We start from the raw sequence: 57153 nt of genomic DNA, 5'->3' as shown, positions 1-57153 counted from the left end.
TTAGTTTTAAAACACGCCCTAGTTATAATCACAAATTTTTTCATAATAAACTCCTTTAACTTTTTTTGGGGAATTACAGCCTCCCTCTTTTTATTCCACTAATATACACTCATAATGCAATAACGTTAATTTTGCAAAAATGTTACAGCTTTGCACTAAAATGTACCTGCATATTAATGGAGTTCTCTGGTAAGTTCAAAAATATTGAATGTTACAAACTTGGATTTCAATTCCTTCGTTAAGCTAAAATAGTACAAAAAAAGCTGCATCCAACAAGTTCCCATAACGCTAACCTGTTGAGTGCAGCTTCTTTTGTATTTTTACTCGCCTTACATAGCGAATTCATAATCATTTCACGCTTTGCGAAGAATTTGTCTCTCGCTCAGTTTTGAAAGCATATCCTTTGTCATAGCCTTCAAATCGTAGCGAGCATGAAATCCCCATTCTGTTTTTGCTGCCGTCGCATCAATGGAATGCGGCCAGCTATCCGCAATCGCCTGTCTCTTCGGGTCAACGTCATAATCAAGGATAAAACCAGGCAACTCCTCTCGAATTGCTGCAGCAATCGCCTCCGGATCTACGCTCATTGCGGTAACATTAAATGAGTTCCGATGCGTCAGTCGACATGAATCCGCTTCCATTAAATCGATGATCGCATTCAGGGCATCCGGCATATACATCATGTCCATATTGGAATCCTTGGCGATATAAGATGTATACCTGCCAGCCGTCACCGCTGCGTAATAAATTTCCACCGCGTAATCCGTCGTTCCTCCGCCGGGAGGCGTCATATAAGATATCAGACCCGGGAATCGCAGTCCTCTGGTATCCAAACCGTATTTGTGAAAATAATAATCACAGAGCAGTTCGCCGGACACTTTATTCACCCCATACATTGTATTGGGTCTCTGGATCGTATCCTGCGGGGTATTGTCTTTTGGAGTCGAAGGGCCAAAAGCTCCAATAGAGCTTGGCGTGAAAAATTGACAGCCGAGCACTCTGGATACCTCAAGGGCATTCATCAATCCACCCATATTCAAATTCCAGGCAAGCAGAGGTTTCTCCTCTGCCGTAGCCGACAGTAGCGCAGCCAGATGAATGATGGTATCCACTTCGTACCGTTTGGCGATTTCGAACATCGCCTTATCATTCGTCACGTCCAGCAGCTCAAATGGACCGGATCTGGTAATTTCATGGGCTGATGACCTGAGATCTGTAGCAATAACATAATCCGCCCCATAGATCTCGCGTAATTTAACAACTAACTCAGAACCGATTTGGCCCAGTGCTCCAGTCACCAAAATCTTGTTCATAAGACATTCCTCCCGAAATAGAATCCCGCGAATGCAGTTAGATCAGCTTCATTTCCTTACCAACTTTCTCATAAACAGAGATCACCTGTTCCAGCATCTCTTTGGTATGGGCAGCTGTCGGCATGTTGCGTATTCTTCCGGTCCATTTTGGAACAGTCGGAAACACGATTGCCTTAGCATAAACGCCTTCTTCATAGAGCCGTTTGCTGAACTGTTGAGTGGTTACTTCATCGCCAATGATACAAGGTGTGATCGGTGTTTCACTTTGACCTACATCATATCCAAGTTCGCTCAATCCTTTTTTCAAATCATTGCCGTTCTCCCATAGCTTCTCAATCAGCGCTGTATCATTCATCAAAATGTCGACAGAAGCACTGCACGCAGCGATCGCACCTGGAGGTAATGATGTTGAGAATAGAAATGGACGACTTCTCAGCTTCAACCATTCGATCAGTTGTTTTTTACCTGCTACATAACCGCCGACAACTCCGATCGCTTTGGAAAGCGTACCAATTTGAAAGTCTATGCGGTCGGACAATCCAAAATGTTTTACAGTTCCTGCACCTGCTCCCAATACGCCTGAACCGTGGGCATCATCCACATAAGTAATCAGATCGAACTCTTCTGCTATGTTTACGATTTCAGATAGCTTGGCTATATCACCATCCATAGAGAATACTCCGTCGGTGATGACCATAATTTTGTTATACTGACCCGATTCCTTGGCAGCTTTGGCCTGATCTCTCAAATCATTCATATCCGAATGCTTAAAGCGAATTACCTTGGCTCTCGACAAACGGCAGCCGTCAATAATCGAAGCGTGGTTTAGCTCATCGGATAAAATAGCATCATGCTGGTCCATTACTGCCGATATGGCAGCCATATTGCAGTTGAATCCCGATTGATACACGATAACGGCTTCCGTCTTTTTGAAATGGGCCAGTTTCTCTTCAAGCTCGATATGAAGATCCATGGTTCCATTAATAGTTCTGACCGCCCCTGCTCCTGCCCCGTATGTCTGTGACGCCTTAACCGAAGCATCGATCAGGCGGTGATCTGTTGCCAATCCCAAATAGTTATTCGAAGACAAATTGATTAGGGACTTTCCATCGATACGAATCACAGGTCCATTTGCACCCTGCAGTGTATCGATAACGTTATACAGACCTTTCGTCTTTAGATCTTCAATGTTCGTACTCAAAAATTGATCCAGTGTTTGGCTTGACATTTTATTCCCTCCTCGGCATACGAGTGTCCTTGTACAGGAGACATATTATGTTTGTAAACCCTTTCATAAAAGGAGATAAGCTGATTTCAATGTATCATCTTTCAACTTTTTTGTACACACAGTAAGGACAAAAAAAGCTAATACATAAAAAATATAGTAGCGATTTCTTCTCCATTTCTGGAAAGCATCGCTACTATATTTTTGTTTATCTCTTTTAATGCTCGGTAACTTTTTCTATACCATTATGTCTTTTATCTATTTCGTTAGATAAAAATTAACTCTTGGGATAAGCAATCACCTGGTTACGTCCTGCTTCTTTGGCTTGATACAGCGCTTGATCGGCAGCTTCGATTAGCTCGGCCGCAGTAAGACCTTCTTGCCATTCTGCTACACCAAAGCTCGCTGTCACCGTATATTTGCGGGAAGGCGATTCTATTTCCAGCTGCTTGCGGATTCGTTCTGCGACTTCTACTCCTCCACGATTCGGTGTGTGTGGCAATAGAATCGCAAATTCCTCACCACCATAACGCACAGGAATATCGCTAGGGCGAACCTGGAACTCAAGCAGTTTGGCCAAATGCTTCAGTACCAGATCCCCCTCGGAATGTCCCCATGTATCGTTGAACACCTTAAAACGATCCACATCCAGCAGAATCAGGCTAAAGGTAGTGCTAGGGTCTTCCTGCTTATACTGCTTGATCAACTTTTCCAGAACCACTTCAAAATATCGGCGATTCCATAGGCCGGTCAACGCATCGTGAAGAGCCATTTCCTGAATACGGTTTGTCTCTACTGCATTATCCATAGCCGTAACAATCATAGGAGACAGCAGCTCCAACTGTTCTTTGTCCTGAAGCGAGAAATGATTGACTGTTGTCGCAAACAGATTCAGCAATCCGACTACACGCGTTTCTTTTCTAAGAATAATATGCATGGAGGAACGAATGCCGTTCTCATACAGTTGATCGGTAATGGGACCTTCTGCCCGATATGTCGTCCAATCTGCATGCACCATAGAGAAACCACTTCGCAGCAGATCATAGATATCAATTGCTTCTCTCGTCAAAGGAATATCTTTGTGCGTAAATAGGCCGTTCTGAATAAATGCCTTGATGGAGAAATGACGACTGTCATTCTGGGAAATAATAGAGACCCGATCACATGGGATAAGTGCTGCCACTGATTCGAGTGATATCCGGTATACCTCCTCCAGATTACGAGCCTGATTCACCATATTAATCATTCGATAGGTTTCTTTGATCGTACGTCTTTCTTTTTTCATTTCATCAGACATCATTTCAAACTTGGAAATAAGTCGTCCAATTTCGTTCTGCTCTGTATATTGGGGGAGCTTGGCCTGGATATGACCGGACTGGTAGGAAGAGACTGCATCATCCAGTTCGATAATCGGCCGGGTAATTCGGGTTAGTCCAGATTGAAGAACATACAGCATAAAAAATTGAATGCCGATAAAGATAGCTCCAATAATAGCAAATAAATAGTATAGTCTATTCAACATGTCTTCTCGTCGATAATCGCGTAGATCTTCGACATATTTCATCAGTTCAGCTTCCTGATCACGAAATGCATCAAAATTCTGCTTGCCTCTTAGTAGCTCTTTTTCAGTAATGGTTCCACCTGCCATCACTTTGCGTACCTGCGGATCTCCATATTCAACCTTCCATTTCTCACCCGTTTCAATCAATCGAACGATGTCTTGATGAATATTCGGATTTTCTTCTATGTTTTCACTATTTTTTAATAATGCTTCGGAAGCTCGGATATAATCTTCCGTCCCTTGATCAAATGGTTTCAGAAATTGTGAATCTTTGGATAAGAGAAATCCTCGCTGCCCTGTCTCCTGATCCACCAGTGCTTTTTCCAGATTAAGCAGTTGAATTCTCAAATCTGCAGATTGTCGCACTTTTTGGTAATTATCCTGAAAGGAATGCCCCATGTAATCAAAACCAATGATGATGTTCAGAATGAAAATGATCATAAAAATGATATTAATTTTAATGAGGTTAGAACCAACAAACTTTTTATTTTGAATAAGATACTTCACTATATTTCTCATTTTGGGGTCCCTTCGTTCTTCCGTCCTTTTAATACCTATATCTGCATTTGGGAGCCACTTATTTAGAAAATAATGCATTATTTACAAATCATACCTCTCCTTGATTATTCACAGAGAAGAAATGTCCGCCAGTCTTACTGCCAGCTATCAACGACACAAAAGACCTGCAGTCACCACTGCAGGTCTTGATTTGTAAATATAATAGATGAGTATATATAGTCCCGTACTTCTATAGTTCTTACCAGAATCGCTCCTCATACCCCATCAATAGCGCAATGCCTTCTGCAAAATAGTAGTCTCCATAGATCAGGGAAACATCGACATTCTGCTGTTCCGGAAAATGACTGGTACCATGCAAAATAAGTCCTTCCTCTGTCTCCGACTCCCATGCTCCATATCGGCTGTATAGCGAATGCAGAATCTTCTCTCCGCTTTCACGATACATTCGTGCTTCCAGCTCGCCTACCTGATCTGCCAGCAATAAAAGTCCACATGCTGCACAAGCTCCAGCAGAAGAATCACGTACGGCAGAATCTCCTTCCGGTGAACGAAAATCCCAATAAGGTACATGATCTTCAGGCAAATTCGCCATGAAGAAATGAGCACTCCGTTTGGCTGCATTCAGATACGCCGGATTCCCTGTATATTGATAACTCAGACTCATCCCGTAAATTGCCCAGGCTGTACCACGCGACCATGCCGAGTCAGGCGCATATCCTTGTCCGCCTTTCACTTCCAGCTTCTCCCCGGTAACCGGATCAAAAGCTACAATGTGGGATACCGATCCATCCTCACGGTAAAAGTGCTGCAGTACAGTATCTGCATGCCGGGTTGCGATATGCAGATACCTCGGGTCGCCAGTTACCGAGGAGGCCCAGTACAGCAGCGGCAGATTCATCAGGCAGTCGATAATCGCCCACCCTTCCAGCCCTTGACCATTCCATGCGCGGATAAAGTTCCCCTGGGCATTAAAACGGGCACTCAATAGATTGGCAGCGAGTAGTGCTCTTCGCTTGGAATCCTCGTCTCCCAGAATGCGGTATCTGGCTCCGCTCGTCAGTGTCCACATAAAACCAATATCATGATCCACCTTAGCGGCATCTGTCAGCAGGACATCCAGCTGACGCTCACAGGATTCTGCAGATGCTCGTAACTCTTCATCCCGAGTATCTCTATATACCAGCCATAACAAACCCGGCCAGAATCCAGCTGTCCACCATGCTGCCGGTTCCAGCTTGTAAGTTCCATTGACACTGGCGTGGGGAAATTGATCTCCTATACGTGTATGTACTCTTTTAACTTTGTTCTTCGTTTGTTCCCATGCTTCCTGTACCCATTGTGGTTGTGCAGTCATCTGTTCTTGCTCCTCTCGGTAATATGATTTCTAGTTGTGACTCGGTACCGCCATATCGATCGGGAAGGCTTTGCCGGACCATGCCTTTTGCGCTGTCCATTCTGCTTGTCCCTGCCAGAATTCATGTTCCGGGGCAAGGCCAAGAGCGAGAAATACAGTCGTACACAGATACAGACTACCTGTCGAGATATACCCTTCCCCGATATCCGGCTGATTGCCTGCAAACCCGATCTGCAGCCAGCCTTGCTCATCAAATGTACCCGGCATCTGAATCTGACGGCGAATCACAGCGGTAAGGGCACCGCGTACCTGAGCAGGCATAACCTCTGCCGGCAGATCCTGTCTCAGTGCCATCAGGGACAGATGCTGAAAAGCACCAAACCGATACGCGAGAGATCTCCCTATAGGCGGATAGGTTCCTTCCGGCGAAATCATCCGTTCCAGAATACCAGCATAACGTACAGCCCGCTGTTGCACAGGAACACGAAGAGCATCCCAGTCACTGAACTGGTCACCCATCATATCCAGAATATCCACCAGCATCGGCTGAATGACAAAGCTATTGTAATAATCCCAGTGGAACTGAGGACCATCTCCATAGATGCCGTCTCCCTTATACCACTGTTCATGCTGTCTGATCGCGTAATCAATGCGCATGCGATCCCATATCTCTACACCCATACGGAACAACACCGTCTCAATCATTGCACTGAACAGCAGCCAGTTGCTGAACACAGGACGAATCTCACGTGTCGACAGCAAAGCAGTGATAAGCTGCGCCTGAGTCTTCCCGGGAAGCAGTTCATACAGCTCATGAGGTGCACGAATAATCGCATGAGCCAGAAATGCAGCATCGACCAGAGGCTGCCCACCTTCAGTAAAATTCATATACTCACTGGAATCCGGGTCTACAGCAGATTCGATCGCCTGCCTCGCCAGCAGAGCCATGTCTGCTCGCTGCTGCCCTTCCTTTCCGGTACGAGGACCGTGTTCCAGCCATGGGGATATACCGGCGAGAGTTCGTCCCAGCGCTTCCAGATGGGTATACTTCGATCGGTCTGCTTCTACAGGCATATCCCGGGTCAACCGGCGCTCCGATAACGCCTGAAGGACAGGATGGGCAATCTGTATAAGTGTCTTCACCCAATACGTTCTATCTTCCGACATGATGTATCCTCCTTTGATCAGCCTGTCATTTCAGAAAAAGTATAGTGATTTGTAACCGTTATCACAATAAACTATAATGATCAAAAACTGACCTATCGTGCTTGGAGGTAAAGAAAGATGATTACGCTATTAGCCTGTGGATATCGAACGATCCACCATGAGGGGATTATCAGGAATCGCCCTCATGGTTCGGGAAACTATACTTTTATATTTTTTAACAGCAGAACCGAATTAAAACTCCATGAGCATGTAATGGTGATCGAGAAGAATACATTTGTTTTTTTTCGGCCGGATACTCCCTATTTCTATCGTGAACTGGAGAGTCCTTTTATTAATGACTGGTTTCATTGTAATGGCGAAGAGCTAGAGGGATTTCTTACAGGTCTGCAGTTTCCGCTGGATACGCCTGTAGAGGCATCTGACCCGATGATGATCTCACGCTGCATGATGGAGCTGCAGCATATCCACCGGCTCGATGGACCTTTGCGCGAGCGTATTATCGATTGCGACCTTCGCTCTTTTTTGATGAAGCTGGCTGATTTACGTCAGCGTACAGCTCCGCATCAGCTGCACCGATATTATACTGCCTTTGCGGAGCTGCGTAATGATCTGTACCGGTCGCCTCAGCAGAACATATCGGTTACCCGACTGGCAGAGAACCTTAATCTGAGCAAATCCTATTTTCAGCATATTTACAAGCAGTTATTTGGCTGTTCGGTGGTGACGGATATGATTAACGGAAGAATGGAACATGCCAAATATTTGCTGGATCACAGCGAGATGTCGGTGACGCAAATTGCCGATGCCTGCGGTTATGAGAACGACACTCATTTTATGCGGCAATTCAAAAAGTTTGTCGGCAGTTCACCGAGAAAATATCGATTCCGAAGTGAAACTTGAGCCTAAAGCGGTGCTAACAATCGAAGTTTACTTTTGCATGTGGTCATACAAGGATATTTACGTTATTTTGAATATTTGATGATTACTGGTATCATAAATGAAATGATTCCGATAACATACATCCTATTATTTCATGAACAGGAGTGATACCAGATGCTGCGTATTTTGTTTGTCAATTTCCCTGCAGAAGGTCATGTGAATCCAACGCTCGGTATAACCCAGGCGTTTACAGCACGTGGTGATGAAGTACACTATATTACTACAGAAAAGTATCAAGAAAGACTCGAAGCGGTAGGTGCTATCGTTCATCTGCATCCCGATCTGGTGCGCACCGCCTTGATTGACACATCCAACCGGGAAAGCATCAATGAGTTCATGAAGATCCATATTCGCACATCACTGGATATTCTGGAAATCGCCCGTCAGCTGTCAGATACGATGGCATTTGATCTGGTATTGTATGATCGGTTTGGAGCAGGCGAACTGGTACGGGACATGCTGAATGTTCCCGGTATCTCTTCTTCTCCATCTTTCCTGATCTCGAACAAGCATATGGCGACCAATCTGTTCCGTCCGAATGCAGAATCTCCAGGTCAGCCGGATCCATTTGTAGCAGAGTCTCTGACGCTGATGAGAGAAAAATACGGTGTTGCTCCAAAAGAAATGGTGCAATTTATGAATAATTCAGGAGCGCTGAATATTGTGTATACCAGCCGATATTTTCAGCCGAATGGCGATCAGTTTGAAGAACAGAATCTGTTTATCGGTCCCAGTTTCCCCGAACGCAAAGGCTCTGGTGCTTTTCCACTGGATCAGCTCGCCAATCAGAAGGTACTGTATATTTCCATGGGTACGGTGCTTAATCATATCGAAGAGTTCTTTAATACGTGCATCGAGGCATTTACGGATTTCGATGGAATCGTGGTAATCGCTGCCGGTGAGAAAGCCGATCTAACCAAAATCAATCCTGCTCCTGCGAATTTCATTATCTCGTCCTATGTACCTCAGCTGGATGTACTGCGCCACACCGACGTATTCATTACCCATGGTGGAATGAACAGTGTGAATGAAGGGATTCACTTTGAAGTTCCACTTGTTGTACTGCCTCAGGACAAGGATCAACCAATGGTTGCGCAGCGTCTCACCGAGCTGCAGGCCGGCTATCGAATCACCAGAGATCAGATGAATGTACAATCCCTGCAAACAGCAGTCCGGGAAGTGTTATCTAATCCCGCTTACCAGGAAGGCGTTCGGAAAATCAACCACAGCTTCCAGCAGTGCGGCGGTACGGATGAAGCACTTCGTCATATCGATGCCTATTTGCAGCGTGTACAAGCATAAGTGCTAACGGTAATGAATTGTACATTTTATGCGTAAGGGTTAGATCTTCAATAGGCTCTGGTTCACTTACACGATTCGTTTGATCCTGTGTCTTGCTCAAATATATCGTTCACACAAAAAAGTCGTACCTGATGAACTGCTCAGATACGACTTTTTGTGCTGATGAGTATTAATTGATACGATGATGATCTGCTTATGACTTGCGATCTGGTTGAATCACACGAATATTCGGCTGCTCAGGCTGCTCCATACCGGTTCCCAGATAGTAGCTGGTATGCGGCGGTTGATTGTAGCCGGTATTTTGCCACGCAATACCCAGCCGGTAGACCGCATCATGCATCAGCGTTACCAATCGGTAATTGGTCTGCTCGGTGGTGGAATAGATATGCAGTTCGGTGCTGTCCGTATTGCGAAGCACCAATTCCTCACGCCAATCACCCAGTATATCTGCCTGCAGAGCCGGATTGCCCTTGGTGTCATTATTGGACAGGTTGCCAGTGAATGTAATCAGATTACGCAAGCGCTGATTGGCGTAATCCCACTTATCAATCTTGGGTACACCTTGCCGGACAGGTTCTGTACTGAACGTATGATCCAGCAGTTCACGACTCAGATCCCCGTCCCACCAGATGGCAAAGTTGGAAGAAGGAATACTACTGGAAATCTTCTCTCCTGCTGCTGTAAAAAGACCCCCTGTTGCACTGTTCCACTCTCCATCAATAGCCCACATCTCAGCTCCCGCATGTCTTGGATCGATATCAGCACTCAGTCCACGCCCAACATCAATACCTAGCTGTGCCTGTCCCCAGAGCACACGGCCGGTTCGGGCGTCTTTGAGATCAGCGGAATAAGGGGCATCCGCATGCTCCTGAACCGCCCATTCTTCCAGGCCCAGACGCTGAGGATTCAGATCGCTGACATGCATGGCATCACCATGTCCAAGTCCGCTGACCCAGAGCCCTGATCCATTATGATCGATAGCCGCAGCTCCTGTGATAATCTCGTCTTTGCCATCGTTATCCACGTCGGCCACAGACAGTTGGTGGTTCCCTTGTCCGGCATATTTCTCATTGCCTGGTGTGCTGGAATCAAAAGTCCAGCGCTTGGTCAGCTTGCCGTCTCTCCAGTCATAAGCAACCAGTACCATCCGTGTATAGTAACCACGCTGCATAACCAGACTTGGTCGTTCGCCATCCAGATAAGCGATCGCAGCCAGGAAGCGGTCGACCCGGTTACCGTAGCCATCTCCCCACGAATTGACATCTCCGCGTGCCGGTTCATAATTCTCTGTAATAAGTTCACGGCCTGTTGTTCCTTCAAAAATTGAGAAATATTCGGGACCAGTCAGAATATAACCGCCGTCATTGGCATAACGGGCACTGGCATTACCAATAACTTTGCCCTGTCCGTCGACAGTTCCATCGGCTGTACGAAAAGCTACTTCGGCTTTGCCATCACCATCCAGATCATATGCCATGACATCCAGGTAATGTGCACCGGAGCGAATATTCGGTCCCAGTGTGACCCGCCATAGGAAACTGCCATCAAGCTTGTAGGCATCGACGAGTGTACTGCCGGTATGACCACTCTGGGAATTATCCTTGGCATTGGATGGTGCCCATTTAAGAATGATCTCGTATTGTCCGTCTCCATCCAGATCAGCAGTAGTGGCATCATTGGCGCTGTAGGAATAGACTTCACCGGTAACCGTCTTGCCGTCTGCCGGTTTGCGCAAAGGAATACTCAGATGATCGGCATTCCATACTTTGGCAGTTTCGGACTGCTTGGGTCCTACTTTACCACCTACGGCTTGTACATAATACGTAGACTGACTGCTGCCACCCTTATCCATAAAGTTTGTTGTACTGCGGATCGGACCAGAATTTACTTTTTTGCCATCCCGGTACAGGTCAAATCCGATAGAGTCCGGATCGGTACCAAGCAGACGCCAGCTTACATAGACTCCGCCGGATTGAGGAATAGCTACCAATCCGCGATCCAGATATTCCATCTGCCGAGGTGGCAGTTTGACAGGAGTCTCCTGGATCGTTACTCCGGTAGATTCGCTGCCATCTTCAAAAGCGGCTTTGACAACAAATGTATAAGTTGTGTTGTTTTTCAGTTTATCGATGGTAGAGATATACGTTCCACGCGCGACGGTATTGACCAGCTTGAGCTTTTGGTTTTTCTGTACCTGATAAATATGGGCTTCGGTATAGGTAGGATCAATCGTCTCCTCCCATCCGATCTTCACTTTGCCGTTATGCGGTTCGGATACGACATACTGAAGATCCGGGTATTTCTCCAATCGGGTCACATTCAGTGTATAGGTGCGCGAGATATCCGAATACGTATCGGAAGTCACTCGAACCGGAATGCTGGTCGTTGCTCCATCCAGAGTAACTGATGCGGAAGTACCGCTGGAAGCAGTAGCCTGCCCCACACTGAGCTGCACTTTATCAGCATCACTTGCTGTAGGTGTAATATCGAGAGTATTCACGGAATAAGGCACTTCCATCTGGTAATTAAGGACAGATGGATCAAATGCCGGAGTAAAAGCAGGCGTAAAATCTTGTGACTTTACCTGCAGGCTGCTTAGATTCAGATCCAAATTGGTAACGTGTGCATTTGTGAGCTGAATGGTTCCTCCATCTCGTCCCAGATACAACCCAAAGCTGCTGATCCGTGCCACTTTGTTACGGAATGAATCCTGCCACTCAGCAACGATGCTACCTGTAGATAGATCGGTAATGGTCGTTGTATATGTCTGTGCAGAAATATTAATTACATATTGCAAGCGATACCAGGTTGAAGGATCATAAGCAATCCGGTTAGACGATTGCGTGCCCTGAATACTGCCTGCGCCCATACCGGTATTCACGGCGGCAGCACTGGTCGCATTAATCTTGCCATCCATCATGTACAGGGAACCGCCGTTATTACCCGGTACGCGAATATCAAACTCGGCGATAAGCCCGCCCGTTTGTGCAGCAAAACGCTGACCGATATAGGAAGAACCGGAAGATGTATTTTTGATTTCGGCATAGGTCATTCCAGTTACCGTCTCTCTGGCAATCTGAACTACAGGTGCACTGCCTTCTTTGCCCCAGGCGTTGCCATTGCCTATAGTGAACGGTCCCGCCGGATAGCTGCTAAAGTCTTCATTCACCAGTACTGTATTCTCTGCCTTTACAGAAGCCGGAACAGCAGGAACGACAAGCGACAGAATCATAATAATCATAAGCGCTTTGGACACTATCTGCCTTGTTACAGTTTTGCTTTTATAAAAATGCATAAATGAAATCCCTCCTTGTATCTGATCTATTCCATTCAACACGATATTGCCAAATAATATTGAAGCGCTTTCAAAACACCTCCTGCCGATTACTCTGGTCAGTACGTTACCTGAATCCATATAAAGTCTAGCAGTTTCCTATTTACAAGAAAACAGCTAATTTGTACATATCCATGTTTATTCGGAATTATCATTTATCTGACGTGCAGCACTTCGCTATTTTCATATGTAAAAATCCGGAGCTACAAAATAGCATAAGAGATGTGCAGTGTAGCATATATCCGATCATCAACAGGAGGCGATAGATTTGTCGGTACATCAGAATACATATACCCATTATCTAATGGTACATTTTATTGGGGAGCAGCCGGATGGAGAACAGATTTACTTTTCACTCAGTCAGGATGGACTTCATTGGCATGATCTGAATCGTGGATTGCCTGTTCTGCACTCTACAATTGGTGAAAAAGGAGTCCGCGATCCTTTTCTGATTCGTGCAGTGGATAGTGGCAAATTCTATATTATCGCTACCGATCTGCGGATTGCCAGCGGCAAAGGCTGGTCGGCAGCAGTTAACGAAGGCAGCCGGGATATCGTCATCTGGGAATCGGACGATCTGGTCAGCTGGTCTGATCCATGGACGGTAACGGTCGGTACAGCTGATGCTGGCTGCGTATGGGCGCCGGAAGTCATTTACGATGAAGTTGCCGGTGATTTTCTTGTCTTCTGGGCATCGGCTACATTGGATCCCGGAACGAATGAGCGTAAACAGAAAATCTATAGCGCGCATACCCATGATTTCCGCACCTTCACTTCGTCGGAATTATATATCGAGCGGGACAATCATATTATCGATACCACGATCATCGCTCATGAGGGAATCTATTACCGTTACTCCAAAAATGAGACTACCAAGAATATCTTGGTAGAGCAAAGTAATTCGCTGGATCGGGATTCTTTTGTACCTGTAGATGCTCCCGTACTTGAAGCATTGGAAGGCGTCGAAGGACCGCAAATTTTCAAATTAAATGACCGCCAGGAATGGTGTCTGATTGTGGACCGGTTTGCAGAACATAAAGGATATCTGCCTCTAATCACTTCGGATCTGTCCAGCGGAGACTTTCGTGTACTGTCCGATACAGAATTCGATATGGGACAAACCCAAAAGCGTCATGGTAGCGTCATACCGATCACGGCAGCCGAAAGTGAACGTCTGCTGGCAGCTTATGGCGCTGCTTCGCAAACTGTGACAGAGTAAAGTGTACATTACATCGTATGCATCTATAGCGAATACAATCATATAGCGGGAATCGTGTATCTACACAAGGTTGGTAAGTACGTGCCGACAGTTGAATACGAAATGCAGCTGCCGAAAATGTAAATATGCAGCTGATTATTGCAGATGTACAATGTTCAAGTCTGCCCGGATTGAATGAGTCGATAGACAAAAAAGCCGTGAGCAATTTCACGGCTTTTGGTCTGTTTTAGAATGGTTATACGATTTTGGCTAAATAGGTGAATATTATTAATAGCCCAATTCAGGAGCAATTCCTCATGAGTGCTTACTATTCAATATTCAGCATTAATTTCCATGCTTCCTCGATCTTGTGCACACCGGCTGCAACGGATTCCTTGCCGAGCAGAATATCAGTAAGATTAGGGGTAAAGTCGTTAAACATCTGCGAGCCTTCCGGAATCAGCGGTCTTGCTTTGGCAACATCGACCTGTGCTTTGAAGCCCTGGATAATCGGATCATTGGCCAGCGTCTGATCATCATAGACACTCTTCTGCGTAGGTAGTGTTCTCAGTGTCTGTGACTGCTGGAGCTGGGTATCCTGACTAGTCAGATACTTGATAAGCTCATAGGCTTCTTTGGGGTGCTCGCTATACTTGGAGACGACAAAGCTATGTCCACCTATAGGAGATCCCTGTCCTTTGGGTCCTGCCGGAATCTGCGCAATCCCCAGATTATCGGCATCCTTGAACTCCTTGCCGTTCAGAAGTTCCAGAATCGCCCATGGACCATTGATAATCATAGCCGATTTGCCTTCAGTAAAGTCTGTCATCATTCGGCTATAAGAATCATTGAAATCCGGGTATTTCTGTGTTACGCCTTGCTTTTTTAATTGGTACATAAATGAGAATCCCTTCATGGAATCAGCCGAGGTCACTTCGATCTTGCGATCATCACTGATCGTTCCTCCACCGAATGCCCATAGATAAGGCAGTGCATAATAAGAGTCATTGTTCAGATAAATGCCGTAACGGTCGCCATTCGAGACTTTCCGGGCGATCTGCAGCAATTCATCCATCGTCGCTGGCGGAGCAGAATACCCTGCTTCTTTCAAAATTCGCTTATTGTACAGCAGAGCAGGCGCTTCCAGTACAGAAGGCAATCCATACAGGCTACCCTGATATTCATCCGACTTGAGTGCTGACTCTACATAACCACTTTTGTCTTTGGCAGTGGCCAGCTGATCAAGTGGGTATAGCAGGTCCAGATCCGCAAATTCCGGTATCCAGCTGTTGTCTGCGCGAAATACATCAACTTGCTCATTACTCAGCAGCGCAGATTTAAACTGATTGGAAGCTGCTCCAAAGTCGACAGATGCCAGAGTGACCTTGATATGCGGATGCTCTGCCTGAAACGCATCGACCCGTTTTTGCAGAAACTCGGTCTGCGCCCCTTTGTCGGTAGTCGTCCAGAAGGTTAATGCGACATCCTCAGTCTTGGCGCTGGAACAGGAAGCGAGTGTAAAAGTCATCAGTACAGCACTTATAAGCAAAATTAATTTTGTTCTCATTGTCCGTTTTCCTCTTTCGCCAGTTTGAATTTGCCGATCAGATCGCTTAACTCTTCTGCCAGACTGGCAAGAGCTGCCGATGAGGCGGAGATCTCTTCCATTGAAGCCAGTTGCTCTTCGGTCGAAGCAGCAATACTGTGAGTACTTGATGCATTTTCTCTGGCGATTCCCGATATCTGATCCATTGTAATGACCATCTTCTCTGTATCTTCCTTGATATAAGCGGTAGAGTGAGTAACTCCCTCTATATCCTGCTCTACCTGCTGGATCAGCTGCAGAATGCCTTCAAAGGAATTGCCGGCTACTTCGATCAGCTGAATTCCTTTTTGTACTTCGAGCGTACCATGAGTCATTTCTTCCTTGGCAATGCCAGCTTCATGCTGAATCCCGGTAATCAGGGAAGCAATCTGATTCGCGGAATCTTTGGACTGCTCGGCGAGCTTGCGTACTTCTCCTGCAACCACGGCGAATCCTTTGCCCTGTTCGCCTGCACGTGCTGCTTCGATACTTGCATTTAGTGCCAGCAGTTCCGTTTGCTTGGTTATCTGCATGATGAGCTGGATCGCCTGCCCAATCTGATTGGCCTGATCGTTCAGTCCGGACACGATCCGGTCGAGCTTGGTATTGCTTTCATCAATTACACGTACCTGCTGAATCGCATTGACCAGATCCAGCTTGCCCTGAGCTGCCGTTGTAGATGTCGTATGCACTGTACTCAGTACGGTCTGATTATTGGCTGAGATCTGCTGCACATTATGGGACAGCTGATTAATGACCTGCATATCATTATCAATATGATTGGCCTGTTTCTCGGTACCTGCTGTAATGTCCTGCATAATGACCGCGATATGTTCCGTTGCTGTGCTCGTCTGTTCCGCGCTGGATTGTAGCTGTGCAGATGATGCCGCTACCTGCATCGACACATCTCCTGCACTGCTGATAACCGAGCGCAGCGATTGGGTCATTGTATTGAATGCTTCTGCCAGATCGGTCAGCTCGTCTTTTCCTTTGAAATGAAGCTCTTCGACGGACAAATCGCCCTGTGCGACAGTGATCGCCGATGTCTTGAGCAGACGAATACGACGGATCAGATAGTTAGACAGCAAAAAGGCAATAGCCAGCGACAGCAGAGTGGCAGCTGCAGCCATCACAATATTTACAAGCAGACTGGTCTGACTCGTATCCGCAATCTGTTCCTTGTACTGCTGAACTTTGGCTTCTTCTTCTTTGACAAAGGATAATAAGGAAAAGGCAACCGGATCGAATGAACGCCGGGTAAATCGTTCCTGTGCGAGCGTCAGGTTACCTGCTTCTCTTAGGCTCATAATGTCTTCGGCATTTTTCTGATACGTGTTCCAGTGGGATTCGAACTGCTGAATATTGTCAGAAGCTTCTCCCTGGGTAAGCACTTTCATATGTTGAACCATTTTTTGCACCGATTCGGCATCTGCCTGATAACGACTTTTAAAATTATCCTTGAGATGATCAGGCGCCAGCAGATAATGGGCACCATCGTCATTAGCCATGCGCGCAAACAAATTAAGCATCTGGGCATTTTCCAGACGCTCTTGCGCCAGCATGATATGACTGGTTAATTGGGTGATCCGCTGGGTCATCGTATTGGATACGACCACCGTCACCAGTAGAAGCAAAATAATAGAAGCAAAACTCAAATATAACTTCCAACGCATTGAAAAAGACAAAGAACTTCCCCCGCTTCTGTTGATTTAAGCTACTCATTTAGTAAGACTATGTATTCTATCGACATATATCTACATAAAATGAAGAGAAAATAAATCCTCTGTCATATATTATTTATACCACTTAATTAATATTTTAAAGTAATTGATCATTGTATAGCAGTTTAACTAACATATCGATCTATTGAAGTGCAGATAACAGCGATATATCTAACATTATTTATACATTTATATTACAAAACAGAACAACTATACTATAATACATCGTTTTATTCTTTCTCCTCATAACGAATACCCTCTGCTCGTTAACAGAGGGTATTCGTTAGATTGAATTCTGCTAATAACCCTTAATTATTGCATCACTGCCAGCTTATCCGTATCTAGAGAGTTGGTGGACGGGATTCTTCTTGAGCAGACCCTTCTTCGAAAAAGCGGGCAATTTCTACAATCATTGCGCCCATTCGTTCCAACTCCGGTACGACGATGCGCGTTATATTTTCATCACGCAGCGCATCTGCAGTAACTTTGCCTACAGCTGCTGCCAGCACTTGATGGTTAAATGTATTCCGAAGATCTTCTTCCTGCCCCTGTTCTCTTGCATAGTCGAACAGATACTTAACCTGTACCTGTGTGGTGAAGCTGACCGCATCAACCTGATGCTGGAGTAATTCATCCATCAGCTGTGCCAGTGTATCTCTGTCCGGTGCCTGGTAACGATAAGGAAGCACCGCCTGTACATTCATCTCCGGCTCGCTGCTGATAAAGTCATGCAGCTGGGACGTAAGCTCTCCGTGTAGCTGCAGCCATACCTGACAGCCTTTAAAGTCAAAAGCACTCAGCTTGTCGACCATATTGGCGATCGTCCCGTCGTCTGCACTGACCACAGGATGAACACCGGATTTTTTGAGGTAGGCATTGGTACGATAACCACGGCATGCTACTTTGGCTTTTTGCAGACGCTCTTCAAGCAGTGGAACAATTCCCTGGCGCTCTGCTGACTTGTAAATCGCCTCATAACCGATACCTGTGGTGAAAATAATCCAGTCGGCACCCTGCTCGGTCAGCTGCCGAACATCCTTGTCGATTTCGGCAGGATCGGCAGGCATTAATCCCTGTAAAGACCGCACCAGTGCGGTTCCTCCTCTGCGCTCAATCACTTCTGCCATATCCTCCGGAATTTTGGAGCCGGTAATAACGATCGTTTTGCCTTCGAGTTCTTTAGCCATTGCCTGATTCGCCTCCATTTTTTGGAATGCCAATATGCACCTGTTCTCCGGTTAGCAGCACTGGGTAGGTTCTGACCTGACCGGTATCCGGATCGAGCACCTGTCCATCGTCCATCCGGATGCGCCAATCACAGATGGGATCGAACAAAATATGCTCTGAGACCATCCCTTCAACCAGTGTACCGCCTTTGGGACCTGGGCTTTTATTTTCGAGAGCATATAGTTCGCCATCGGATGTTTTGAACAGAGCAATCTCCTGTTCATCAATAATCACCCGTCTGCCCACTCGTTCCAGAAAGTCATGAGTACTTCCAACCTCATAATACGTATAATTGGGATCTGCTGCAGATGAAGACATCGATATATACCTCCTTACGATTGGGTCGTCGAAATCCGCACATCATCAAACATCTTCTCGCGCAGATTCTGATTATCCAGAATTTCATTCCATGGTTCCTGTACCTGGCTTAGTGCCAGTTCAATTCGCTCTACCAGAGCATGGCGGTTGTCCAGATCGTTAACAACAGTATCCATAATGCTCTGCAGACCGACTCTCTCGATCCAATCCGAGGTACGTTCCAGGTATTTACCGGTTTCCCGGTAGTGCTGGATAAAGGCAGCTATGATCTCCAGCAGCTCTTCATCTGTTTTTACTTTGCAGAGCAGCTCTGCCAGCCGTGCCTTGATTCCTCCATTCCCGCCAACATAGAGCTCCCAGGCTCCTTCGTTACCGACAATCCCGATATCTTTGGTAGATGATTCGGCACAGTTACGTGGACAGCCATTCACTGCCATCTTGAACTTGGCAGGCATATCCAGACGCTCGAATCGCTTCTCGATTAGTACACCCATCGTAATGGAATCCTTGGTACCAAACCGGCAGAACTGCGAGCCTACACAGGTCTTCACGGTACGTAGTGCTTTGGCATAAGCATATCCTGAAGGCATCCCTAGATCTTTCCAGATATTAGGCAGGTCTTCTTTTTTGATTCCGAGCAGGTCAAGCCGCTGTCCACCGGTCACCTTGACCATTTTCACATTATATTTAACAGCAATATCCGCAATCAGGCGAAGATCTTCAGGTGTCGTGACACCGCCATACATGCGGGGAACAACACCGAATGTTCCGTCCTTCTGAATATTGGCATGCATACGTTCATTCACAAAACGGGAATCGCGCTCATCCACATGCTCGGCAGGCCAGATCATGCCCAGATAGTAATTGAGCGCCGGACGGCATTTGGAACAGCCTTCCTTGTTGTTCCATTCAAGCGCATAACGGACCTCCTGCGAAGTGATCAGCCCTTTTTCCTTGATCTCGCGCACAACCTCGTCACGGCTGAGTGATGTACAAGAGCAGATGGTTTCTTTTTTGGCAGCAGCAGAATCATATTGATCACCGAGCACATACTGCAAGATCTGCTCAATGACAGGACGGCAGCCTCCACAGGAGCGGCAGGCGCTGGTAGTCGACTTGATCTCTTCTACTGTCGTGAGTCCATTTTCCGTAATCGCATCGACAATGCGTTTTTTGCTGACTCCATTGCAACCGCATACAATCTCTTCGTCTGCCAGATCAGCTACTGTATTCTCTGTATCGGGTGCTCCCTGTCCCACAATAGCAGTATGAATCGCTTCGGTCATGACTGCACCGGTACGAATCCACTGCTGCAGCCGCGAAGCTTCGCGTCCATCACCTACGAGTATGCCTCCGACAATACGGCCTCCACGCATAAGTACTTTTTTGTAAATTCGCCGCCAGTCATCATGCATTCGCACAACTGCCAGATCCTCAGCGTCCATGAATTCACCCGCCGAGAATACATCAACGCCCGAGATCTTCAGCTGGGTCGATACAACAGATCCTTCATATGGCGGTGTCTCAATATCACACAGATGCTTGGCCAATACGGCGCCCTGTTCAAATAGCGGAGCTACCAGTCCATAGGAAATGCCGCGATGCTCATTACATTCACCTACTGCGTATACATCAGGTGCCGAAGTACGCATATAATCATCGACCAGAATTCCGCGGTTGACTGCGAGTCCAGCAGACTGAGCCAGTTCGGTATTGGGCTTGATCCCTGCCGCCATTACGACGAATTCAGCTTCCAGTTCGGTTCCATCTGCAAATCGTATTCCGCTAACACGTTCATCTCCGAGGAATTCGGCCGTTTGTTTACCTGTAGCAAATTGAAGACCCTGACTCTCCAGCTCTGCCTGCAGCATATGCGAAGCCACCGGATCAAGCTGACGCTCCATGAGTTCACGGAATAAATGAACAACCGTTACATCCATTCCCAGCTTGAGCAGTCCTTTGGCTGCTTCCAGACCAAGCAGCCCTCCTCCAATGACAGCAGCTTTACGATATAAATCTGCGGCATGGAGCATTTGCTCACAATCTGCAATATCGCGGAATCCCACGATCCCCTGCTTATCTACGCCCGGTACCGGTAGCATAAATGGACGCGAGCCTGTAGCAATCACCAGACGGTCGTAGGGTACGACCATGCCATTACTGGCTTCTACTGTTTTTTGTTCTGTATCGATTGCAGTGACATGTGTTCCTGTGTACAGCTCAATACCATGAGCATCATACCAGTCGCGATCATTCAGAATGATTTCCTCAATCGATTTACTTTTTTCCAGTACATACGACAGTTGAATCCGATTGTAGTTTGGATACGGTTCGCTTCCAAATACCGTAATCTGATACGTATTTGGAGACAATTTGAGGATGTGTTCCACGGTATTGATACCCGCCATTCCATTTCCGACAATTACCAGCCTTTTCTTCCCATCCAGGTTTGTCATGTGTCGGCCTCCTTATTATGACAATGAGTTCGGTTCAACCATTATTAACCTTCCAATTTACTGTAAAATCAAAAGAATACATAACCTCTGCATCTCAGCGATCTTCATGATCTGGCCGCATGCGCTCTCTTGAGGTCTCGCGGCCTGAAGTAACGGGCTTCAGTTGACCGGCTTTGCCAAGTCCGAATGGCGGCATATTAACATAGATGGATTCATAGGCACCGGCTTCCACTGTATAAGTCTCATGATAGATACCCACTGCTTCGCCCACGCTTGCTTTACGATTAAAATCCTGCCAGGCTTTTAGATGGTTCGCTCCTCCACGTGCATAATGTTCCAATTGTTCATAGGAACGCCAGTATTGCACAATTGATAATCCCCTTCCAGAGATAAAATAGGATGCATCCAGAAAGCCCAGACTTTTATTTGCATATAATTCGCTTAGCATGGGTCCCATAGAGCGCATAACCGGCAGCCAGCGATGTACAGCCATCCATTTGTTAATCCGTACGCCAATAATGAACACGACAAATGGACCTTCAATTTCAGCCATTTGGCGACCTTTTATAACAGAACCCATATCACTTGCCTCCCTGTTTTGGCTTCACTATATTCTTATATTGATCTACCATCCTCCCTTCATCCACACAAGTTACAAATTTACCAAGTAACTTTTCTAGCAAAGTATAACATTCCTCTGTATCAATTCCGTTAAATATTATATTAGATTCCAATAAAAGGAATATTTAGTCATAAGGCAGCATGATTTACGTACCGGGAATCCATATGGCAGCTGCAGCGATATGCAGCCAGCGCCTACCAACAATGCTTATGCATCATACGAATAGGGGAACGAGGGGATAGTATCGATGAGAGCAAGTCGCATCCTGAAAAAAGTAACGCAGCTCGCACGCAAACCGGTTGTTCAGATTACCAGCGCAGCAGCATTAATCACCATTTGTTTCCTGGTTCCGGCAGACATGATCTCTGCTCCTGGTGGGACAAGCATCTACTCAAAAGGAGAAGAATCTGCTTATTTGTCTGGAGACGACAGTAATATTATCCAGATTCCAACCGATCCTCCTACTCTTATTTCCGAGCTGCCGGAAGCTGAAGAACCAGCTAATGTCAATTATGTTGCAGGCAATATGATCAGCAATGAACCTGGAGGTAAACTTCCGGTTCGCGTAGCAGTCGAAAGAGAAGTGAGCGATTCCTCCTGGCTGGAAGACAAACTCACTATTGGACCGAAAGAGGCTGCGCTTACTGCAGATATGCTGCGCAAAGATGGAGGATCCATCGGCATATTCGGCATGCCTCCTGCCGAAAAAAAGCAGGTAGGCGATCTCTATTTTACCTTCAGACAGCGTGCAGCAGAACTATTCTCTGTATCCCATCAAGGGGTATTCATCTATGCACTGTATGGCCAGCTCATGCTGCCGCCCGATACGGTAGCCACACTGATTGGTGATTTGAAAATACACCTGCATACGGATCATGGAGCTGCCAAGCCAGAGGGAGCTCAAGGCACACCAATGGAATTTATCAATGATTTTCCGCAAGATGGTATCTGGTTGAATCTGCCGGTAGAGAATCTGGATATCGACAAACAAGATCTGCCCCGGCTGCAGATTCATGCCTCTTATCCAAATGGGCAAAACGAATACCTGTCCGCAGAGCTTACCGCCTATGACGATAAATATCCACATGGAATGAAATTTGAAGCCAAACAAAATGCCATCTATACTGTTGTGTTGCCGGGTGCCTGATTGAGAAGGACTTCATTAATGCTGGAACAGCCTGTTTGCCGGATCGTCAGACAGGCTTTGACAAGGAGAGTTATGATCCCATGACACTGACTATTCATACTGTATTCAAAAAAATGATGTTGTTATCTGCCTTAACTGCTATTCCGATTGCATATACCGTTATCGGTCACTCTGCACAGCCATTTGCAGGATTGCTTCCTTCTCCCCACAATGAGACAGGTCGTTATCTGGTTAGCTATAGCAGTGAAGATGGCAAACAGACTCTCTCCAGATTTTCCAGTAATGACAGTCATTCACACATGATCGCTCTTGATTATCTGAACATGGTAGCAGTTACCCTGACACCGACCCAGAAAAAGGAACTATCCCGTCAGCAGGGAATCTCCCATATTGAACCAAGCCTCAAATATAGGAATGTTATTCAGAGCAACTCCGTTCAGTCGATAAGTGTGACCAAAGGGGAACAAGCTTCATGGGGATATCAGACGGTAGACGCCGAGATTGGATTCCAGAATCAGTATACCGGCAAAAATATAAAAGTAGCGATTCTGGATACCGGCATCTCTCCCCACTCCGATCTAAAAATAGCGGGCGGTGTCTCTACAGTCGATTATACCTCCGAGTATGTGGATGATAATGGTCATGGCACATTTGTCGCCGGAGTCATCGGAGCGCTGAACAACGGTAAAGGACTAATCGGTCAAGCACCGGATGCCAAGCTGTACGCTGTAAAAATCCTCGACAAGCAGGGAAGTGGTACTACAGAAGATCTGGCTGAAGGATTGAACTGGGCGATTCAGCAGAATGTAGATATTATCAATATGTCCATTTCATTTCCGGAAGCTTCTCCTGCTGTCGAACAGATGCTGCAATCCGCTCATAGCAAAGGAATCCTGATGATCGCATCTGCCGGCAATCATGGTACTGCAGATGCAGCTGCCGATACGGTCGAATATCCTGCACGTTCACCTGAAGTAATGGGAATCATCACCGTGGATAGCCAACTGGAACGAGCTGATTTCTCCGCTTCCGGCAGTGAAGCCGATGTGGCCGCACCCGGCGTGTCTATTATCAGTACAGCTAACAATGGGAAATACGAGCTGCGTGATGGAACTTCCGTCTCTGCTCCTTTTGTTACCGGACTGGCTGCAGTGCTAAAAGAAGCCTATCCGAACAGCACCAATGAACAAATTCGGCAGGCAATTAGCTCCAATGCTGTGGATCTCGGTGCACCAGGCAAGGACAATCTATATGGATATGGTCTGATTTCCTATCAGCATTTATTTGGTCCTGCTTCTCCGCTTGGCAAATAAAACCAAATACAATAACAAAAAAGTTCAATTCAAAAACAGACCCTATTCGCTTGATGGAATAGGGTCTGTTTTCTTATAGGTTAATCTGTTGATTCATGTGTGCTTCTGAAATAATCCACTACGATCTGACGGAACTCCATTGCAGCTTGCGAAATATAACGGTTACAGTTCCACAACAGGGCGATCTCTCGGCTCAATTCGTAATCTTCAAGAGCAATATAATGGATCGGCTCATACGGATCTCTGGCTGTTCCCGGCATAAACGCAATGCCTATTCCCATGGCTACCAGAGTACCCAGTCTCGCAGGCTCGTCTCCTTCATACACATATCGGGGTACGAAGCCAGCAGATTGACAAGCAGCATCGACCTGATCGCGTATCCCATAGCCGGTTCTTACTCCCACGAATGCCTCTCCTGCAAGCTCGTTTAGAGAAACATACTTTCGTCCGTATAAGCGATGTCCCTCCGGAACAGCCACCATAATCGGATCCTTATGTACAATCTGGCATTCAATATCCTCTCCCTGTACCGGTGGAGAGGATAAGCAAAAGTCTACTTCTCCCCGCTCAAGCAGTGCTGTCATTTCCTGAAGAGCAAGCATCTGCACATGAAACTGGATATCCGGTCTTTGTTTGCGAAATTCCTTTAAAATACCTGGAAGTGTGCTTGCTGTAGTCACCGCCAGCTCAAGCGTAATCGATTCCCGATGAGCCAAATCCCTGATTTCCTGCTTTCCCTGCTCCAATTCCAAAAGCGCTTTTTGTGTACGACGCAGGAATAATCGTCCTGCCTCATTCAATCGCAGATTTCTGCCAGTCCGATCAAATAATGCGACTCCCAGATCTTCTTCCAGACGCTGAATCGTTTTGCTAAGCGAAGATTGCGTGACATGCAGATATTGGGCAGCTTCGGTCATATGCTCCGTACGAGCTACGGTTATAAAATATTGCAGTTGAAGCAGTTCCATGGATTTCCTCCATTCATTCCTTACAGTCAATGAGATCATAACATAAAATGCATTGGAGTAAATGAATGATTTCTTCTACGATAGGATTATCCTATTCTGAAGGAGGCGTTAGATTATGAGTACACGCAGTTGGTGGCTGATCATCTCGATCGGATTGGGAGTTATGCTGAATCCACTGAACTCATCCATGGTGGCGGTAGCAATTCCTGATTTGCAGCATACCTTTCAATTGAATTACACTGCAGTATCCTGGATTATCTTTTCTTTTTATATTGCCAGCGCAGTGACTCAGCCTGTTATGGGTAGAGCCAGTGACTTGTTTGGCCGCCGTAAAATCTTTTTGGCCGGACTGCTGGTTTCTCTGATCGTCTCCCTTTTAGCTCCATTCTCACTAAGCTTTGGATGGCTGATTGTGTTCCGTATTTTGCAATCTATAGGTACCAGTATGATGGTGGCGGTCGGAATGGCAATTGTACATATTCATATTACAGAGAAACAGGCTGCTGCGCTGTCGGTATTATCCATCTTTTTGTCCGGGGCTGCTGCAATAGGTCCTTTTGTTGGAGGATTATTGATGTACTGGTGGGACTGGCGGGCGATTTTTTTGATGAATATTCCTGTGATATTAGCCAGTACGTTGTTAGCAAGGCAAACGATACCTGTTGATAAGCCATCCGTGCAGGACATGGATCATATGACCTTTGGCAGATGGATGAGACGAATAGATGCAGCGGGTATTTTTCTTTTTACAACAGGACTTGTTGCTTTGCTGCTTGGGACATTATCCGCGATATCAGAAGATGCCCTCTCGGGGTATTCCCTTGTGGAAGGCATAGCAGGTGTTATTATACTGGGAGGTTTTGTATGGCATGAGCTGCGTACCGATTCTCCATTTATTCCTTTGCGTACGTTTGCCCGGTATCCTGCGATGACATGGATCAACATACAATTTATCGTGGTCAATCTTATTTTTTACGCTATCTTTTTCGGACTGCCTTCTTATCTGCAGATTGTACGCCAGATTAGTGAATTGCATACCGGTATTCTGATGTTGAGTCTGGGGTTATGCTCTCTTCTCGTCTCTCCCCTGGCAGGGCGATGGATTGATCGGGCTGGACCGGGACCTGCGCTATTGTTCTCTGCTGTACTGATGACACTCGGATCATTGGGACTGGTTGCTCTGGGTCCACATTCAGGTATGATCTATATTTGCCTGACGCTTGCTGCATTTGGTATCAGTAACGGGCTGAATAACGTAGGTATGCAGGCTGCCCTTTTTCAGAATTCACCCAAGGAGATGATCGGTGTAGCTTCAGGGTTATTCAGTACTTCCCGATATATTGGAACGATACTGTCGTCCCTGTTGATCAGTATCGTAGCAGGAAGACAATTCACCTTCGCCGGATTTCGGATACTGGGCATCGTGCTTACTGCCGCGGCATTACTGTTGGTCTTCATGAATTGGCATCAGCAAAAAAGACAGCAGCATACGATCAGTCCAGATCATATCTCTTGAGGCAACTGTTATTGTCAGGTCATGATGGGCAACAAATACATTACTAAATCATTGCTCCCCTGAATCCTGTGATTTTTTCTTGCGAATCTTGGGTTGGGTAAGATGATAGCTGTGTTCTATCATATCCTGAATTTCTTCGAGCGGAATCTCGCCTTCCAGATTCACTGTATTCCAGTGTTCTTTGTTCATATGATAGCCAGGCTGCACATCCGTATACAGCGTCCGCAGGAAATCTGCTTTGATCGGATCACATTTTAGATTGACACACAGATGACCATGACGCTGAAAAATAAAAGCAAATGACTTTTTGTTGCCGACATGCCGCATAACTGTCCATGTCTCGTCAAATGGATAGTCTTTGTAGACACCGGGATAAGATAAACAGTATTCGATCAGTTCTTCTTCGTTCATTGGTAACCTCCATCTGAGCTGTTCGTACAGACTTTGTACAGTCCATATTTACATGTTATATTCCACATTCAGCATACCGTAAGTACAAAAAGCAGGCAATCCAAGCCCGCTATACAAAATGCCCAATAGACAAATCATCGATGGATGTCTGTCTATTGGGCTTATAATGTATTCTATTCATAATAAGGAACTATTGGCAAAATTGGCTTATCGAATAAAGCGCATAGATTTATTGGATCTGGTGCAGATAGCTGGGAATCATCGTCTCAAAAGACGGGAAAGCATAGATAAGCTTGTCTGCTTGTTCAGCTGTCAGTCCCAGTGTAATAACTGGCGTCAGGCTGTTGATGATTTCCAATGCTTCCTGGCTGTACGCAGCAGCTCCGACCAGCTTGTGTTCCTGATTATAGATCAGGGTCAGGTGCGCCTCTGTATCATTGCGTCCGGCAAAGTCCCACTGTTTGCCCAGTTCAATCGGTTTAATGGTATACTCTTCCGATTTCTCTGCATCTTCGATGCTAATACCAATCTGGGCGATTCTTGGTACAGTAAAGGCAATCGTAGCGATCGGTGGATACTCAATCGGCGTATTAATCATGCCCAGCAGGGAACCCGTCAGATACTTGGCTTCAAATACAGCGGTTGGCGTCAGTCGCGGCTGTGTTTTATCAAGAATATCTCCTGTCGCATAGATATGCGGTTGTGAGGTCTGCAGACGATCATTCACCACAATTCCGTGCTTGTTATATTCTACACCGGCTGCTTCCAGATTCAGCTGATCGGCATTAGGTACGCGCCCGGTTGCATTAATAACCAGTCCTGCAGTTAAATGCAGTCCATTTTCCGTAGTAACAGCCAGCTCGCCATTTTGCTGTTCTACTGCGGTGACATGATCATTAAAGTGGAACTGGATACCGTCCCGCTTCATTTTCTCAATCAATTTGTTAGCGTAGGGCTGAGGGAATCCATTAAGTATATGGTCCGAAGATTGAATAACATGTACTTCAGCACCTGTCTTCACCGAGATTGAAGCCAGCTCCATGGATACATAACCTGCACCGACAAATACAATGCGCTTCGGCAGTTCCGGTAAATACAGGAACTCATTGCTGGTCTGCATATATTCCTCTCCCGGAATATTGAGTGTAGCTGGACGATGACCGGCTGCGATTACGATATTCTCTGCTGTATACTGCTCGTCGTTTACCGTAACGGTATGGTCATCCACAAAACGGGCTTCGCCACGAATAATTTCAATACCTGCCTGCTTCAGATTCTGTTCCATCTTGTCCGGCAGTGCTCCGAGAATTTTATTTTTGTGATCCATCAGTTTCGACCAGTCCAGCTTGAATTCACTCGTCAATCCGGCTGCACCAAACAGCTCGGCATCTTCCATTACTTTGATCGGACCATCCAGAATAATCTTGGGATTACAGCCATAGTTGGTACACACGCCCAGAATCTTGTCACGTTCAATCATCGCTATTTTCTTGCCGGATTGGCTGAGCGGCAAGGCGGCATTCCATGCTCCCTGTCCACTACCAATAAAGATAATATCGAATTGTTTAGTCATAATGATCCTCCCGCTTTCTGTAGATTAAAGTCTTGATTAACAAATGGAATTAATAGTGCGTAATTAATTAAGACTTTAAATGATTTTGTGCTATCTATTTACTATTACCCAATAACAGAGGTTTACCACAGCTTTTGGGAGGATCATTTTGTAAAAAGTAAATCTTCTTCATTGGGGTGTGCTGTCGGATAAGCTGTTTAACTCTCGATCAAACCATATTTCGCAAAGCTTTTATGCAGCCCATCCTGCTCCAGCGTGTCAGTAATATCATCGGCGATCTCCAGCAATCCAGGTCTGGCATCAGCCATGGCAATCCCAATAGCACAGTATTCCAGCATCTCGGCATCATTCATTCCGTCTCCGATTGCTATGGTCTGTTCACGAGACAATTGAAGATGATCCAGTAGATCCGCAATAGCAATAGCTTTGTGTATACCGGGAATCATCAATTCGCCGCTGTTCGGTCCGAATAGGGGAACCGTACATTGGATGACTTCGAATTTGCCATCAAACTCTTCCCGGATCTGCTCAAAGGGTAGTGCACTGTCCAGAAAGCATACTTTATTCACATCATCTTTATACAAATCAGCTTCGTCATAAGTCAGTCCCGCAATAAAAGGATGCGGCTTCTGCTCCATTCTCTTTCTTGCTTCAGGATCATTCTGGATATCCCCATAGATCAGTTGTTCCAGTTGGGGTTTCAGACCGGCACTGGCATACAGCGCCGAATTGGACTCCAGGTAAAATGCGATATTATGCTGATCAAAAAAATCTACCATATAACGTACATCTTCCGGCTGCACCTTTTTGTGATACAACACTTCGTCTCCGATCTCCACGTATCCTCCACCAGCCCCGATAAGTCCATCAAACCCAATGTCCCAGATCGAATCATAAATTTCTGCTTTGGATCTTCCTGTACAGAGGAACAGCAGATGTCCATTCGCCCGCGCCTGCCGACAGGCGTTTGCAGTAGATTCAGGTACATGTCCATCATCATCGACCAGCGTGCCATCAATATCAATAAATACAATCTTCTGTTCCGTATGATTCATGATTTACCATCTCCCTGATTATGAAATAAGCTGCTAAACAGCTTGATCTATTCATTACTGTAAATGTTGAAACGGGTTACATGTCAATTCTTTCTATACGATCTTCATCAGTGTACGTATAGACAGAAAAGCCACTGGAATTACTCCAGCGGCTGGTTATTTAGATTAGGCTGCAGCAGTTTGTTTCTGCATATGATATTCAAATGATCTGCCATCCAGCGCAATATCCTCGATGATACCCGGAGTGAAATCATAGCTCTCTGTCAGATCACTGATCCCGTACTGTGCTCCAATCTTCTCCATACCGGCATTATATCCATTACCGATCGCATGGAATCGCCACTGCCCTTTATACATATACAGCGCACATAGCTCCAGAGCTGTATTCTCCTGACACACACTCATATCTACAGCATAGCAAAGAATCTCCCGGTTATCGTAGGTTAGCATCCGAATATACAGCTGTTCGGGTGCTCCTCCCGGCATCACCAGTTTAAACAGCACTTTATCCTGACTGGCCTGCTCAATCGCAGACAGATTAATCATATACTGCTCCATATCCTCTGTCGGCAGCTCTCTGCTATCAATATGCATCATGCCGATTGTGGATTTGTTACCGAAAAAAGTAATATTTTCTGCATCCAGCAGCTTAGATAGGATTGGTACGATGCTCTGTAATTACGGACGGAACTCATGACAAGACCACTTTGTTCTCTTTTTGTATACTCTGTATGACGCGGTTCATCCACAAAAAAGCGAATCTTTCTGCAGATAGACAGAGAAAGGTTCGCTTTTTTTATGGTGGATTTTAACACTTGAAGCAATAATGAAGAATACAATTTTATCCATTTTACTTTTTTGTTTCACTTTTCAAAAAGGCTTCGTCCCTGGAAATCCTCACCTTGTCAGCTGGAAAGTGTTTGCTGAAATAACTCCGAACCCGCACATGAATATCATTTGTATACCACTGTTCAAAACCATGCTCCCTGAACAGCCGTGGCATCTCCAGCTTCTGTGATCGCTTGCCTCCTGCTCCATCGCCGATTGTCAGCGTATCAATCCAGATATGTTCTACTGCTTCTACCAGCATCTCAGGGAAAGCCGGAGTAAATGGCAGTACCGGTGAAAGGGCTGCCTGAGTAGCAATGCCATATTCACGAAGCTGCCGCAGTGCCTGGATACGTACACCGATCCCCGGAGCATAGGGAGCGAAGATTCGTTTGACGTCTTCCCGATCCGTCTCGATAGTCATGGAGACGAGCAGATCACACTTTGCGCTTAACTGACCCAAAATCTCCATATCTCTTGCTACCAACGGGCTGCGTGTCTGAATCTGCAAATAATCAGGCGGATGATCCAGCATGGCTTCCAGCAGACGGCGTGTAATTTCGGCCTGGCGTTCTGCTGGCTGGTATGGATCTGTCGCGGAGGACATGAAGATGTTGACGGGTTTGCCTTTGGCACGGAGCTTGACGATTTGTTGACGATAGATCTCGGCAGCGTTGATCTTGATATCCAGCCATTCTCCCCAGGGAATATCCTTGAACTGCTGAATCGGCATCTGGCGTACATAACAATAACTGCAGGCAAAAGCACAGCCGCTGTACGGATTCAACGAGTGAGTGAATCCCACATCCAGATAACCTTTGGCTTCGGTAAGAATTTGCCGAGAGATCGTCTCTGTTGTCTGTATGTGCATATATGTTCCTCCCTGGCATCATTAATATCATTTATTAAGTGAATTTGTTTAGTAAACTTTCTTTTTGGCTGTTATTTAGGCATACTAAGTATATGGTTGTTTACGTTACTACGAGTACAGGAGAGAGTTATGGAAAATCAGATAGAGCAGTTGAAGTTGATTCGCAATAATATTACGCGTTTTATGATGATGTATGAATTTGCCTTAAAAGAACTTACCACAAAAATCGAGATTCTGAACGACGAATTTCATGTGCTGCACGAATATAATCCTATCGAACATATCAAATCCCGGATCAAATCACCGGAAAGCATTATGAAAAAGTTGCAGCGTAAAGGCTATGCCCAGAGCCTGGATGATATCAAAGAGACCGTCAGAGATATTGCCGGGCTGCGTATCACCTGTTCTTTTACCGAAGATATTTATCGGGTATGCCAGATGCTGACCAACCAGGCGGATATCAGTGTGATCGAGGTCAAGGATTATATCCGTAACCCCAAGTCCAATGGGTACCGCAGCCTGCATATGATTATTCAGGTTCCTGTATTTATGTCGGACCGGCAGGAAGATGTCTATGTGGAAGTACAGATTCGTACGATTGCAATGGACTTTTGGGCGAGTCTAGAGCACAAAATCTTTTATAAATACGAAGGTGCTGTTCCCCAGCAGCTGCTGAATGAGCTCAAGGATGCTGCAGACTCAGCCACCGCTCTGGATCACAAAATGGAACGACTGCATCACGAAGTACAATCGATCAAGTCGGTCGACAAAACGGAGCCGGAATATGAGCTGGTCCAGAAGCTGACGAATGACAATCAGCTGAGTATCCCGGAAGCGCTGATAAGACTGGTTAATCAATCACTCTAGCCGCCTTTGGGTCAGCAGTAAAACCGGAGTGATCCCTTTACTAAAAGATATCAGTTATATTAGCTATAATGAAAAGTCCGCAGCAGCTATACAGCCGAAGCGGACTTTTTGCTGATGCATATCTAGATTTTTTTCACATAATGATCATATTGCTTGTCCAGCTCCATGCCTGCACTTTCATATAACGCCTTGGCTGAAGCATTGTCTACATGCGTTTGCAGGATCACTCTGGCAGCACCCATCGTTCTGGCGAAAGTAAAAGCATGTTCCAGCAGGGCGCGACCTGCTCCTCTTCCCCGGCTGTCTGCTCTAACAAACAAATCATTCAGCATATAAATACGCTGTATACCAATCGAAGTGAACAATGGGTACAGCTGGGTAAAAGCAATTGCCTCTCCTCCGTCATATGCGAGGAAAATAATGGATTCGTCTTTTTGGATACGCTCTTCGATAAATGCGCTGCAAGCCTCCTGATTACGATCCTGTCCATAAAATACCCGGTACTGGTCAAATAATAAAGTAACATCCGCAAGATGTTGCAAATCCGCTTTTACAATGTTCATATTCATGCTCCTTTTTATCTGGGTATGCCTTGGATCGGCTATTATCTTCTAGTATGCTATCTCGCTGATCTATACAGTTCATCTGATTTCCTATATAGTATTCATAATTTCTGACATTAGTAAAAGGTACAAAATAGATTATATTAACATGTCAGATGCCTGAAACGAATGACATGACCTGTGAAAGGAAGAATGTTGTACCATGAATGAACTATTAATCAACCTTAATGACACCTATTCCAAATACATACAAATCTATCACTTTATCCGTTCGCTGATTGAAGATGGACAGCTGGAGGAAAATACAGCTCTACCTTCGATCCGCCAGCTTGCAAAACAGCTCGGGGTAAGCCGTAATACGACACTTACCGCCTATGAACAGCTGCTGGCAGAAGGTTATATTCGCAGCGAACCCAAAAAAGGATATTATGTAGAGCCTGTTGAAGAGTCTATTACAGGGTTAGACAGAAAAGTCTCTTCTGCAGAACTGCACATCCCCGATCATCCGCGTCCACTGATCGATTTTCGGATTGGCAGTGTGGACGGTCAGGCTTTTCCTTTGCAGAAATGGCGCAAGTGCACCAATACGATCATGCTCCAACCCTACATCTACACCTACGGTCATTATCAGGGAGAGCCCGAACTGCGGATGCAAATCGCACAGTATCTGCTGCAATCCAGAGGAATACGTACATCCATGGATCAGCTCATCGTAGGCAGTGGTACTCAGCAGCTGCTCCTGCATCTATCCATACTGCTAAAAATAAACGGATATGATTCTCTGGCTGTAGAAGATCCTGGCTATGATGGGGCACGTACCTTATTTCATATGCAAGGTCTGCAGACAGAGCCGGTTCAGGTCACTTTCAGAGGAATAAATATATCAGAGTTAAAGCGGTGCAAATCCAGAATCGCTTATGTTACGCCTTCCCATCAATTTCCTACCGGAGCAGTGCTACCAGCAGCCGAACGTTATCAATTGCTCAAATGGGCAGAGGAACGCCAGGGCTACATTATCGAAGATGATTATGACAGTGAATTCCGTTATCGACATCAGCCTATTCCTGCACTCGCTTCTCTGCAGCAGGGCGCTCAGGTCATTTATCTAGGCACCTTTTCCAAAGGATTCCTCCCGTCCATTCGTTTGAGCTATATGATACTGCCTCCTGTTTTGATGGAACAGTATGCCAGAATGTTTACCTTTGTCGAGCAATCCGCTTCGGTGATCCATCAGCAGACGATGGCTTACTTTATGGAGCAAGGTTATTGGAGCTCACATGTACGCAAAATGCGGGCGATCTACCGTCGCAAAATGCAAGTATTGGTCAATGCCCTGCAGGAATCATTTGGTAAACAGATGCGGATTATTGGCTCCCATTCGGGTCTGTATATTCTGGTGGAGCTTCAGCAGTCCGGTCATGAAAATGAACTGATTCGGCAGGCGCTGCATCATGGAGTACAGGTATATCCAACAAGTCGTTATTATTCCTTATCGGAAGTGGATCGAAAACCGACTGTTCAGCTAGGCTTTAGCAACCTTACTATAGAACAGATAGGTGTTGGGGTTCAGCTATTGAAGGAGGCATGGGGCAGAGTATAATAATGAGTTTAAGTAATGTAAATATTTACTTATGTATAATATTTCTTTTTCTAATTAAATAGTGTAAAATTAATTGTTGTACTATCTATTATGGAAATTGAAGGAGTGTACTGATATGAAAGCCATTATTGTCGAACAACAGGAAAATGCTAACGGGCTGAAGCTTACGGACCTCCCTGCTCCTGTACCTGCTCCCGGTGAGCTGCTGGTCAAGGTTCACGCCGCAGCGATTAACCGTACTGATATTGTGACTCGTGAAGGCAAGTCCGGCTATGCGACCAATCCGATTCTGGGTGTCGAGATTGCCGGTGTAGTAGAGAAAGTGGAAGGCACCTCGGATTACGTGTCAGGTGATCGTGTAATGGGTCTGGTTAATGGCGGAGGCTATGCGGAATATGCCGTTATGCCGACAGACCGGGCGATGAAAGTTCCTTCCATCTATACCTTTGAACAGGCAGTAGCAGTTCCGGAAGTGTTCTTGACTGCTTACCAGACACTGTACTGGATTGGCCGCTTACAGCCTGGTGAGTCGGTGCTGATTCATGCCGGTGCCAGCGGCGTCGGAACAGCAGCGATACAGCTCGCCAAAAAACTCAGTAATGCCAAGGTTATTGTAACAGCCGGTTCCCAGGAAAAGCTGGATTTCTGCCGCGATCTGGGTGCCGATGTACTGATTAATTATAAACAGCAATCTTTTGAAGAAGAAGTACTTAAGGCGACTGATGGTCAGGGAGTCGATCTGATCCTGGACTTTGTCGGTGCAGACTACTGGGACAAGAACCTCGCCAGTATCAAAAAAGAAGGTCGCTGGGTGCTGATCGGTATTCTGGGTGGTATACAGGTCGAACAAGTCAATTTGTTTGCACTGATGTCCAAATGCGTTCAGCTGACCGGTACCCTTCTCACCCCGAGAAGTGACGAGTACAAGGCACGGTTGTCTGCTGACTTTATGCGGGATGTATTCCCTCATATGGAAAACGGCGAAATCGAGCCGATCGTGGACACCGTATTCCCCCTGGCGCAGGCAATGGAAGCCCAGCAGCATATGGAAGCCAATCGCAATATCGGCAAAATCATTCTCAAGGTGGCCGAATAAGACTTACTCTCGAAAAAATGAATTACCTAAACACAGAATGACCATTAAATACAAGATCACCAAAAAGCTGTAGATCAGGTTGAGCCCTGTATCTACAGCTTTTTTCTATACAACTATAAGAAAAATGGAAATTCACAGTATGTTTATCCAGCTAAAGACTATATGATCGCAAAACCGATCGTACATTACCGCAAAAAAACAGTGAATTTCAATAGCGAAATTCACTGCGATTTAAACCAGCCTTTTTCCTTGAAATGCTTGATTGCTTCGATTCGGTTACTCACGTTAAGCTTATCCATAATAATCGATACATAGTTGCGTACCGTACCGGTCGTAATGAACAGTTCGCTCGATATTTCCTTGGTGTTTTTGCCATCTGCAATTAATTCCAGCACAGCTTTTTCCCGTTCAGTGAGCGGGTTTTTCTCGCCATGATAACCATCATCAATGAGCTCGGAAGCATAGATTTTACGTCCGGCCATAACCATGCGAATGGTATGAGCCAGCTCTTCTATTGGACTGTCCTTGAGCAGGTAGCCCTGTATATCCGCTTTGAGTGCCCGCTCAAAATATCCTGTTCGGGCAAAGGTCGTGAGAATAATAACTTTGCAGTTGCTGGTGTTTTTAAGCTCTTCTGCGGCATCGAGCCCGCTTTTGGCAGGCATCTCGATGTCCATGATGCAGATATCCGGCTGCAGACTGTGTACCAGCTGAACGGCTTCTTTTCCGTTGGTCGCTTTGCCGATGACAGTAATATCATCTTCCAGATCCAGCAGAGAAGCGAGTGCACCGAGCAGCATGCGTTGATCTTCAGCAATGACGATCTTAATCATATCCATGCCCTTCTTTCTTTATAACTGTCGTTGTACCGCATTCGGCACGGTAATTCGCAGTGTCGTTCCTTCGTCTGACGCAATAGACAGATTGCCATTTACAAATTCAAGCCGTTCTTTCATCCCTCTGAGTCCATTGCCGGGATAGCGCTTGGACTTCAGATTAATACCGACTCCGTTGTCTTTCACTGTTAGCATTAGCTCGGTTGGACTGGACTCAATCACAATATCGCAGGCAGTGGCTTCACTATGCTTGATAACATTGTTGATCGCTTCCTTGAGACACATGCCAAGTACATTTTCCGCAATCAGGGATACATCATGCAGATCATCATTCTGCGACAGGTGAAGCTCGACATCTGCCACTTCCAGAATCTGACGTGCCCGGAATAATTCATCTTCAAGACGAGTACCTCGCATCTGGGTCACCAGCTCACGAACTTCCTTGAGAGCGGTACGTGCAGTCTGCCGTACATCGAGCATCTCCTGCTCCGCCTGCTGCGGCTTACTCTCGATCAGCTTGTAGGCTAGTTCGCTTTTCAGACCAATCAGAGACAACTTTTGTCCGAGTGTGTCATGCAGATCGCGGGCAATCCGCTGACGCTCTTCGAGCTTCACCAGCTCGGAGATTTTGCGATTGGCATCTTCCAGTTGAACCTGCAAATGATCCTGCCGGGTCTTGTTGTGTGCCTGAATCGGCACGAGAATCACAGCGATCACATTGATCATGACCAGAGGCAACTGTCCGATAAATTCCGTCGTATCGGAGACCAGACTGATATAACTGAGTCCAAGCGTACTGAGCAGATTGATAATATACAGTACGAAAAATCCTACCTTGTTATGCACAGCTCCCAGGAAAAAAGACAGGAACAAGGAGAAATAAATAAAACCAAAGTTCAAGCCCATAATGACCGAAAGCACAATCTGTATCCCAAACCATACATAAATCTGCCGCCCTTTGACAATCAGGGACAGCAGATTGGCGGTGAAGAATACCAGGATCAGGATAACTCCGAATACAAAGCCCATGATCGAGAATTTATCGTAGATAAAGTAGAACGGTAGTATAAAAAAGAGCAGCCATATGTACAGGTTAATGCCGCCTGTACTTTTTCGAAAGAGTTCTTGCAGTTTATTCATTCGGGTCACTTTTGCTTATCACCATTGCTTTCTTGCAGTTTTCCGGTGGACAGCATATTCCCGGTCCACCGGTCTACTTCTATTTTACTTCAAATCCATCTGAACTGCAGCAGATGGTTTCGGTTCATTGGTGATTCGTTGATTCTGTCTTTCCTGCTGCTTGAATTGACGGAAGCTGACAAATTTCTTGCCTTCCTCATCCCACAGACGGAAACGAATCGATTTGAAGCTGGTTTTGAGTGTAATGGTAGTGGCTTTTTGCAGCGGCGGCGTTGCGTTATGCGCATCTTCCAGATAATAGTTCGGTACACGAGGGCTCAGATGATGCACATGGTGGAAGCCGATATTACCTGTGAACCACTGCAGTACCAGCGGCAGCTGATAGTAGGAACTTCCTTCTACCGCAGCCTGTACATAAGACCACTCGTCTTCTTTTTCAAAATATGAATCTTCAAATGTATGCTGTACATAGAATAACCAGATACCGAGCATCGTGGCGATGTAGAAGATTGGCAGTTGAATCATGACAAAAGCTTTCCAGCCGACCAACAGACACAGTCCGGTATACAGGGCAACGATCAGGATGTTGATCAGATACGTATTCAGACGTTCTGCACGCTTCGCACCGCGACGGTTAAAGCGCTGTTGAATCAGGAATACTGCGATAGGACCAATACCGAACAGTACGAACGGATTGCGGTACAGACGATAGCTCAGACGTGTATACCATGGTGCTTCAGCGTATTCTTTGACGGTAAGTGTCCAGATGTCGCCGGTTCCACGCTTGTCCAGGTTGCTGCTTGTAGCATGATGGATCGAGTGACTTTGCTTCCACTGCATGTAGGGAGTCAGCGTGATTACACCGGTAATTGTACCGATAATATTATTCAGCTGACGATTTTTGAAGAACGAACCATGACAGCAATCATGGAAAATAATGAATGTGCGGATAACGAACAGTCCAGCCACAATAGTAATCGGAATCGTTAACCAATAGGATACAGACAGACTCCAGTAGGCAGCGAACCAAAGTATGATTAAGGGAAGTATGGTCGTAATTAATTGCATAATGCTTTTGTTGGAGTCATTTTTTTCAAAGGGAGCAACTTCTTTTTTTAATTGTTTGATGGAAGACATAATCATTTCTCCTTCGTGGGTGTAGTGACCCATAGATAGATGCAATGTGCATAGCAACTTTCCTTATGTCTCCATTGTATCGTCATCAGGTGTTGGGATGAAGTCATAAGTGTCAGTAGTACACCATGACATTTGTCATGTATTTTGCTCTATCAGGCTCCTGACAGCTTTGTCAGATTCATTCCATTGCTCGGTTTCGGAAAAATTCTTATGCTTACTAAGGGTTCCACACTCTATCTATGATTACACCCAAAAAGGAGCGTTCATCATGAAAAAACAACTAAATTCCCGTCTTCACAAACAACCCCGGCGTACAGCGTATGCCGCTCTGGCACTACTCACTCTGACAGGAGTAGTACTATCGGATATTCCGGCAACTCATTATACCGATGCGGCAGCACTTCCTGCTGCAGGTCATACCTTCGTAACCAGTGCTGCTGTATCCGGACAACCTTCTATAGCTGTCCAACACTCTACCGCATCGCTTGCGTCCAGCTTCCGCGCGCTTGAACAGCAGCATCAGGCACGTCTAGGCGTATATGCCATAGATACGGGTACCGGCAAGGTGGTCGCTTACCGTCACAATGAACGGTTTGCTTTTGCTTCTACATATAAAGCGCTGGCTGCCGCCGCTGTATTGCAGCAGAATTCCATCGCTGATCTGGATCGTGTGATCACTTATTCCGCAAAAGATCTGGTCGAGTATTCCCCAGTCACCGAAAAACATGTAGATACTGGCATGACACTTCGGGAAATCTGCGAAGCCGCAATCCAGTATAGCGATAATACTGCCGGTAATATTCTGTTCCAGGAATTAAACGGCCCTGCTGGTTTCCAGCAAGCTCTGCGGCAATTGGAAGATCGGACAACCCGCTCGGAACGAATCGAGCCCGAGCTGAATGCAGCCGTCCCCGGTGATCCAAGAGACACCAGCACGCCGAGAGCATTGGCCAGGGACTTACGTCTTTTCACTACGGGTAAAGTACTCAGTCAGGACAAGCGCCAGTTGCTGGCTGAATGGATGAAAGGAAATACGACCGGTGACGATCTGATTCGTGCAGCTGCTCCCAAAGGCTGGATCGTCGGTGACAAAACGGGTAGCGCTTCTTATGGCACACGTAACGATATTGCAGTCGTCTGGCCGCCGGGACGCTCACCTATTATCATTACTGTGCTGACTGGTCATACCGATAAGAACGCCAAAGTGGATAATGAACTCGTCGCAAAAGCTGCAAAAATGGTATTCGATACTATGAAATAAAAAAAAGAGCAACCAGCCGGTGATTATTATATACCGGTTGGTTGCTCTTTTTTTATTGGGATATTCACGTTATTGCTGATCTATCGCAGCATGTCCCGAATCGCCTGGATCGGCTGCTCTATCGAGGCGATCTCTGGTTTTCTTTTCAGAATACAGGGATGCTACTACTCAGCTCATCGCCTGATCGCGCAGACGAATCAGTACTTTGCCAAAACGTCCACCCTGCTGGATCTCGGCCAGCGGTTCGGTATAGGTAGCTCTCACGTACTGTTCCGCTTTGCGAAGTGTATCAGGATCAGTAGGCAGACCCTCGAACGCAAACCAGCCGGGCAGATTACGAATCATCTGCTCTACCGACATCCGGATCGTTTCCTTTTCATGTGTAACCAATGCCTGAAAAGAGTATCCGTATATATGCAGCAGCTGTGTGATATAAGCCATATCGGAGCCGTGCACCGGCTTGTCTGGTATCCCCAGCACCGGACGAAGCTCATCTATAATACTGAGCTCCCGAGGGCCGGCTATCGTGCTGATATAACAAAATTGACTGGCAGCACGGATCGCCTGTTCTACCCTATCCCAGCCGAATATCGCCGGACACATGGAGGCAAATACCAGATCATACTTGCCTTCCCACCCTTGCTGCTGCACATCAATATCTTCAAAAGGCTGCTGAACAATCTCAATATGATTCGTCCGATCAGATGGAATACTGTCACGCATCAAGTCTGCCAGATGCACAGAAGGCTCTACAGCAGTAACCAATGCCCCTCGCTCCGCAAAAGGAATGCTGAATACTCCGGATGCCGCACCGATATCCAGAATCGATGCATTGGCAAATGATACTCCCTGCGTCTCGATCCAGTCCATGATGCGCTTGGATCGACGTCTTCCTTCCTCACTAAAAGCTTTCTTATGAAAATTGCGTGCCCTGGCAGCTTCATCAAAAGCACTAACCGGTTCAACACCGGATCGCCGCATACGATTAACGCCTGCCTCAGGATCGTTGATCCAGGCCTTTTTCCACTCTTCCGGGTCAAATAGCGATGAATTCATGGGATTCTCCTTTGTATTTCATAATAGTGATTATGAGCTGAACGTCTCTTCTGTCAATTCCATATTAATATGAACTGCTATCAGACTGCCTGCAGCCGCCGAGAGGATTAGCTGCGAGGAACCACCGGATGCGGCTTCACCCGCTGCAAATAAACCCGGGATACTGCTTCTCCCTGTCTCATCGGTCTGGATCCCGCCCAGCTCGGTCTTCTCATAATTCAGCTCTTCACAGAATCCAGCTTGCGGTACCCATACCGGAGTAATAAATCCTCCGGTTCGATTAATGCGGGAACCATCTGCGAATTCTACCTGCTCCAGCTTGCCGTTTTGACCGTGAAAGGCAGTAATCTTCTGCTCTGTAACCGTAACGCCGCGGGAAGTCAGCTGCTCCTTTTGCTCGTCGGTCAGTATGGAACTTCCGTGCGTACAGATAACCAGATCCCGGCTCCATCCGTACAGCAGCTTGGCCAGATGATACATTCGCTCATGATCGGAGACGACAATCAGTGGCTGATCGCGCAGCTCCCATCCATCGCAATAAGGACAGTTAAACAGACTTTGACCGTACATGTCTACCACACCGGGGATGTCAGGCAGAATTTCTTTTAACCCGGTTGTGATTAGTATTTTACGTGCCTGGATAGCTTCACCGTTATCTGCTACAACCTCAAACCCATCTGCAAGGCGGCGTACAGAGGTGGCCTTGCTGGCATGATGCTCTACCGATGGATATCGAAGCACTTCCTCATACGCTATTCGTCGAAATTCGGCTGGTGTTACTCCATCCTGTGTCAGAAATCCATGGGAAGCGTGAGTCACCGCATTGCGGGGCTGATTATTATCGAATAAAGCTACTGTACGCCTCGCTCTTCCCAGAACAAGTGCAGCATTCAGACCTGCCGGTCCTCCGCCAATAATGGCACAATCGTAGATCATTGGTATTCCTCCTTTTATACGGATATTAGAGACTATTAATATCTATGATAGGTGTATAAAATGCTGCGGTTCTAATGAACCGACGGCATTTTGGCAACGAGCGATGACAGCTTCTGGTTTTGCAGATAGGTCTCCATTTCGTTCTCTGCGTGAATCATGACCTGTTGTACCAGACATTCCGGTCCGTGATCCAGACCACATTCGAAAAAGGATGATGTTCCTTCAATTGCATGAATAACATCGAGAAAAGAAAACTCTTCCCAATTTCGCTTGAGCCGATAGCCTCCATTGGCTCCCGAAGAAGATTCAATCATATTGGCTTTGACCAGCTTGGTCAGGATTTTGGATAAATAGGTCGGTGATACATTCAATTTATCAGCCAGTGTCTGCACACCAACGAGTCGTGCAGGAGTTACTGCCGCCAGATAGAGCATCGCATGCAGTGCATAATCGGTTGCTTTGGAGAATTTCATAGAGAATCGTCCACCTTCATTAAAGACTTTATTCATCCATGATAGCTCTTATTTGACCAAAGCGTCAATTCACCATGCAGATTATATTTTGTATTCGCGTAGAAACCCACCCACAATCACCAGCCTGCACTCCTAGTCTGCTTTACCTTTGGTCTTTGCCATTGGATAAAAGATGCAATAATCATAGACTTTATGGGTCTATAATATATTTTATATCTGAAAGTGTCAATCTTTTTATCTATATCCTATGTCTGATAGATTACTAACACCGTCCCCATTTGGTTAAAAGATATCATTGAGCTTTGGGACCCGTAAGCTTATTCGCCTCTATATAATGTTATACCATTGACTTCGAGGAGAGATGACGATGTTATTCAAAGGATTCCAACAGACAACGATTCATACCAGTGAAATAAGTACACGTGTACGTCATGGAGGTGACGGTCCACCGCTGCTCCTGCTACATGGACATCCTCAGACGCATATGATGTGGCATGCGGTTGCTCCTCTGCTCGCTCGGGATTTCACAGTGATTATGCCGGATCTTCGTGGCTATGGAGACAGCTCCAAGCCTGCTACTACCGATAATCACTTTTCCTATTCCAAAAGGGCGATGGCGCAGGATCAGATCGAGATGATGAAACAGCTTGGGTATGATCAGTTTGCAGTTGTGGGTCATGATCGTGGTGGACGCTGTGCGTACCGGCTCGCTCTGGATCATCCTCAGGCAATCCGCAAACTGGCAGTGCTCGATATTATTCCTACCCTGGAGGCTTACCGCCGAACGAACAAGGATTTTGCGATGGGGTACTGGCACTGGTTTTTCCTGTCACAGCCGTATGATCTACCGGAGAGATTAATCGGAGCGAACCCGGAGAATTACTATTTCCACGGGAATCACGAGCTGTTTCATCCGGAAGCGCTGGCAGACTATCTGCACCACATCCATCAACCCGAGACGATTCATGCCATGTGCGAGGACTATCGCGCCGGAGCAACCATAGACTGCGAGATCGACGAAGCAGACTTTGGTCAGCGCAAGATTCAGTGTCCTGTACTCGCTTTGTGGGGAGAACAAGGCAGCCTGCCAGGTTGGTACGATGTGTTGGATGTCTGGCGGGATTGGACAGAAGATGTTCAGGGACAAGGGATTAAAAGCGGTCATTATCTGCCGGAAGAAGCTCCCGAAGAGACATATCAGGCACTCTATTCTTTTCTGAAGTGATTCTGACATTACCGTGAACCTCAAAAAAACCTCTGTCACTGTCTTTATTTTCTCGCTTGCCGAGCAGCAAAACAGAAACAGACAGCACAGAGGTTTTTTATTTCGCATTATTTTTTGCGTTGTATTCATTAGAGACTATTAAGGAAGATACCTTATACCAGCAATCCGCGCTGATGCAGTTCTTCCATGATCAACCGGGTAGCTGCCGATGCATGCTCAATATCCTCGTAACCCAGCCAGGTTGTTGTCTCAATCTCGCTCGCTGGCTGAATACTTCCTTCATACTCGCCGGTATAGCAGGACATACGTACAATGGTGTCTTCACCTTTGCCATCTGCTGCCGCTTCGAATACGCCAAATGAAGATACAGAAGCCGGTTGAATCCGTACCGACAGCTCCTCCTCTACTTCGCGAATCAGCGTCTGCTCATCGCTCTCTCCTGTTTCCCTTTTGCCGCCAGGGATGTAGTATAGCGATTTTCCTTTGGAACGCGCGCAGAGAAGGTGCTGATCCTGTATATGTATCCAGGCTACTTTATCGATAATTTTAGTCATTTGTATTCTCCTTTGTCGGTATAATGAGGCAGCTTACAATCAATTGGAGCATAGACGTAGAGTAAGCTGGATGAGTTACATGAGTTAAATAAGCTGAATTTTAAAATATGCACAAATAAAATCCAACCATTACGTCTAGAATACAGCAGCGCCAGCCAGTTGATATAGCGCTGGACGGTTGAGAATAGCAATGCTTCCTCTTTTGCGAACGATCCATCCTTCTGTGCAGAACTGACCAATAACCCGGTTCAGATGGCGATAGCTAGTGCCAATCAGATTGGCAATATCCGTCAGATTGTAGTCAGCAGGATGACCAGTAATCAGCACCGGGTTCTGTTCTGTCGTCACAGACAGCAGATAACTGGCAAGTCGGGTCTCGACCGGATGCATCAGGTTAAAGCTCATCGAATCAGACTTGATTCGAAACTTGGAGGTAATAATCTTCAGCAGAAACTGCAGCAGGGGCGGATGATCCTGCCCGTACCGATACAGCCACTGATACGGAATACCGAGCGCTTCTACCGGTGTAACGGCTTCGACTGTATTCATATTTTCGATTTTCTCGATATATTCAATATCCCCAATCATCTCGGGCGGTGTCTTGAAAGAAAGCACCAACGTACGTCCTTCCGGTGAAGTAGTAGACGTTTTGGTCATGCCTTTGACCAGTACATAGAGGATCTCGGACTGCCCGCCTTGCCGGCAAAGCTCTTCACCCGGTTCAAACATGTACAATGATACATGCGGCAGCAGTGGCTCGTGAAATACATCCTGAATATCGAACTGCTCCAGATACGCGGCAAGCTGCTGTCGATCCTGATTCTCCTGCATCGTTAACCTCCTTCCTATCCCTTATGATCATGTCTCTTATCATCTTCTTCTGACTATTATACCGAATATCACGGATACAACGATTAGGACATATGTCCTTTATTGATTTACAACAGCGTTAGATTTGTAGAGCGGTGTGGTAAAGAATATCATATAAAGATGGCGATATAGCCAATCTGTGAGATTGATCTGCAGCAGTGTATTACTCTATGTACATCCGATTCGCAAAATTATTGGAGGCTAATACCAATGACATTAACGTTAAACACATATTCTGCCTGGGACCAGACACTCTGGGATCAGATACGTCCCATTTATACTGAAGCTTTCATTCATGGCGCCAAACCCGAGAAAATTCTCAAAGCCATGCTGGATCGCGGAATTGCCTTTCTGCATGCAGGCTGGGATGGAGATGAATTGGTCGCTATGGCAGTTACCGGATTAAGCGGTCCTGTCGAAACGCAGAATCTGATTATCGATTATATGGCGATTCGTCAGGATCAGCGAGGCCAGGGTAAAGGCAGAGCATTTTTCAATCAGCTGCGCGACTGGGCAGTAGAGCAGCATCATATCCATGCCGTTATTATTGAAGCCGAGGCAGAAGATACAGCAGAGAACTGGGAGCGGATCGTATTCTGGGAGAAATGCGGATTTATCTCTACCGATTATGTACATCATTATATCTGGATTCCAGAGACATACCGTGCGCTAGTACTCCCTATCATGCCAGGGCTGGAGATCAATGATGATGGGCAGTCCCTGTTTAAGCAGATTACGACTTTTCATGAAAAGTCGTTCCGCAAAAGCAAAGCCTGAGATAGGCGAATGATGCCTGTTATGAAGGATACTGGTCAATAGATGCATAACAAAAAGCAGAGCCGAATAATATGGCTCTGCTTTTTGCTATTTGGACCTTCTGTGTCAGCTCAGACGCAGGATAATAACCCCGGCAATCATTATACCGATCCCGACAAATTGGGGTAAATGCATGGACTTCCTCGCCGTATCGAACCAGCCTTTGGAATCGATAACAAAGGTCAGACACAGCTGCGAAATCAGCACAGCCGAGACTGTAAGTGTGGCGCCGACCAGATGCATCGCACTAATATTGCTGAATACAATAATTGCTGCAAAAGCGCCTCCGAGTAGATAAAGCGGCTTTACCTCGCGGAATCCGCGCCAGTTCCCGCCGCGCATACATACAAGAATCAGTCCCGCCAGAATAAATCCGCCCAGCTGATTGATCATAACTGCTTTCCATGTTCCAATATCCTGTCCTACCCGGGAGTTCACCACGCCCTGCAGAGCAAGAAATACACCGGCTAGAATGGAAAATAACAAACCTTTCATCTTCTGTTCCTCCTTGATTGACTCCTTGCTCATTATACCGACAACCCGGCAGTTCGTCGTTAGGACATATGTCTTGATAAGCAAGAACTTTGGGAGGAACATCGGAAATTATGAACGAACAGCTGCTGCTGCTGTTCTGGCCCGGTATCTGCGGTAGATCTGATACCCTTTGCGTACTCCTTCGAGTACAAATCGGGGGACAGGAAATACACAGCGTGAAGCAATCGGCCAGTAGAATTTGCAATAGGCTTTTTTGAAGTCCGACCACATCCGGCAGTCTTCCTGCTTGGAGAAATCGGAGATGTCCACAATCAATCCGCGTCCATCGGCAATCATGACATTTTTGCCATGCACATCATGAGGACGCAGATTGCGAGAAACCGCATAATCCAGTGCATCATCGATATCACGGATCGCCTGCGGAGGAATCCGGATTCCTTTTTTCATACAATCGTACAAGGTGGTGCCTTGCAGCCTTTGCAGAATCAGAAAGTCCTCTCCTGCATAGTAACACCGTGAATAAGCTGGGTGAGCACCAAGCAGCCGATATACCTCCGCTTCTTCCTGAAGTCCCTTTTTACCATATGCATAGACTTTAACCGCATAGTCCGCGTAATCCGGATGATAAAAAACAGCTGCATAATTGCCTGCACCGAGCAGTATCCATGGTTTTGGGTAATAACGGACTTTGATAGGTTCCATAGGATGAATACTTTCGATAACAATCTGTTTTAGAAAATGCTCTGTTACTTGCCTCAACAACTTTTCCATTATAACGCTCCTTTTATCAGGTATTGGATAGGCTATATAGGTTATGCATTTATGTATACAATTAAATATCTGTTTATATATACTGCTATTCTGACATAAGGTTACAAGTATGGATCATAATTTATTTGTCGGTAGATCGGAATTGTATTATTAGTCACTTTCGTCCTGTATTGTTAGGCTCCATCTTTTGCCAAAAGAAGATCAATTCGCAGAGAAATATACAAAAGAACAGCTGCCCACTATCGCAGCTGTTCTTTTCATTATTCCAGATATAGATGTACATGCTTTACTTTGAGTATTCTATTGGCATGACAGCCCTCTCACAAACAGTTGATGCTTCTGGTAGGCTATACGGGTTATTTCAGCTTGATCCCGCTCAGACTGCCTCCACTGGCAAAAAGACGCTCAATCTTCTGCTCTACAGCTGGATCCGGTACAAGCGGCGGTGCCTGGTGCGGCTTGACCCGTGCATCGATAATCATATTATCGCAGCCCCAATGCTTGTTCTCGTAGAAGCTGTTGGTTCCATAAATATCATGAGATGGATTGCTGCGGGTAAAGGTCACCCACAGGAAATTACTAAGTGTCTCGCTCACCATCGTACTGTCATCACACAAGATAATCATCGGTACCGACGATAGTGGACTTCTCGCTTCCAGACTGGCACAAATATCCGCCAGCTCCTGGCGTGCAGATGCATAATCGGTAAATGGTACACTTTGCACAGCGATTACGCCTGGCATAACAAGACGCGGATTGAACAGCGTACACAGGTGATTCATCTCTTCCGGCACTTCGCGGCACAGATCGCGGCGTTTGTCCCCATAGGCAGCGAAGATTACTTTACTGCCTGTATTTAGCCCTGTACCCGAATAGTCCAGTGTATCAATCGTCGTATTGGTCTGGAAATGAATATCCCGATGCAGGTCCATACGCTCTAGAATATATCCGATAAAATCGCTTTCCCGGTGTGTATCTAGCGGAATCTGGTCTTCTGCTGTAATAAACAGATACTTGGCCAGACTCACTTGTCCGGTTCCCAGAATCCGGTTGGCTATGGTCAGAATCTCTGCCGGCTGCTTGACCTTCTGATACGGAGTATAGCGCTCGCTACCGATCGCAAAAAGCAATGGATGCACACCAGCAGCATCGACGGCATGTACTTCCTTCACACCCGGAATCTCCTGTTTGACGGCATCACCGGTCAATTCGTGAATCAGTTCACCAAATACCGTATCTTCCTGTGGTGGACGCCCGACCACGGTAAATGGCCAGATCGCATCATGACGAGCGAATACCTTGTGTACTTTCATTACCGGAAAAGGGTGTGCCAGGCTATAATATCCCAGATGATCACCAAATGGACCTTCCGGCTTGGTCGCATCCGGGTAAATCTCGCCGGTAATCACAAAGTCAGCGTCGTTGCTGACACAATATCCGTCGATATAGCTGTAATTAAATCGTCGTCCGGCGAGCAGACCGGCAAAAGTCATTTCGCTCAGTCCTTCGGGTAGCGGCATGACGGCAGACAGCGTATGAGCCGGGGGGCCGCCGATAAAAATGCTTACTTTGAGCGGTTGTCCCAATTTGTTGGCTTTTGACTGATGCACTCCAATGCCACGGTGAATCTGATAATGCAGGCCGATTTCTTGATTCAGCTCATAATCATTACCATTTAGCTGGATGCGGTACATACCCAGATTGGAGTTCATGATTCCCGGCTTGTCCGGATCTTCACTGTATACCTGGGGCAGCGTTACAAAAGCGCCGCCATCCATCGGCCAATGCTGGATTAAGGGAAGATCGCTAATCTGAATTTCCTGTGCAGTGACAGGCAGCCCGTTTGCTTTTTTGGAAGGCAGTGCCTTAAAGGCAGCAAGTCCATTTTTCACATTGCCAAAAGGGTTCTTGAGCGCCTTCATCGGATCACTGCGCAGCGCGATAATATTCCCGGTGGATGCCCAGGTGCTGCGGAAAATAAACCGGCTTCGATCCATTGTACCGAATATATTGGATGCTGCACGGAATCGTGTTCCTTTTACATTTTCAAATAATAATGCCGGACCACCGGCTTCATATACTTTTAGGTGAATCGCAGCCATCTCCAGATGAGGGTCCACTTCTTCCTTAATCCGGATCAGATGACCATTACGCTCCAGATCCATTAGGCACTCTTGCAGGTTGCTGTACATAAATTTATCTCCATTCATGATCGGCTGTTATTTGGATAATGCGCATATGATACCATTATAGTCGCATTTTCACATGGAGACAAAAGGCGGTTTCGTTACGGATAGGAACGCCTCATGCGTCTGGAATGGCCTTTATGTCGAATCAGCCATATCAGCTTAAACAGACCCAGCAAGATCCAGAGAACCAGACCTATCAGAAAAGCGTGACCCATACCGGGCAGAAATAGCAGAATAACCGGCCATGATACAAGCGCCATACCAGCATACTCGATCAATAAGACAGGCAGGGCAATCTGGAGTAATATAATCAGGATCACCCGCAGAATTGAATACGCTTTGCTGACAGATGGACGTAGCCCTTTTTGGAAAAGGCGGATTAGTCTCCAGATCAACAGCAGTACGAATAATACGCTTATGACATTAATCATCATGTATATTGCACTTGTAGTTGTACTTCTGCCTACCGGTTCGGGAGATTGGTGATGTATGATCTGCTGAATACCGGTCAGGATGCCTTCGTAAGATCCGGAATCAAGGTAATCCAGCGAATTGGTCAGTACAACCATTCCATAATCTCCATCGATCATCATTTTGGAGTAACTGTTCTCAGTCGAACCATTATGCGCAAGTGTACGGCCTTCCACTACCCAGCCCATGGCATAATGACTACCGTCGCCCATATCCGAAGCAGGTGTATGCATCGCTGTTAGGCTTGCTGCAGACAGCAGCTGTCTGCTCCCGAACTGCCCTTTGTTCATCTGGGCAACCAGAAAATGAGCCATGTCTTCGGCACTGGACATCAGGTAGCCGGAAGGCACAGTGCCGCTGTGATCCAGCTGCGTAGTGGGCAGCATCCAGCCCAGTATCGGCTGATATCCCTGATAATCTTCTCCCGCACGCTGCGCCTGCTTTCGGGATGCATAACTATGTGCCATATCAAGCGGCTGGAAAATATGACTGCTAATATAGTCTGCATAGTTCTGGCCCGATACGGTCTCTATAATACCACCCAGAATATTATAGTTTAGATTGGAATACTCAAACGAATGGCCTGGGATGGACCGTGTCTGGACATTTTGCAGACTTCGAATATGCTGCTGGATCGAGCCGGTACCTTCGGTTATTGCCTTGATTCCATCTACTTGTGACAATCCACTCGTCTGATGCAGCAGATCAGCGATGGTTATCTGCTGTGCTGCCTGTTTATTTGCCAGTTGGAATCCCGGCAGATATTGCTGTACCGGATCACTCAGCTTGATCTTCTTCTCATCGACCAGCTGCATAATAGCTGCAGCTGTAACTGACTTGCTCATAGAACCTATCACAAAAGGAGTTGCCGGTGTTACAGGCTGTCCTGAACGATCTGCTTTGCCATATCCTTGGGTATATATAATTTCTTTGCCATGAACAATGGCTATGGATGCTCCCGGGATATGCAGCTTCTTCATCGTCTGCTGCATGAACTGATCGACCTCTGCAGGTGCAAAAGAAGGTAGCTGCCGCTCTTCGGCATAACTCTTCTCGACACGGGAACCGAGAATTCCACTAATCAAGCTGAATATAATAACAGCATATAGCATACATACCTTTCCAGAACGCTTTACTGACTCATATGAATTATTCATTTTTTCAATTCCTTTTATGTAAGTTGATGTACTTGCTTATTAGTTTATTTGTTGTTTGTTTAACAAGCATACAAAAAGGCAAGCCGGTATATGCACTTGCCTTTTGTAATATATCTACTGTATCTGTTTGTTGTTTATTCGAGTTACCTTCTACTGTAAGAATAATAGATCATTTAAGGAAATATTGTTCATACAGACCAAGCACTGTAATACCTTTTGGATTAACCCTGCTTCAGCAGGCGGCTCATTGCATTGATCATCCCGCTGTGGGAAGACTCATGGGACAGGTTCAATTCCAGCAGATCATTAATGACTTTGGCACCTGCAAAATTATCGGCTTTGCCTACAGGTGTATCGAGTTGGTCTGCGAATACTTCACGAAGCTGTTCAGGCTGCTCATTGAGTACCTTGATTATTTCATCCCATGCCGGTGGTTCGCCATTCCATTCTGCGGGTTTGGTACCTGGTCCGAAAAATTCGGAATACGCTTTGGGAAGTTTTGGTTCTTTGCCGGCAAAGCCATATACAATACCGTCTGTTACAGTGACGATATGGCCGATCTGCCAGTGGAGATTGTTATTGAATCCCTGTGGGACAGTTGTTCTATGCTGTTCCGGAAGGTTCTCAAAATATTTCTGAATATTCTGGCGGTTTCTTGTTGTCCATGTAAAAATAAATGAGTTTGACATAATTACCTCCTGTAAATAAGTATGCGTCCTCTCCTATCTTACCCCTTGGTCAGGAGCATTGTCCAACGAGCCTCCTGTTTATCATGGAATGAGCAGTAGAACTGAAGACTGATCATACTAGATTTTCCTGAAATATACCCGGTCATTATGCACATAAGAATCTGCAAATCCCTCCTGCTGCAAGTACATAAGCCGCGACAAGGCAGTATAGAATTCAAGCAGCTCCTGGGTGCTCGTGTGCCGGTGTCCATACAGTTCCCGGCAGAGCTGGCCTGCTGTTTTGCCTTCCTTGTCCATCATGCCCAGCAGCTGCTGCATACGGAAGTGATGCGCATTGCGCACATCCCGGATACGCTGATCCAGATCATGAATAATATGCTCATGTCCCGGCAGTACGAGTTCTGCCGGATAGTCCCTGATCTGGTCCAGAGAGCGGAAATACTCTTCCAGTGGGCTTTTGTCCTCTTCCGTCCAGCAAGGAACCATCGGAGCGGTATCTGCAAATACCATATCGGCAGAAAGCAGTATACGCAGCTCCGCATTCCAGAAACAGAAGTGATCCGAAGCATGCCCAGGTGTCCAGATCACTTCATACTCCTGATCTCCAAGCATAATCTTGTCACGATGTCCATACAGCTGATCCGGCTCCAAGAAGCTGCCGCCCATATGGCGATAGAATTGCTTGGCAGATACTTCTGGTCCATCGTATTTGACGTTAAATGCGTACGGAGTATGATCATCTTCGGACAATTGCTGCCACTGCTCATGATACTTTTTCATCCGCTCACAGCCAATTTTGGAATAGATGATCGGTACACCGACTTCCTGCCGGAACCATTTGGCCAGACCGATATGATCCGGATGACCATGGGTAATCACCACTTTCTCGATGATCATTCCATTATCGATGAGCTGCTGCCATTCCCGGCGAGTCGCCTCATCATTTACTCCGGTATCCACTACCGTATATCCTTTGGTTCCTTCAAATAAATAACTGTTCACTTTCCCATCTCCCAGAGGCAGGGAAAGACGAAATACGTGATCTGCCAATCTGACGAGTCGCTTAACCATAAGTTCTCCTTCATGATGAAGTAGTCGGATACACTCCGGTGCATCATCTGCACGGCGGTATCATGGAACGTAAAGTGTACGAATCACTCTATGATTTTGGATAAGAAACGTTTTATTTGCTAACAGCTGCTCCGCTGATTGCCAGCAGTTCTTCTGCAAATGCCTGTACATCTTCCTCAGCTGTCGCCCAGGAGGTAACCAAGCGGATCACACTGTGTGTATCACTGACTTTCTCCCAGTGACTGAACAGATAGCGAGATCTTAGCTTCTCGAGTATCTCATTCGGCAGAATCGGGAACAACTGATTTGTATTCGAATCGATCATAAACGAATATCCTGCCTGGGTGATCGCCTGCTTCAGCAGGGCAGCCATCGCATTGGCATGAGCCGCAATCCGGAAGTACAGCTGATCCCGGAACAGTTCGGCAAATTGGATACCCAGCAGTCTGCCTTTGGCGAGCATAGCTCCGTTTTGCTTGATGTGATGGCGGAAATCCTGCTGCAATGCCGGGTTCACGAGGACAAGTGCCTCTCCAAACAATGCGCCATTCTTGGTTCCACCAATATAAAAGGCATCTGTTAGTCTTGCCAGATCCGAGAGTGTCACATCATTCCCCGGCGCAGTCAGTGCCGAGCCCAGACGCGCACCATCAAGGAAGAAATATAATTGATGGGTACGGCAGTAAGCAGACAGATCTTCCAGTTCCTGAAGGCTGTAGAATGTGCCAATCTCGGTAGAATTAGATACGTATACCATCCGCGGTTTGACCATATGCTCGGAATTATGAGCTGCTCGAAGTCGTTCGGCCAGTTCCGGCGTTAGCTTACCCTGCGGTGCAGGAATGGTAAGTACTTTATGACCGGAGGCTTCAATCGCTCCGGTCTCATGATCTACGACATGACCGGTCAGCGCAGTAATAACCGCTTCATGCGGACGAAGCGCTGAAGAAATCAGCACACGATTAGCCTGTGTCCCGCCGACCAGAAAATGCACCTGCGCCTGCTCCGACTGTATAGCTTCACGAATCCTGTCTGCAGCCAGCGTACAATATTCATCCAGTCCATAGCCTATAGTAGATAACAGATTGGTATCCTGCAGTGCCTGCATAATATCGAGATGAGCACCCTCGCTGTAATCATTCAAAAAGCTGATCATCGTATGTCACCTCAGTAGAATATTGTCGATGCAATGGTTATGCTTTCTCCATTGTAGTATACGAATCGAAGGATAACCAGCCGGAAATGCACTGCGGATGATAAGGACGCTGAACAGAAGACAAAGAAAGACCGCTGACAGCGGAGTACCGATTCTCCATTGTGCAGCGGTCTGATCATATAATGAAGAAAGCGAATAAGGCAGAGCTATCTGTTAAGAGGTCGGATCAGTGTTGGTCGTTCCTTTTTGCTCCATTAGCTTCAGACTGTTCGCCAGCCATTGCGCTGCATCCCAGCGAGTAATCGCCGACTGCGGGTGAAAGGTTCCGTCTACGTTCAGCTTAGCGATCTGATAATGCAGCATACGCTGTACGGCTCCTTGCAGTTCCGGCTTCAGCTGGTTAGTATCTTTAATCGTCACCGGTTCGAGTTTTATCATCGGGAAGTTTCCTTTACTTTCCAGCGTCTTCATGAGCAGGCCAGCAAATTCTTCACGTGTAATCGCAGCACCGGGATGTACGTCCTGTGGCAACTTCACATCATTATAATAACTATTAACTAATGCATCCGCGTACCAGGCATTGTCTTTTGCATTTGTGTACATATCCGTCGGTACAGGCATTTTGATAAATCGAATGGCGTCCAGATTCAGATCAAATGCGTTCACCAGCATAGTCACTGCCTGTGCATAGCTAAGATCTTTTTCCGGTGCAAAATGGTTGCCGTCCATACCACTCAACACTCCCTGCTGCTGCAACTCTTGAATCGTCTGGCCTTGCGCGTTATTGATATCATCAAATGCCATTGCACTATGCAGACTCGTGCTACCAAGCAGCAGAGCCATTGATGTAGTTATGATTAATTTCTTCACATGTATCGCCTCCTGTATGTCTACCAGACGGGAATACGCTTCCAAATGTTGCTGACAGCAAAAAACGACTATATACCAAAAAGCAGCATATCCAGATCATCTCCGGTTATGCTGCTTTTTGAATATAATGAGTGCAAGACCTTGCATCCAGATAGATGCAAATTACAACCTGCTGGGATATCTTATTGCTCGTCTGCAAACTCTACATTGTGGTAGACTTGCTGCACATCTTCCAGATCTTCCAACGCATCGATCAGCTTGTCGAATTGAGCTTCAGCTTCCTCATTTGGCAGAGTAACAAAAGTTTGCGGCAGCATGGTCAATTCAGCGACTGTAAAGTCTTCGATGCCTGCGCCTTTGAATGCTTCCTGTACAGCGTGGAATTGATCGGGCTCGGCGTAGACGATAACAGACTCGTCTTCCTGCACGATATCGCGTGCATCCACATCCGCTTCCATCAGGATCTCCAGCACCTCTTCTTCACTTTTACCGGACACACCGATAACGGCTGTCGAATCGAACATGTAAGCTACAGAACCGGCTACACCCATGTTGCCGCCGTTTTTGTTAAAGGCAGAGCGAACTTCCGGAGCGGTACGGTTTACGTTGTTCGTCAGTGCATCGACGATAATCATTGCTCCGTTTGGACCAAACCCTTCGTAACGCAGTTCGGAATACTGCTCTTCTCCGCTGCCTTTGGCTTTGTCCAGCGCACGATCAATAATCGCTTTGGGTACATTATATGTTTTTGCACGTTCCAGCACGACTTTCAGAGCACTGTTCGATACGGGATCAGGTTCACCCTTTTTCGCTGCTACATAAATCTCCACACCGAACTTGGCATAGATTCGGCTGGTATTGGCGTCTTTATTGGCTTTTTTTTCCTTAATATTATTCCACTTACGGCCCATATAATTCGCTCTCTTTCTAATTGTGAATTTATACGCTATTTATTATAACCTGTTTTGAAGGTTAATGAAAATATTTCGCTCATTTTGGCGTATTCGTTGGTGGCTCGGGTGAAAGAAACAGTTGGTAGCGTATCTAGAAACTACGCTGCGAAAAGGGATCCTGCCGGTGGCCTCCGGTTCAGAATAGATGTCTGCAAGGATCACTGATTGCGGTGGATATCCATTCTTAAATGTCGGTTTCTGGCAGGATTCCCTTTTCTTCACTCTGTGCTGGGAGATGATAGTATGGTATCTATTTATTTACCTTTCACCTTATACTTCCACTTTTTTCTTTTCGATTTTTAAGCAGTTTCTGGGTAACGCGTATAAACGAATACTTCTATAGAAGCTGCTGGTGGGTGAGCAGCAGGGCCTGGGTCGAGAACACAGCGATATTGGGTGGCAGGTTGGTTAGAGGGAACCATTTCATATCCAATAGTTTATCGGGCTCGCGGTTGATGGCGGTGCCTGTTCTTGTCCGGGTGCTGTAGATGAGGGATAGGATGTGCTGTTCGTTAGATTCGCTGATCAGCTCTGAGGTGCATATTAGTTCTCCGGGTTCGATACGGAGATTGACTTCTTCCTCTACTTCGCGGATTACAGCCTGCTGGAGGGTTTCGTAGGGATCTACTTTGCCTCCAGGGATACTCCATTTTCCAGCCTCCGGCTCCTTGCCGCGCAGAATCAGCAGAACTTCGTTTTGTTCATTCAGTATGACGGCTCCAACGCCGATGACGATAGACATGGATCAATCTCCTTTTTCTGTTGATCAGGAATATGTAGATGAGTATAAAACAAAATCCTGTCTGAGCAGAAATCAGACAGGATTGGATAAACAGGAAAGCCATTGTACAGCTAATGATTGCTACTGCGTATATCTGTAATCATTACTGTGTTTTATTGGTATTAGAATACTTTGGTCGTCCAGGATTCACAGTTCCATGTCTCGGTCACGATGTCTTTGTAGAATTCCGGTTCGTGAGAGATCATCAGAATGCTGCCTTTGTAAGCTTGCAGTGCGCGTTTCAGTTCATCCTTGGCATCGACGTCCAAGTGGTTGGTCGGCTCATCGAGTACGAGAATATTGGTCTCGCGGTTAATCAGCTTGCACAGACGGACTTTGGCTTTTTCGCCACCGCTCAGAACAGCAATCTTGCTCTCGATGTGCTTGGTAGTCAGGCCGCATTTGGCCAGAGCTGCCCGCACTTCGAATTGGGAGTATGACGGGAATTCGTTCCAGATCTCTTCGATACAGGAATTGTAGTTATCCGACTTCATTTCCTGTTCGAAGTAACCGATCTGCTGGTGCTCACCGCGCTCGACCGTACCGGAGAGCGCCTGGATTTCACCAAGGATACTGCGCAGCAGTGTTGTTTTACCA

At 46.3% G+C, this 57153-nt stretch carries 50 protein-coding genes (1 of these 50 running past the window's edge); 12 read left to right on the top strand and 38 right to left on the bottom strand.

The window, feature by feature from the left end; genetic code table 11:
* Positions 1-353: 353 nt before the first annotated feature.
* The 5 genes from H065_RS0106720 to H065_RS0106700 all read right to left on the bottom strand — a co-directional run bounded on the left by H065_RS0106720 (position 354) and on the right by H065_RS0106700 (position 7139).
* Entirely contained in the window at positions 354-1313 is a 960-nt protein-coding gene (locus H065_RS0106720) for an L-threonine 3-dehydrogenase (RefSeq protein ID WP_017812265.1), read from the bottom strand.
* A gap of 37 nt (positions 1314-1350) precedes the next feature.
* Entirely contained in the window at positions 1351-2541 is a 1191-nt protein-coding gene (locus H065_RS0106715) for a glycine C-acetyltransferase (RefSeq protein ID WP_017812264.1), read from the bottom strand.
* 274 nt (positions 2542-2815) lie between these two features.
* On the bottom strand, positions 2816-4618 hold the full coding sequence (locus tag H065_RS0106710; protein WP_017812263.1) for a sensor domain-containing diguanylate cyclase: 1803 nt from the start codon (positions 4616-4618) through the stop codon (positions 2816-2818).
* Between the two features lie 238 nt (positions 4619-4856).
* Positions 4857-5972 carry a glycoside hydrolase family 88 protein gene (locus H065_RS0106705; RefSeq protein ID WP_017812262.1) on the bottom strand — a complete coding sequence of 372 codons (1116 nt, stop codon included), beginning with the start codon at positions 5970-5972 and terminating at the stop codon, positions 4857-4859.
* Between the two features lie 30 nt (positions 5973-6002).
* Positions 6003-7139, bottom strand: coding sequence for a DUF2264 domain-containing protein (locus tag H065_RS0106700; protein WP_017812261.1), 1137 nt, complete (start codon positions 7137-7139; stop codon positions 6003-6005).
* A 117-nt stretch (positions 7140-7256) separates the two neighbouring features.
* On the opposite strand from H065_RS0106700, the gene H065_RS0106695 reads away from it, so the two are divergent.
* Together H065_RS0106695 and H065_RS0106690 are read left to right on the top strand one after the other, a co-directional pair.
* Positions 7257-8039 (top strand): helix-turn-helix transcriptional regulator, encoded by a 783-nt coding sequence (locus tag H065_RS0106695; RefSeq protein WP_017812260.1) that lies wholly within the window; start codon positions 7257-7259, stop codon positions 8037-8039.
* Positions 8040-8192: 153 nt separating this feature from the next.
* Positions 8193-9380 (top strand): macrolide family glycosyltransferase, encoded by a 1188-nt coding sequence (locus H065_RS0106690; RefSeq protein WP_017812259.1) that lies wholly within the window; start codon positions 8193-8195, stop codon positions 9378-9380.
* Positions 9381-9573: 193 nt separating this feature from the next.
* Here H065_RS0106690 and H065_RS28440 read toward each other — a convergent pair whose 3' ends face one another.
* On the bottom strand, positions 9574-12675 hold the full coding sequence (locus H065_RS28440) for a rhamnogalacturonan lyase family protein (protein WP_017812258.1): 3102 nt from the start codon (positions 12673-12675) through the stop codon (positions 9574-9576).
* Positions 12676-12982: 307 nt separating this feature from the next.
* Here H065_RS28440 and H065_RS0106680 point away from each other — a divergent pair, with 307 nt between their 5' ends.
* On the top strand, positions 12983-13933 hold the full coding sequence (locus H065_RS0106680) for a glycoside hydrolase family 43 protein (protein WP_017812257.1): 951 nt from the start codon (positions 12983-12985) through the stop codon (positions 13931-13933).
* Between the two features lie 307 nt (positions 13934-14240).
* Here the strand turns inward: H065_RS0106680 and H065_RS0106675 are convergent, their stop codons facing one another.
* The 6 genes from H065_RS0106675 to H065_RS0106650 form a co-directional block, all read right to left on the bottom strand.
* Positions 14241-15479: an extracellular solute-binding protein gene (locus H065_RS0106675; protein WP_017812256.1), complete on the bottom strand. Its 1239-nt coding sequence runs from the start codon at positions 15477-15479 to the stop codon at positions 14241-14243.
* On the bottom strand, positions 15476-17170 hold the full coding sequence (locus tag H065_RS0106670; RefSeq protein ID WP_238557904.1) for a methyl-accepting chemotaxis protein: 1695 nt from the start codon (positions 17168-17170) through the stop codon (positions 15476-15478). Before H065_RS0106670 ends, H065_RS0106675 begins: the two co-directional genes overlap by 4 nt.
* Positions 17171-17559: 389 nt before the next feature.
* Positions 17560-18423: a uroporphyrinogen-III synthase gene (locus H065_RS25425; RefSeq protein ID WP_081604067.1), complete on the bottom strand. Its 864-nt coding sequence runs from the start codon at positions 18421-18423 to the stop codon at positions 17560-17562.
* Positions 18398-18763 carry a nitrite reductase (NAD(P)H) small subunit gene (locus H065_RS0106660; protein ID WP_017812253.1) on the bottom strand — a complete coding sequence of 122 codons (366 nt, stop codon included), beginning with the start codon at positions 18761-18763 and terminating at the stop codon, positions 18398-18400. The genes H065_RS25425 and H065_RS0106660 overlap by 26 nt, the downstream gene beginning before the upstream one ends.
* Positions 18764-18777: 14 nt before the next feature.
* Positions 18778-21219 (bottom strand): nitrite reductase large subunit NirB, encoded by a 2442-nt coding sequence (nirB, locus tag H065_RS0106655; protein WP_017812252.1) that lies wholly within the window; start codon positions 21217-21219, stop codon positions 18778-18780.
* A gap of 94 nt (positions 21220-21313) precedes the next feature.
* Entirely contained in the window at positions 21314-21799 is a 486-nt protein-coding gene (locus H065_RS0106650) for a DUF4188 domain-containing protein (protein ID WP_017812251.1), read from the bottom strand.
* Between the two features lie 289 nt (positions 21800-22088).
* On the opposite strand from H065_RS0106650, the gene H065_RS0106640 reads away from it, so the two are divergent.
* On the top strand, positions 22089-22988 hold the full coding sequence (locus H065_RS0106640) for a hypothetical protein (protein ID WP_017812249.1): 900 nt from the start codon (positions 22089-22091) through the stop codon (positions 22986-22988).
* 80 nt (positions 22989-23068) lie between these two features.
* A complete protein-coding gene (locus H065_RS25420; protein ID WP_017812248.1) occupies positions 23069-24301 on the top strand; it encodes a S8 family peptidase in 1233 nt (410 codons plus the stop codon).
* 80 nt (positions 24302-24381) lie between these two features.
* Here the strand turns inward: H065_RS25420 and H065_RS0106630 are convergent, their stop codons facing one another.
* Positions 24382-25269 carry a LysR family transcriptional regulator gene (locus H065_RS0106630; RefSeq protein ID WP_017812247.1) on the bottom strand — a complete coding sequence of 296 codons (888 nt, stop codon included), beginning with the start codon at positions 25267-25269 and terminating at the stop codon, positions 24382-24384.
* Positions 25270-25384: 115 nt separating this feature from the next.
* Here H065_RS0106630 and H065_RS0106625 point away from each other — a divergent pair, with 115 nt between their 5' ends.
* Positions 25385-26785 (top strand): MFS transporter, encoded by a 1401-nt coding sequence (locus H065_RS0106625; protein WP_017812246.1) that lies wholly within the window; start codon positions 25385-25387, stop codon positions 26783-26785.
* A 48-nt stretch (positions 26786-26833) separates the two neighbouring features.
* Here H065_RS0106625 and H065_RS0106620 read toward each other — a convergent pair whose 3' ends face one another.
* The 5 genes from H065_RS0106620 to H065_RS0106600 form a co-directional block, all read right to left on the bottom strand.
* On the bottom strand, positions 26834-27196 hold the full coding sequence (locus H065_RS0106620; RefSeq protein ID WP_017812245.1) for an MmcQ/YjbR family DNA-binding protein: 363 nt from the start codon (positions 27194-27196) through the stop codon (positions 26834-26836).
* Positions 27197-27425: 229 nt separating this feature from the next.
* A complete protein-coding gene (locus H065_RS0106615; RefSeq protein WP_017812244.1) occupies positions 27426-28769 on the bottom strand; it encodes a dihydrolipoyl dehydrogenase family protein in 1344 nt (447 codons plus the stop codon).
* Between the two features lie 197 nt (positions 28770-28966).
* Positions 28967-29824: an HAD family hydrolase gene (locus H065_RS0106610; RefSeq protein ID WP_017812243.1), complete on the bottom strand. Its 858-nt coding sequence runs from the start codon at positions 29822-29824 to the stop codon at positions 28967-28969.
* A 165-nt stretch (positions 29825-29989) separates the two neighbouring features.
* Positions 29990-30469, bottom strand: coding sequence for a TerD family protein (locus tag H065_RS26890; protein ID WP_274517932.1), 480 nt, complete (start codon positions 30467-30469; stop codon positions 29990-29992).
* Positions 30470-30674: 205 nt separating this feature from the next.
* Complete coding sequence (locus H065_RS0106600; protein ID WP_017812241.1) at positions 30675-31523, bottom strand: SPL family radical SAM protein; 849 nt, start codon at positions 31521-31523, stop codon at positions 30675-30677.
* Positions 31524-31652: 129 nt separating this feature from the next.
* On the opposite strand from H065_RS0106600, the gene H065_RS0106595 reads away from it, so the two are divergent.
* Positions 31653-32390, top strand: coding sequence for a GTP pyrophosphokinase (locus H065_RS0106595; protein WP_017812240.1), 738 nt, complete (start codon positions 31653-31655; stop codon positions 32388-32390).
* Positions 32391-32512: 122 nt separating this feature from the next.
* Here H065_RS0106595 and H065_RS0106590 read toward each other — a convergent pair whose 3' ends face one another.
* Entirely contained in the window at positions 32513-32953 is a 441-nt protein-coding gene (locus H065_RS0106590; RefSeq protein ID WP_017812239.1) for a GNAT family N-acetyltransferase, read from the bottom strand.
* A gap of 202 nt (positions 32954-33155) precedes the next feature.
* Here H065_RS0106590 and pdxR point away from each other — a divergent pair, with 202 nt between their 5' ends.
* A complete protein-coding gene (gene pdxR / locus H065_RS0106585; RefSeq protein WP_017812238.1) occupies positions 33156-34553 on the top strand; it encodes a MocR-like pyridoxine biosynthesis transcription factor PdxR in 1398 nt (465 codons plus the stop codon).
* 115 nt (positions 34554-34668) lie between these two features.
* Complete coding sequence (locus tag H065_RS0106580; RefSeq protein ID WP_017812237.1) at positions 34669-35649, top strand: NAD(P)H-quinone oxidoreductase; 981 nt, start codon at positions 34669-34671, stop codon at positions 35647-35649.
* Between the two features lie 221 nt (positions 35650-35870).
* Here H065_RS0106580 and H065_RS0106575 read toward each other — a convergent pair whose 3' ends face one another.
* From H065_RS0106575 to desA, 3 genes are all read right to left on the bottom strand, one after another.
* Positions 35871-36482, bottom strand: coding sequence for a response regulator transcription factor (locus H065_RS0106575; RefSeq protein WP_017812236.1), 612 nt, complete (start codon positions 36480-36482; stop codon positions 35871-35873).
* 18 nt (positions 36483-36500) lie between these two features.
* Entirely contained in the window at positions 36501-37625 is a 1125-nt protein-coding gene (locus tag H065_RS0106570; protein WP_017812235.1) for a sensor histidine kinase, read from the bottom strand.
* An 84-nt stretch (positions 37626-37709) separates the two neighbouring features.
* Positions 37710-38768: a Delta(5) desaturase DesA gene (gene desA, locus H065_RS0106565; protein WP_026136067.1), complete on the bottom strand. Its 1059-nt coding sequence runs from the start codon at positions 38766-38768 to the stop codon at positions 37710-37712.
* A gap of 262 nt (positions 38769-39030) precedes the next feature.
* Here desA and bla point away from each other — a divergent pair, with 262 nt between their 5' ends.
* A complete protein-coding gene (gene bla, locus H065_RS25410; RefSeq protein WP_017812233.1) occupies positions 39031-40023 on the top strand; it encodes a class A beta-lactamase in 993 nt (330 codons plus the stop codon).
* A gap of 168 nt (positions 40024-40191) precedes the next feature.
* Here bla and H065_RS0106555 read toward each other — a convergent pair whose 3' ends face one another.
* The 3 genes from H065_RS0106555 to H065_RS0106545 all read right to left on the bottom strand — a co-directional run bounded on the left by H065_RS0106555 (position 40192) and on the right by H065_RS0106545 (position 42488).
* A complete protein-coding gene (locus H065_RS0106555) occupies positions 40192-41079 on the bottom strand; it encodes a class I SAM-dependent methyltransferase (RefSeq protein WP_017812232.1) in 888 nt (295 codons plus the stop codon).
* A 30-nt stretch (positions 41080-41109) separates the two neighbouring features.
* A complete protein-coding gene (locus H065_RS0106550; RefSeq protein ID WP_017812231.1) occupies positions 41110-42015 on the bottom strand; it encodes an NAD(P)/FAD-dependent oxidoreductase in 906 nt (301 codons plus the stop codon).
* Between the two features lie 71 nt (positions 42016-42086).
* Positions 42087-42488, bottom strand: a complete 402-nt coding sequence (locus H065_RS0106545; protein ID WP_017812230.1) for an RrF2 family transcriptional regulator — start codon at positions 42486-42488, stop codon at positions 42087-42089.
* A gap of 367 nt (positions 42489-42855) precedes the next feature.
* On the opposite strand from H065_RS0106545, the gene H065_RS0106540 reads away from it, so the two are divergent.
* On the top strand, positions 42856-43713 hold the full coding sequence (locus tag H065_RS0106540) for an alpha/beta fold hydrolase (protein ID WP_017812229.1): 858 nt from the start codon (positions 42856-42858) through the stop codon (positions 43711-43713).
* 152 nt (positions 43714-43865) lie between these two features.
* On the opposite strand, the gene H065_RS0106535 is transcribed toward H065_RS0106540, so the two are convergent.
* Together H065_RS0106535 and H065_RS0106530 are read right to left on the bottom strand one after the other, a co-directional pair.
* A complete protein-coding gene (locus tag H065_RS0106535) occupies positions 43866-44267 on the bottom strand; it encodes an NUDIX hydrolase (RefSeq protein ID WP_017812228.1) in 402 nt (133 codons plus the stop codon).
* A gap of 135 nt (positions 44268-44402) precedes the next feature.
* Positions 44403-45098, bottom strand: a complete 696-nt coding sequence (locus H065_RS0106530) for a Crp/Fnr family transcriptional regulator (protein ID WP_017812227.1) — start codon at positions 45096-45098, stop codon at positions 44403-44405.
* A 249-nt stretch (positions 45099-45347) separates the two neighbouring features.
* Here H065_RS0106530 and H065_RS0106525 point away from each other — a divergent pair, with 249 nt between their 5' ends.
* Positions 45348-45914 carry a GNAT family N-acetyltransferase gene (locus H065_RS0106525; RefSeq protein ID WP_017812226.1) on the top strand — a complete coding sequence of 189 codons (567 nt, stop codon included), beginning with the start codon at positions 45348-45350 and terminating at the stop codon, positions 45912-45914.
* A gap of 105 nt (positions 45915-46019) precedes the next feature.
* Here H065_RS0106525 and H065_RS0106520 read toward each other — a convergent pair whose 3' ends face one another.
* The 11 genes from H065_RS0106520 to H065_RS0106470 form a co-directional block, all read right to left on the bottom strand.
* On the bottom strand, positions 46020-46448 hold the full coding sequence (locus H065_RS0106520; protein ID WP_017812225.1) for a DMT family transporter: 429 nt from the start codon (positions 46446-46448) through the stop codon (positions 46020-46022).
* 108 nt (positions 46449-46556) lie between these two features.
* Positions 46557-47219 carry a hypothetical protein gene (locus tag H065_RS25405; RefSeq protein ID WP_017812224.1) on the bottom strand — a complete coding sequence of 221 codons (663 nt, stop codon included), beginning with the start codon at positions 47217-47219 and terminating at the stop codon, positions 46557-46559.
* Positions 47220-47575: 356 nt separating this feature from the next.
* Positions 47576-49411 carry a UbiD family decarboxylase gene (locus tag H065_RS0106510; RefSeq protein WP_017812223.1) on the bottom strand — a complete coding sequence of 612 codons (1836 nt, stop codon included), beginning with the start codon at positions 49409-49411 and terminating at the stop codon, positions 47576-47578.
* A gap of 95 nt (positions 49412-49506) precedes the next feature.
* Positions 49507-50964 carry a serine hydrolase domain-containing protein gene (locus H065_RS25400; RefSeq protein ID WP_238557903.1) on the bottom strand — a complete coding sequence of 486 codons (1458 nt, stop codon included), beginning with the start codon at positions 50962-50964 and terminating at the stop codon, positions 49507-49509.
* A gap of 293 nt (positions 50965-51257) precedes the next feature.
* Entirely contained in the window at positions 51258-51725 is a 468-nt protein-coding gene (locus H065_RS0106500; RefSeq protein ID WP_017812221.1) for a DinB family protein, read from the bottom strand.
* Between the two features lie 117 nt (positions 51726-51842).
* The gene (locus H065_RS0106495; RefSeq protein WP_017812220.1) at positions 51843-52796 is read right to left on the bottom strand and encodes an MBL fold metallo-hydrolase; all 954 of its coding nucleotides are present in this window, start codon (positions 52794-52796) and stop codon (positions 51843-51845) included.
* 112 nt (positions 52797-52908) lie between these two features.
* Entirely contained in the window at positions 52909-53952 is a 1044-nt protein-coding gene (locus H065_RS0106490; protein ID WP_017812219.1) for a threonine aldolase family protein, read from the bottom strand.
* Between the two features lie 213 nt (positions 53953-54165).
* Complete coding sequence (locus tag H065_RS25395; RefSeq protein WP_017812218.1) at positions 54166-54822, bottom strand: S-layer homology domain-containing protein; 657 nt, start codon at positions 54820-54822, stop codon at positions 54166-54168.
* A 182-nt stretch (positions 54823-55004) separates the two neighbouring features.
* A complete protein-coding gene (locus H065_RS0106480) occupies positions 55005-55733 on the bottom strand; it encodes a YebC/PmpR family DNA-binding transcriptional regulator (RefSeq protein ID WP_017812217.1) in 729 nt (242 codons plus the stop codon).
* Between the two features lie 379 nt (positions 55734-56112).
* Positions 56113-56517 (bottom strand): NUDIX domain-containing protein, encoded by a 405-nt coding sequence (locus tag H065_RS0106475; RefSeq protein ID WP_017812216.1) that lies wholly within the window; start codon positions 56515-56517, stop codon positions 56113-56115.
* Positions 56518-56678: 161 nt separating this feature from the next.
* Positions 56679-57153: the end of an ABC-F family ATP-binding cassette domain-containing protein gene (locus H065_RS0106470; RefSeq protein ID WP_017812215.1), read on the bottom strand. The gene runs 1082 nt beyond the window's last position; 475 of the gene's 1557 nt are visible here — the last part of the coding sequence; the start codon falls outside the window, past its right edge; the stop codon is at positions 56679-56681.

Origin of the sequence: Paenibacillus shenyangensis, assembly GCF_000346635.1 — a bacterium.
In the GTDB taxonomy this organism is placed as follows: domain Bacteria; phylum Bacillota; class Bacilli; order Paenibacillales; family Paenibacillaceae; genus Saccharibacillus; species Saccharibacillus dauci.
The sequence above is the reverse complement of the archived record's forward strand: the minus strand, read 5'-3'. Positions and strand labels throughout refer to the sequence as shown.

Bases quoted from the DNA above. Each gene is read 5' to 3' on its own strand.
- H065_RS0106695 (WP_017812260.1), top strand. From the start codon at position 7,257: ATGATTACGCTATTAGCCTGTGGATATCGAACGATCCACCATGAGGGG.
- H065_RS0106540 (WP_017812229.1), top strand. From the start codon at position 42,856: ATGTTATTCAAAGGATTCCAACAGACAACGATTCATACCAGTGAAATA.
- H065_RS25405 (WP_017812224.1), bottom strand. From the start codon at position 47,219: ATGGAAAAGTTGTTGAGGCAAGTAACAGAGCATTTTCTAAAACAGATT.
- H065_RS0106620 (WP_017812245.1), bottom strand. From the start codon at position 27,196: ATGAACGAAGAAGAACTGATCGAATACTGTTTATCTTATCCCGGTGTC.
- H065_RS0106670 (WP_238557904.1), bottom strand. From the start codon at position 17,170: ATGCGTTGGAAGTTATATTTGAGTTTTGCTTCTATTATTTTGCTTCTA.
- H065_RS0106675 (WP_017812256.1), bottom strand. From the start codon at position 15,479: ATGAGAACAAAATTAATTTTGCTTATAAGTGCTGTACTGATGACTTTT.
- H065_RS0106615 (WP_017812244.1), bottom strand. From the start codon at position 28,769: ATGACTAAACAATTCGATATTATCTTTATTGGTAGTGGACAGGGAGCA.
- H065_RS0106530 (WP_017812227.1), bottom strand. From the start codon at position 45,098: ATGCAGGAGAATCAGGATCGACAGCAGCTTGCCGCGTATCTGGAGCAG.
- desA (WP_026136067.1), bottom strand. From the start codon at position 38,768: ATGATTATGTCTTCCATCAAACAATTAAAAAAAGAAGTTGCTCCCTTT.
- H065_RS0106525 (WP_017812226.1), top strand. From the start codon at position 45,348: ATGACATTAACGTTAAACACATATTCTGCCTGGGACCAGACACTCTGG.
- H065_RS0106570 (WP_017812235.1), bottom strand. From the start codon at position 37,625: ATGAATAAACTGCAAGAACTCTTTCGAAAAAGTACAGGCGGCATTAAC.
- H065_RS0106690 (WP_017812259.1), top strand. From the start codon at position 8,193: ATGCTGCGTATTTTGTTTGTCAATTTCCCTGCAGAAGGTCATGTGAAT.
- H065_RS0106625 (WP_017812246.1), top strand. From the start codon at position 25,385: ATGAGTACACGCAGTTGGTGGCTGATCATCTCGATCGGATTGGGAGTT.
- H065_RS0106600 (WP_017812241.1), bottom strand. From the start codon at position 31,523: ATGCACATACAGACAACAGAGACGATCTCTCGGCAAATTCTTACCGAA.
- H065_RS0106710 (WP_017812263.1), bottom strand. From the start codon at position 4,618: ATGAGAAATATAGTGAAGTATCTTATTCAAAATAAAAAGTTTGTTGGT.
- H065_RS0106490 (WP_017812219.1), bottom strand. From the start codon at position 53,952: ATGATCAGCTTTTTGAATGATTACAGCGAGGGTGCTCATCTCGATATT.
- H065_RS0106720 (WP_017812265.1), bottom strand. From the start codon at position 1,313: ATGAACAAGATTTTGGTGACTGGAGCACTGGGCCAAATCGGTTCTGAG.
- H065_RS0106510 (WP_017812223.1), bottom strand. From the start codon at position 49,411: ATGTACAGCAACCTGCAAGAGTGCCTAATGGATCTGGAGCGTAATGGT.
- H065_RS0106630 (WP_017812247.1), bottom strand. From the start codon at position 25,269: ATGGAACTGCTTCAACTGCAATATTTTATAACCGTAGCTCGTACGGAG.
- H065_RS0106610 (WP_017812243.1), bottom strand. From the start codon at position 29,824: ATGAATCATACGGAACAGAAGATTGTATTTATTGATATTGATGGCACG.
- H065_RS0106715 (WP_017812264.1), bottom strand. From the start codon at position 2,541: ATGTCAAGCCAAACACTGGATCAATTTTTGAGTACGAACATTGAAGAT.
- H065_RS0106575 (WP_017812236.1), bottom strand. From the start codon at position 36,482: ATGATTAAGATCGTCATTGCTGAAGATCAACGCATGCTGCTCGGTGCA.
- H065_RS0106500 (WP_017812221.1), bottom strand. From the start codon at position 51,725: ATGTCAAACTCATTTATTTTTACATGGACAACAAGAAACCGCCAGAAT.
- H065_RS0106555 (WP_017812232.1), bottom strand. From the start codon at position 41,079: ATGAATTCATCGCTATTTGACCCGGAAGAGTGGAAAAAGGCCTGGATC.
- H065_RS0106640 (WP_017812249.1), top strand. From the start codon at position 22,089: ATGAGAGCAAGTCGCATCCTGAAAAAAGTAACGCAGCTCGCACGCAAA.
- H065_RS0106580 (WP_017812237.1), top strand. From the start codon at position 34,669: ATGAAAGCCATTATTGTCGAACAACAGGAAAATGCTAACGGGCTGAAG.
- H065_RS25425 (WP_081604067.1), bottom strand. From the start codon at position 18,423: ATGGAGGCGAATCAGGCAATGGCTAAAGAACTCGAAGGCAAAACGATC.
- H065_RS0106650 (WP_017812251.1), bottom strand. From the start codon at position 21,799: ATGGGTTCTGTTATAAAAGGTCGCCAAATGGCTGAAATTGAAGGTCCA.
- H065_RS0106590 (WP_017812239.1), bottom strand. From the start codon at position 32,953: ATGAACATTGTAAAAGCGGATTTGCAACATCTTGCGGATGTTACTTTA.
- bla (WP_017812233.1), top strand. From the start codon at position 39,031: ATGAAAAAACAACTAAATTCCCGTCTTCACAAACAACCCCGGCGTACA.
- H065_RS0106545 (WP_017812230.1), bottom strand. From the start codon at position 42,488: ATGAAATTCTCCAAAGCAACCGATTATGCACTGCATGCGATGCTCTAT.
- H065_RS0106700 (WP_017812261.1), bottom strand. From the start codon at position 7,139: ATGTCGGAAGATAGAACGTATTGGGTGAAGACACTTATACAGATTGCC.
- H065_RS0106535 (WP_017812228.1), bottom strand. From the start codon at position 44,267: ATGACTAAAATTATCGATAAAGTAGCCTGGATACATATACAGGATCAG.
- pdxR (WP_017812238.1), top strand. From the start codon at position 33,156: ATGAATGAACTATTAATCAACCTTAATGACACCTATTCCAAATACATA.
- H065_RS0106660 (WP_017812253.1), bottom strand. From the start codon at position 18,763: ATGTCTTCATCTGCAGCAGATCCCAATTATACGTATTATGAGGTTGGA.
- H065_RS0106475 (WP_017812216.1), bottom strand. From the start codon at position 56,517: ATGTCTATCGTCATCGGCGTTGGAGCCGTCATACTGAATGAACAAAAC.
- H065_RS0106550 (WP_017812231.1), bottom strand. From the start codon at position 42,015: ATGATCTACGATTGTGCCATTATTGGCGGAGGACCGGCAGGTCTGAAT.
- H065_RS0106520 (WP_017812225.1), bottom strand. From the start codon at position 46,448: ATGAAAGGTTTGTTATTTTCCATTCTAGCCGGTGTATTTCTTGCTCTG.
- H065_RS0106480 (WP_017812217.1), bottom strand. From the start codon at position 55,733: ATGGGCCGTAAGTGGAATAATATTAAGGAAAAAAAAGCCAATAAAGAC.
- nirB (WP_017812252.1), bottom strand. From the start codon at position 21,219: ATGACAAACCTGGATGGGAAGAAAAGGCTGGTAATTGTCGGAAATGGA.
- H065_RS25420 (WP_017812248.1), top strand. From the start codon at position 23,069: ATGACACTGACTATTCATACTGTATTCAAAAAAATGATGTTGTTATCT.
- H065_RS0106705 (WP_017812262.1), bottom strand. From the start codon at position 5,972: ATGACTGCACAACCACAATGGGTACAGGAAGCATGGGAACAAACGAAG.
- H065_RS0106495 (WP_017812220.1), bottom strand. From the start codon at position 52,796: ATGGTTAAGCGACTCGTCAGATTGGCAGATCACGTATTTCGTCTTTCC.
- H065_RS28440 (WP_017812258.1), bottom strand. From the start codon at position 12,675: ATGCATTTTTATAAAAGCAAAACTGTAACAAGGCAGATAGTGTCCAAA.
- H065_RS0106595 (WP_017812240.1), top strand. From the start codon at position 31,653: ATGGAAAATCAGATAGAGCAGTTGAAGTTGATTCGCAATAATATTACG.